Here is a 41,336-nt window from a genome sequence, read left to right on the forward strand (position 1 = left end):
GAACTCACTGGCCGCGCTCCATGCCGACGCGTGGACGATCGTGGCCGGCAAGAACACGGGTCTGCAGCCAGGATTCCGCGCGATCATCACCGGCGCCAGCGACAGGCAGCTGTATCAAATCGAGTTCGACCCCCCGGGCCACCCGCAGCTGGCGACAGGTGCCGAGATGATCGGCACGCTGCTCTATCACGCGCTCGGGTACCACGTCGTCGAGAACTACATCGTCGAGGTGGACCCTGCGTCCCTGACGATCGACCCGAAGGCCACCTATCGCGACGCGGACGGCCGGCGGCAGCCCTTCACGCGCGAGACGCTCGATCGCGTGCTGCGCCGTGCCGCGCGAAATGCCGACGGCACGTACCGTGCGCTAGCCAGCCGCTTCGCGCCGGGCAGGCCCGCCGGGAACTTCCGCTACTACGGCACGCGCCATGACGATCCCAACGACATCCACCCACACGAACACCGCCGGGAACTGCGAGCCGCGCGCGTCTTCGCCGCCTGGGTGAACCACGACGACTCGCGCGCCAACAACACGCTCGACATGATCGAAGGTGACGGCGGACAGTCGGCGATTCGCCACTACATGTTCGACTTCGGGTCGATCATGGGTAGCGGCACCACAGCTCCCGACACGGCCCGGTCCGGCCGTGCCTATCTGCTCGACGTGCGCACCACATGGCGCATCCTCCGCTCGTTCGGCGTGTGGGCTCCCGAGTGGGCCCGCCGGCGCATCGCGCCGTTCCATCGGTCGGTTGGCCCGTTCACCGCCGACGGCTTCGATCCCGAGGCGTGGAAGGCCGAGTATCCGAACACCGCCTTCGTCAACATGCGCGACGACGATGCGTTCTGGGGCGCGCGGCGGGTGGCCGCATTCACCGACAGGCAGCTCCGATTGCTGGCCGAACAGGGCCGGTACGGCGATCCTGCGGCTACCGCCCAGGTCGCCGACGCGCTCATCGGCAGGCGCGACAGCATCGCGAAGACGTGGCTCGCACGCATCACGCCTCTCGTCTCGCCGACACTGGAACGCGATCGCTTACGCTTCGAGAACGCGGCGGTCGATGCGGGCGTCGCGACGCAGCCAGACACGTACGTGGTGCAGTGGTCACGCTTCGACAACGATTCCGGCACGCACGCGCCCGTCGGCCCGGCGCTCGAGGTCCAGGCGCCCGAAGCGCTCCTGCCTGACGTCCTCGCCGGCGCGGCGTTCGTCGCGGCGCGCGTGCACGCCGTCCATCCCCGGTATCCTCACTGGGTCAGACCCGTGACGTTCTACTTCCGTCGCGACGGCACGTCATGGACGCCCGTCGGCCTGGTCCGTCGATGACCGAACCTCGTACGCTCGTTTCCCACCCGGAACTACGGTCGCACCAGTCGTTCCCGCACTTCAGGACCATCGGCGAGGCGCCCCGGAGCGCGCTCGAACGCGTGTTGTCCTTCTTTGCCGACGTGCGGGCCGGCGAAGGCGGCTCGGTGCTCCTGCTCACCGTCACCGTCTTCCTGCTGCTGGCCAACTACTACCTGCTCAAGACCGCGCGCGAGTCGCTGATCCTCAGCATCGATCGAGGGGCCGAACTGAAGGCGTACTCCTCGGCCGCGCAGGCAGTCCTGTTGCTGGCCGTGGTGCCGGCCTACGGCTGGCTCGCCTCTCGCGTACCGCGCGTCCCGTTGATTGGCATCAGCACGGCCATCCTGGCGCTCAATCTCCTCGTCTTCGCAGCCTTTCATGCCGCGGGCACCATCGTCGCCGTGCCGTTCTACATCTGGCTCGGCATCTACAACGTCTTCACGGTGTCGCAGTTCTGGTCCTTCACGAACGACGTGTACACCGAAGGCCAGGGCCGACGGCTCTTCGCGTTCATCGGCGTCGGCATGTCGCTCGGCGCGTGGATCGGCGCCGAAGCGGCGGCCACGCTCGTCAAGCGCACGTCGGCCGATCCGGGCACGCTGATGATCGCCGCCGCCGTGATGCTGGCCGTCTGCTTCGGCCTCATCGTGATCGTGAACCGCCGTGAAGTGTCGAGGACGGATCCGATCGGGCAGCGTCAGAACGAGGAACCGATCGGCGGCCCAAACGGCTTCGCGCTGGTGTTCGGCGATCGCTATCTGCTGCTCATCGCGGGGCTCATGGTGCTGCTCAACGTGGTGAACAGCACCGGTGAGTTCCTGCTCGGGAAACTGGTGAGCACGCAGGCGATGGCGATGTTCGGCGGCGACGGGATGGCCGCCGAGCGACAGCGCTTCATCGGCGGGTTCTACGGGACGTTCTTCGGCAGGGTGAACCTGCTCGGATTCCTTCTGCAACTGTTCGTCACGTCGCGCCTGCTGCGGTACATGGGCGTGCGCGGGGCGCTGTTCGTCCTGCCGGTGATCGCGCTGCTCAACTACTCGGTCATCGTCGTCGCGCCGGTGCTCGCCGTGGTGTCCGTGTTGAAGGTGCTCGAGAACGCGACGGACTACTCCGTCCAGAACACCGTGAAGCAGGCGCTCTTCCTGCCCACGTCACGGGAAGCGAAGTACAAGGCCAAGGCCGCCATCGACACGTTCTTCATGCGCCTGGGCGACGTGATGCAGGCGGGAATCGTCGGCCTCGGGACGCGGCTCGGTGCGGGTGTCGGCGGCTTTGCCGCGTTCACCGTCGGTTTGTCGGTGGTGTGGCTGATGGTGGCAGGTCAGATTGCCCGGGAGCATCGTCGGCGGACGGTGTGACGAACGTCGCCGTGCGCGGAAGGTCCTGCGACCGCAGCAAGTCCGCCAGGGCTTCCGCGGTCGGACGCGGCTCGCGCGCGTGCGTGTTCCCGGGCTCCAGGATGTCCCACAACCGCAGGCGCACGCCTTCGGGCAGCACGCCCGTGAGGTACTCCAGCGCAAGTCCCCGCAGCATGGGGTCGTCGCTGTGCATGCCACGAAACGCGATCTTGAGCGGTTCGCGCGGCAACACCGTGACCAGCAGCGAGAAGACGTGCTCGAGGCTGCGATTGGCCCGTTCGCGCAACTGCTCGTCGAGGAACATCACCGCATCGGCGCTCTCGAACTGATCGAGCAGCCGGTGCCCGTTCCACACGGGTCGCGCCACCGACAACTCACGCTCGACCACCTGGTAGATCCGGAGGCTGTCGACCTGCAGCATCGGCTCGGCGACGAGCATGCGGTCCATCGCCCTGCTGCACTGGTAGCGCACTTCGAACCGGGGATCGGACAAGCCGAGAATCAGACCATCGAGCGCGCGCTGTGTCGGCACGCTCACGAGCACGCGCGGGATGCGCCGTCGAATGGCGAACTCCGTCCCCCCGTCGAGCAGGGCGTCGACGAGCAGTCCGACATGTCGATCCGCTGTCCGGTCCAGCGCTCTCCGGACGTGCGACGTCACATCGTCCCACGCCAGCAGTTCGAGCACCTGCGCGATGTGCATCGCCTCGAAGTGCGCCGCCGACTCCAGCGCCGCCAGTACGTGGGCGCGATTGCCCGATCGCAACTGCCGCAGCAGGTCGAGCGGCTCGTCGAGAAGTACCTGCACGGGCACGTGCTCGCGCGGCCCGGGCCTGACGTCTTCGAGTGCCACCGGCGGATCGACCACCGGAACGTCGAGCGTCAACAGCGTCGGGCCACCCATCTCCGTCACGGTGAGGAAGCCGTTGGCGGCCGCGTGGTCCACGAGTCGCTGCTCGATGCCTCGCAGGTACATGGCATCGAGCCGCTCGCCGAGCCAGATGCTTCCCGCCACCATCAGCAGCACGACGGCAAGCAACTCGTTCACCACGAAGGCGGGACCTGCGAGCAGGAGGAGTTGCACGATGCCGGCACCGAGTGCGTCGCCCGCGCGATCGCACGACACGTCGAGAAAGGCCTTCACGCGACGCTTCTCCGCCGGCGACATCGCGGAGAACAACAGTTCGTACCCGTTCCTGAAGACCGATCCGCGTAGCACGGACTCCGTCCCGCGTGCCAGCGCCACCGACGATATCGTCGGGAACAGGATCGAGATCGCCGCTCCGAGTCCGAGACCGGCAGGCAGCATCGTGACAGAACGTCCGACACCGAGTTGCCGCTGCAAGGGCGTGGCGACCACCGCCTGGAACGCGAACGTCACGACCTGCACGATCGTGTAGAAGAGCGCGAAGAACTGCAGCAGTTCTGCACCGCTGTATTCGGCAGCGGCCTTCGACTTCAACAGATAGTCGACGATGGCGGCGCTCGCGGTTCCAAGGACGACGAGCAGGGCGATGTCGCGGAGGTGAGGCGACGTCCGGAATATCTGCCATCCGAAGACTGGCTCCGGCGAAGGCGCGCTGCGACCGCGTTCCGGGATCGACGAACCGAGCGCACCCAGGCCGATGGCGCACGCCGCGTGCAGGCCTGCCAGCAGCAGGAGCGCCGCCTCCGCCGGTCCCCATGCCGCGATGCGCTCCACCGTCACGCCGCCGACGATGCCACCGAACGTGCCGGCAGACGCGATCCTGACGAACTGCTCGCGCGCCGTATGCGGATCGAAGAGCTCGCTCGTGAGCGACCAGAAACCCGAAAGCAGGAGCGCACCGAACGCGGCGACGTGGACGTACACCACGACGGCCGTGATCGCCCCGGCGTCGAGCCACATCCATTCGGCCACATGTGCCGCCGCGCTCACGGCGAATCCGAGCGGGACGATCCGACGCGGGCCCGCCCACGCCATCAAGTGGGAGTAGACGGGCACCGCGAGGACCGACAGCACGGCTGCCACCATCACCATCCGCGGCAGATCCGTCACGGGGAGCGACGCGAGGAAGAGCGCGTCGCGGACGGCCTTGCCCGCGACCTGGTGCGCGAGCATGACGGCCGACACCGCCATCACCATCCGCAGGAGTGAGCCAGTCTGCACTGCGGCTCAGCGTACCAGCACGTGCGAGGGGTGCAAGGGGGTGGTCTGCTCCAGCGTGGCTGGCGTGCGGTGCGACGAAGAGGGCGGCAGGTGCATCCGCCACCACGCATCGGCGTCCTCACCGCTCCAGTGCCACGCGTCGACACACGCGTCGAGCATCCGGATGAGCGCCCGGGCACTGGCCGGACGTTCCTCCGGCTTCTTCGCGAGGCACTGCAACACCACACGCTCGAGGTCAGCAGCGATCGGCAACTCCGTCCGCTCGGAGGGAGGCGTCGGCACCTTCTGCACGTGCGCGACGGCGAGCGCGGTAGGACTCGTCTCATTGAAGACCAGGGAGCCCGTCAGCAGGAAGTACGCCACGCATCCGAGCGTGTAGAGATCGGCGCGACCGTCGATCCGCTCTTCACCCATCGCAATCTCTGGCGCGATGTAACCCGGCGTGCCCGCCGACACGCCGTCGACGGTGAGGTGCGTGAGGTCTTCGACCTGCGTCGGCTTCACGAGCCCGAAGTCGAGCACCTTCACGAAGTCGTGCTGCAGGGCCACCTTGCACGCCATGATGTTGGACGGCTTGAGGTCGCGATGCACGAGGCCTCGTGCGTGCGCTTCTTCGAGCGACAGGCACACCTGGCGCATCAGGTGAATCACCCGTGACCCCGGCTGCGGACCGAAGACCTGCACGAGCTTCTGCAGACTGACGCCGTCGAGCAGTTCCATCACGAAGTAGAAGTGCCCGTCGCGCGACGTACCGAAGTCGTACAGATAGACCGTGTGCGGGCTCTGCAGATCCGCCGTGACGCGCGCTTCGCGCTCGAAACGCCGCATGGCCACGTCGGCCTGCCGCGCCGACGCGTCGTGCATCAGCTCCGGCCTGATGATCTTGATCGCGGCTTCGCGCGCGAGCATCTTGTGACGCGCGCGCCACACCTCACCCATGCCCCCGCGCCCGATGAGCGACTCCAGGTGGTAGCTGCCGAGGTCCTGTGCCTTCTGCGCGGCGACTTCCATGCCTTGGACGCGCCGGGCGATGAGGTACGCCCAGAGTGCGGCCGCATACGGCATCACCAGCCACGCGAGCAGTCTGTTGATCGGCAGCGGCTGCAGGTCCAGGCGGCCCTGGTTGATGGCGTACGCCACCGGCCACATCGTGGCCGCCAGGAGCGCCACGCACAGAGTGACCGCCGGCCTGTTCGGCACGAGCAGTCCGACGATGATGATCCAGACCGCCAGGTTGGAGCCGCCCCGCACGAACGCCGTCGAGTCGAAGGGCACGGTGGTTTCGATCGTGGCGATCGAGAAAGCCACCACGACCTCGAAGACCATCCCCAGTCGCAGGATGGTCAGCGCGGGGACGACGCGGTAGTGCTGGAGCGCGATGATGCCCGCCGCCAGCAGGACGTTGGCCAGCAGCGCCAGCGCGTTCACCGGGTCCTGCTGGATGGCGACGGCCTCCGGCTGGAGCGCACGCTGGAGGAAGTACGACAGGACCGTCGTCACCGCCGCCATGAGCGACACCCAGCCGAGCCGTCGCGATGCCTGATCGACGAGGCGTGGCGACAGCGGCGCGGCGGTGTCGTCTGCGCGACACGTCACCTGTCCCGGTGTGGAGGAGCGAGCGAGATCCTGCATCATGGGTTCCGGCGCATGAGCAAGTGAACACTTGCGCGCCGCTCAGACATACGTACGGAAGGAGCCCGGAGTTCGACCAGCGGTGACACGTCCGGTTCCCCTTCCAGCAAGAACGTCTGATGGACCGGCCTCGAACAGCACAGACCGGCCGGACACTCCCTCAGCGACCGCCGAGGTACTTGCCCATCATTCCAGCCAGATCGTCCATGACAGAGCCGTCGCCATCGGCGTCGAGCATCGGCGTGAGCATGTCGAGGAGGCCACCGCCGCCAGGCGCCGCGGCCTGCCCCAGCGGAGAGCCCCCGGGCGCCGCGCCCTTGGCCATCGCGCCCATCACCAGGCTCGCCACGATCGGCAGCAGCGCCTTGAGCACGTCCGGGCCGATGCCCGTCTGCGCCGACGCGCGTGCCGCCACTTCCCGGCTGACGTCCTTGCTCCCGAAGATCTGACCGAGGATGGCGTTGCCGTCTGTCACCGTCGATGCCTGCCCCAGTCGAGACAGCATGTCGAGCGGTCCGGCCGACGCTCCGCCGCCGGCAATCGTGCCAATCAGGCTCTCCAGACCTCCGGACCCGGACGCGCTCCGCCGGAAGCCGGCAGCCACCGTGGGCAGCAGCGCTTCGAGCGCCGACGTGGTCTGTGCGGAGTCGAGGCCGAGTTGACGGCCGATCTGGTCGACGGCGGCGCCATTGCCGGCGCCGAGAAGTTGTTCGAGCATACCCATGGTGACGTGACTCCCTCGACGAGCCCCCACACGCACCGTGCGCGGAGGCGGGACATCCGATCAGCCGATCACGAAGAGACCGATCACGAAGACACCGGTGAGCACGAGGAAGAGTGCCACCCAGAGCAACGCGACGTAACGTTCCTGCTCTGGCCGCGGTTCCGTGATGCCGACCGTTCCGTGCACCACGCGCATGAGGCGCACGAGAAGGTCGAGCATCCTCATACTGAGTACCACGAACCACGGCTGAGCGCATCCCACGCCGGTACCGATCCACCGTAGGAGCGACGCATGCCTCGCCCCTGCACCGACGCAGTCTCAGAGCGTGTAGGGCTTCCTGAATCGCCGGGACAGGTACTTGTTGGCGTCGTTGTCGCCCACGAAGCGCTCCCGCTGGTCGTCCCACATGAGCCGTCGCCCGGTCCTGTAGGCGATGTTGGACAGCAACCCGAGCTTGGTGAGCCGGTGTCCGTAGCGCACGTTGCAGGTCGTATCGACGTTGCGCGACCGGATGGCGTCGAGGAACTCGCGCAGGTGGCCCGGTGAGTCGGGGACCGTCTGAGCCGGCCGCGGGAAGTCCTGCACGAGTTTCCCCTTCACCCACACTTCGTTCGAGCCGTAGTTGGTGACGAGCGTGGCCTCGGTCCCCTCGAACACGCAGCCGATCCCGCCCATGTGCGTGAAGCCGGCCGGGGGCGCCGGGCGCAGACTGAACGACACGAGCAGGCGCTCGTACTCGAGCATCGCGTCGAGCGTGTCTGGCGTCTCCGTCGTGTCCGTGTTGAAGAATCGACCGCCCATCGCCGAGACGGACCGCGGCGCGCCGAGGTCGAGCGCCCAGACCGCCACGTCCATGATGTGGCACCAGAAATCGATGAACGTGCCGCCCGAGTAGTCCCAGAAGTTGCGGAACGTCCGATGCGACCGCAGCGGGGTGTATGGACGCGCCGGCGCGGGGCCCAGCCAGAAGTCGTAGTCGAGTTCGGCGGGCTTTGACGCCGGCTCCTCGTTGGTGAGCGGCCTGTCCCAGGTCCGCCAGCACTGCACGCGTGTGATGCGTCCGAGCGATCCGGACTGCACGAGTTCCACGACGTTGCGGTAGTTGCGCCCCGTGTTGTGGATGTGATTGCCCATCTGCGTCACGCGGGCGTAACGCGACGAGGCATCCGCCATGGCCCGCCCCTCCGCCACGCTGTAGGACAGCGGCTTCTCGACGAAGACGTCCTTTCCGGCCTCCATGGCCCGGACGGCGGCGATCGCATGCCAGTGATCGGGCGTCTGGATCGCCACGGCGTCCACGTTCTTGTCCAGTAGCACTCGCCGGAAATCGCCCTCCCCTCTCGGCGCGTATCCCAGCGTGGTCTGCACGCGCGCGATCGCGGCGTCGCGATGGCGGCCATCCACGTCGCAGATGGCGGCAATGCGCACGCCGGGCTCCTTCATGAACTCGGTGAGCCGACCGGTCCCCATGCCGCCGACCCCGATGAGGGCCAGGCGGATCTGGTCGCTCGGCGCAACGGGCTGCGCGAACGCCGGGCGATGAATGACCGACGCGAGCCCCGCGGCGGTGGCACCGAGAAAGACGCGACGCGTGACGACAGGACGGGATGGGGATTCCACGATGGTACGAACCTCTCGGAGTCGCGTCGGTCGCCTGGCATCAGGCACGGAGAACGAACATCGCCGCGGCTCGGGCGAATTGTGGTGAGCCGTTGGACATGTGTCAATCGTGAATCACGGCGTCGTCCTCACGCGCGCGGCACGACTGACGGCGACATAGCGGCTCACGGCTCACGAAAGCTCGAAGGTGAAAGACGGCTATCGTCATCGAAGATCGGGCCGCCATGCTGTTCAATGCCTGCCGGTTGCCGATTCCACGCTTGACGGAGTGGGATCGCAGCGGTCCCATCAGGAGGACATCGTGAGTCCGTATTCGCCGGATCTGTTCGAGGCATTCGTTCGTGCTGGCCGTCAAGGGTTGTCGGTCGCGGAGATCGTCGCGATCGGCGGGCTCGTTGACGGCCTGCGCCTGCCCGGCCATGTCGTTGACTACGACGCCCGACGCGAGCGATTCATCTTGCGGCGTCCACCGTCACCGTTCACACGCGGACTCGCCCTCGGTCTCGGCCTGGGAATCCGCCTCGGGATCGGTGGCACGTCATGGCCGTCGTGACCGCCTGACGGCCTCACGCGCTCGTCGCGACCCACCAGCCAGACCCGCCGGTCTTCCTGACCCGGCAGTCCGACGCTGCGGGTCGGCAGATGGTGCTTCCGATGGACCAGTGGCCCGCTTTCCGCTGGAGCGACGCGTTCGCTCCGTCTACAACTCGCCGCGGTTCGCCAGGCGCACGAAGGCCTCCAGTGTCACGACGCGGACGAGCCCGGCATGGATCAAGTGCTCAGCCAATGCGCCCGACGTGAAGTAATCTCGGAGCGTCCATCCATCGCCCCCGAGCACCAGATAAGCGCGCGCGGCGCGCAGGTTGCGCACGCAGTCGGCCAGGCACATGACCTCGAACGGCACCTTCTGCTCCGCCGTGCCGCCCACCTGCTGCCACTTCATGGAGATGATGATTTCGATGCCATCCTTGTTGGCAGCGGCATCGACTCGATGCCGACGCCCGCCTGGTCTCACTCCAACGTCGACCTGCGTGCGATAGGCGTACCCGCCTCGCGTGAGGGCGGGCTGGATCATCGCCTCGAGTACGGCTCCCGTCGATGTGCCGCCACGTTGGGACGGCATCAGAGATTCCGCGTCGCGATCACTTCGCGCGCGGGTGTCCGATCGCCTGTACAGCTGATGCGACGAGGTGCAGCTACGGACGTCAGGGCATATCCGAGGTCGCGATAGAGCTGTTCGATCCGCGGCGTCGCTTGATTGACAAGGATCACAGGGCCACTGTGCCTTGCGAGCCAGGCAGCGGTCCGCTCTTGATCGTTCCAGCAGAACCCACCGCGCGAATACGCCGTGAAGTCGACGTCGTACGGTGGGTCGGCATAGACGAAGTCGTCGTCGCGGAGTGCGATCGCCTCGAAATCGCCCGTCGTGAACACCCAGGACGAAAGCGTGTCCCTGTACGCGACGAAGTCTCGAGCGTAGCCGATCGTCTTGTACCGCCCGAACGGGACGTTGAACATGCCGCGGGCGTTGAAGCGGCAGAGGCCGTTGTAACCCGTGCGGTTCAAGTAGTAGAACAGAGCGGCGCCTTCCTGGCTGGCGTGCTTCCCTGCCTGAACAAGCGCGTTGAACCTGTCACGGTTGGCGTAATACGTCGCCTCATCGTTACGCATTGTCACGCCAGTGGGGCGCAGTCCGCGCTGCAACCAGCGATAGAAGTTGATGAGGTGTGGATTCGCGTCGTTGAGCAGCGCACGCGCGGGCTCCAAACCCAGCGCAACGGCCAATCCGCCGCAGAAGGGCTCGACGAGTCGACGGTGCTGATGCCGCAGCCAGAGAGGACGGAGGTGCGGCACCTGCCAGCGCTTGCCGCCTGCCCACTTCAGAGGCGGAGTCAACGCGTCGATGAGCTCGGCGCTGGACATGTCGCGGACAGTCTATCCGAGAGCAAGACTGCCCCCGTTCCAGGCTGTTGAAGGTGATTGGTCGGGATGGCGAGATTCGAACTCGCGACCCCCTGAACCCCATTGAGATATCCATGCGTTTCAGGCCGTTTCATCGGCAGACCAGAGCCGTCACAAAACCCTTGAAATTTAAGCACTTTGTGCACTTTCGTGGTACTCTGCGTTTCGTCTCGTGTCGTGGATCGGTGTTAGCCCGGTGTTAGCCCGAAAGCCCGGCTCGGCTCCCCTGATGGAGATTCAGCGATGCCTTCATGGACGACACGCACCCTCGCCGCGCTGCCCCCCAGAGCCACGCGCTACACCGTCAACGACCCCGACTGTCCCGGGCTGACGCTCCGGGTCTCCCCGACGGGACACAAGGTGTGGCTCGTCATCTACCGCCCTGGTGGGCGGGCCGCGCGGCAGAAGTGGTACACGCTCGGCGCATTCGGGGGCGACGGCGCGATCGGGCTCGCCGAGGCACGGAAGCGGGCGCGGGCGCTCCAACAGCAGGTGGCTGACGGGGGCGATCCCGTCGAGGACAAGAAGGCCGCCCGCGAGGTCGCGACCCGAGAGACGTTCGGCGCGCTCGCCGACCTGTTCATTGAGCGCCACGCGAAGAAGGTGAAGCGAACGTGGGTGGAAGACGTTCGCATCCTGAACAAGGACCTGCTGCCACGCTGGCGCGACACGCCCGTGCGCCAGCTCACCCGGCGCGACATCCGCGAGCACCTGGACGTGATCGCCGATCGCGCCCCCATCGCGGCCAATCGCGTCCTCGCGCTGTTGAGCACGATCCTGAACTTCGGCGTCGATCGCGAATGGCTCGACAACAACCCGGCGTACCGGCTGAAGAAGCCTGGGGAGGAACGGTCTCGTGAGCGCGTGCTGACCGATGCCGAGATCCGCCAGCTGTGGCAGGCGCTCGACACGTCCGAAGCCGCCTACCGCACAATCGCCGACGCCCCGCGCGACGACGGCCGGCGCTCCCGCGTCACCACGGCCCGTTTGGGCGACGAGACGCCCCTGCTTCGCCCGATGCTGGCCGATTGGTTACGGCTGCGGTTGTTGAGCGCGCAGCGCGGCGGCGAAGTGATCCAGATGCGTTGGACAGACATCACGAAGGTGGATCGACGCCGGGTCTGGACGATCCCGGCCGACGTCGCCAAGAACGGGCGCGCGCACAGTGTGCCGTTGAGTGCGGCGGCGGTGGCTATCCTCGCGCGGCGTCGGCGCGCCGTCGATCGCGCAGTCGCGTGGGTCTTCCCGAATGACCTGAATCGCGGCGCCGCCACCGACCGCGCGAAGAAGGTGCACCTGTCGACGTTCCTCGCGGGCGCCGAGGATGTCCGCGGGCACGACCTGCGCCGGACCGCGGCCAGTGGCCTGGCGCGTCTCGGCGTCTCGCGCGAGACCATCGCGCACGTCCTCAATCACGTCGACCGCGGCCCGAAGTCCACGAAGGTGTACGACCGCTTCGACCGCCTGCCGGAGAAGCGGCGTGCCCTGGATGCGTGGGCACGTAACGTGGACCGCATCGTCACCGGCGCAACGGCGCCGAAGGTGGTTCCGTTTGGCCGATAGCGGCTGGGTAAGCGACCACACCCGGAAACTCACGGCCGCGGAGCGCCGCGAGCTGCTCGATCGGTTCGGGATCGAGCGTGCGCACGCCACGCGGATCGAGGTCGTGCTCACACGCTACCAGCGGATGACGGCCCAGGCCCGCTCTCGGCCCAGCACTGATGCGATCCGCAAGGATCTGGCCCGCGTCGCGCGAGCCGTTCAGGTCTTGGCGCGCGTCCTCGAGGAAACCGAGGACGTCCTCGAGGACGTGTGGACGGAGCCGTTCACCTGGCCTGGGCACACCGCCGAAGTCGCGGTGTCCCCGTACGACCTGCAACCCCTTCGCGAGTTGCTGAGCGAAGTAGAGACGCAGGCGTGGATGCGCACTGAACAACTGATGTGGGTCCGCCGCGACGGCCGTCCAACCAAGAGCGAAGTGTGGTGGTTCATTGACGAGCTGTCGGCGATCTACGCTGATGCGACCGAGATCGCTCCCACGACACCGGCGGAGGTCGCAGACGCCAAGCGTGAGCGGCTCGCCTTCCTGCGTACTACGGCTGCACTCGTGGGCCTGACGCTTCCAACAAGCCTGCGGATACACAAGCCTCGGTAGCTGCGGACGAAAACTCCCCTCTCCGTAGGGGGAGTTTTCGTCACGTGCCGCGTGCGGGTCTGTGATGCTCAGCGTCGCATGGCGAAGGCACACAAGAAATCCAAAAATTACCGACCTGGCGACGATGCCCGCGCGAAGAAGCGCGTCATCCCTGACGACCCCTTCGCGCTCCTCACGGGACCGGAGGTCCGGTATCTGATTGGCGGCGTGTCGCGTACAACGCTGTATCGCTGGCTGCGTAGTGGCCGGTTCCCGGCGCCGGATCGGCATCTCGCCGGCATGCGACCCACGTGGTTGCGGCGCACGATCGATGCGTGGGGCACACAGCCGCGGCCGACCGACGCTGACCTCTCAGCCTGCTGAGCATCTGTAAATGACGATCGCGCGGATCTTTCACCAGCCGCCCTCGACGCTTCCACCGGACGACGGCCGCATCCTCAGCCTCCCCGACGTGATGAGACTTACCGGGCTCTCGCGGAGTTCGATCTCCCGCCTCGTGCGGGCCAGACACTTCCCCGCTTCGATTCGTCTCCCGGCGGGCGCAATCGGATTCCGCGCGGCGGCAGTGTCTTCCTGGCTGGCCAGTCGGCCGGCGTCGCGTTGAGCCGCGCATGGAGTGGGCGAGGTTGTACACCGTGGCGACGCTGCGTGCTATGCGGTCGCTGACGCTCGAACAACAAGGCCTCGCGCTGCAGGTGCTCCTGCTCGTGGCGCGTGACGAGGACGAGACGTTCTTGGATGACATCCCCGCACTTTCGCAGGAGATCAGGCCTCGAATTCGCACGGATCGTCTGCGGAACTTGTGGCAACACGTCGGTCCAGTTGTCGCCGAACTCCTCATTGAACTGCGCCACGACCGCAACCGTTTCGTCAACAAGTCCGCGAAAAACAGGGCAAATGCGAAGGTTCGATGGTCAAGTCTGAATGCGAACGCAGATGCGAACGCAGATGCAGAAGAGAAGAGAGAGATCAGAGAAAGAACAGATCCCCCCCTTCCCCCCGCTCACGCGGTGGGCGTTGGCGTGGGTGCGCCCTGCGACGTGCTCCGTGCGCCAGGCACGCGCGCGCACCCGCTGGACGAGGACCAAGCGACGGCCACCGCGAACGATGCCGCCCGGCATCGGGCAACGCGTTGGCTCGAGCGGTTCACCGTCACGCACCAGACCCGGTGCGGGTCTCCGTTTGTCGGCAAGCCTTCACGCGATTTCGAAGCGGCCATCCGCCTGGTCACGGCGTACGCCGAAGACGCGGCACTCGATGCGTTGACCGACACTTACCTGTCGAAACCGGCCGCGTACGACGATGGCAAGCCAAAGACACCGGGGCGTCTGGCGCTCCTGGCCCCGCAATTGGCCGTACAGCGAGCGACGGCCGTCCAGTCGCGGTTTGGTGGGTGGGGGGACGGCTGCTCACACGAACCTCGATGCGGGCAGCGATCGGCGTGCCTGCTGCGCCAAGCCAAGGCCGTCGCGGCAGGCACGCTCGACCTGTCGCGGGTTGACGCCTCAATGCGCGAAGAGGTGGAGCGTGCAGCGACGGCGTATGCGCGACCCGAACCCGGATCGCCGACCTCGAGGCCGGCCGCGTCAAGCGATCCCGGTGGCTCGGCCTGTGTCGACGATGAGCGCTGGCCCTCTCGTGTCGCGCACCTGATCGGGCCGGACATCGGCGCCGAGCTCGAACCCGTGCGTATGCGGCGGGTCGCCGGAGGCGCGCCATGTGTCAGCTGACGCCGACGAAACTCTTGGGGTGTGGGCCGAGACGAGGAGCGCTAGCGCCGCCGCGTAGCACGAAGGCCGATCACCGTGCCGACAGCGAGTGTGACAAGCCAGCACAGGCTCACCACGGGAAGCAGCAAGACGACGGTCTCCACGGGCGAAGGCTAGCACGCATGCCTCGCCCACCGCGCGCTGCCCCCCGGGCCTACGGACGGTGCTGTGCGGCGATGCCAGTCGCACCACGACGAACAAGGGCGGTGCCCTCGTGATTGCCACTCTCGTTTGTGGTCCGCCGTGCGCCGGCAAGAACCACTACGTGGAGCACCGGAGACGCGCCGGCGATCTCGTTGTCGATGTGGACCAGCTCTACGCAGCTTTCGGCGGCGCGAGTAGCCATGACCAGCCACCGCCGCTGAAGCCCTTCGTGTTCGCCGCGCGCGATGCCGTTCTCGCGCACCTGTGGTCCAACGGGTACAACGGCGGCGCTGTCTGGATCATCAGTTCGGCACCGACGTCGGTATTGCGTGAGCCTCTGCGCGATCGCGGATGTCGAGTCGTGATGGTGATCGCTGAAGCCGCGATGCTCTATCGACGCGCCGACCAGGAGCGACCGTCCTCCTGGCGCGAGTACATCGACCGATGGTTGCTCGCCTACGACGCACTCGACGTCGACGAGATCGTTTACACCGGCAACGTCGATGTGCTGCCAGGCAACCGAGTCTGGCGCACCCGAGACGCCGGCTCCAACTGTGCGCGCGGGCCGTCGCGCCGGCGAGGGGTAGGCCCCTGTGAAAAGTCTGGACCGATCGCGCGTCCGGACCGCCTCCGGTGCCCTTCTGCGCGTGTGGTCAGGTCAAAAACATTCCGTCCCCACCCGAAGGGAACTCATCCATGAACAACGAGAAACCGATGTCGCCGAACATGCCCGCCGCTCCGGCCGATGCCGTCGGCGTCGCGATCGTCTCCATCCTGCTGAACGCCCTGAAGGATCTGGGGCGATGCGCACTCGCGCGCGCCCAGTCCGCCGCCGCCGGCGGCGCGCCGACAGCCGCGCCCGCGACAGTGCCGCCGCTTCGCCTGGTCATCGATGAGCGCGCGGACGTCGTTGCGCTGGCCATCCTCGATGAGGACGGTCGCCAGCTCCAGCAGGTGGGCTGGCAGATCGGGAAGGTGCGCGCGCTCATGCAGGACGTTGAAGCCCTGCGCCTGGCGGAACTACTGCCGCCACAGGCGCTGCAGTAGGCGGGGACTCACCAGTTTCACCCGCGCGGGGAGGCGGCCGGCCTCATCGCGCGTCCGGATTCGCTGCGGGATGCTGCGATCTGGTCTCAGGCGCAGACGTGCGGGAGGCCCGTTCCCTGGGTGCACCACCAGACCATTGGCACGCCGGCCGTGCACGACGAATGAGAGAGGACCATCAGATGACGACACAGAACGTGACAGAGGCCATTGCCGCCCTGGGAACCGGCTTCACCGATTTCAAGGCGCAGCAGGCGAGTAGGGTCCGAGCCTTGGACGACCGGCTGGATACGCTCAGCGTGCAGGTCCAGGACGTTCAGCACAGGCAGGCACGCCTCGGGGTCGGCGATGCGCTCGAGGGAACGCGCGACGGCCGGAGCGGACCGCCCTGGTTCGATGCGAAGGCGCTGACCGGCAGCGGCAGCGGCGGCTATCTGCTACCCGAGGCGCACTGGAACCGTTTCATCGATCGGATGCGACCGCAGTCGGTCCTGATCGAGTCGGGCATCCGATTGATTCGAACCGAGGCCACGACGCTGCGCTTGCCGGCCGTCCTCACGGATCCGGCCGCCGTCTGGCGCGGGGAAATGGAGTCCCTCGCCGGCGCCGCTCCCACCTACGGCCATGTGAGCGCGTATCCGAAGAAGCTCGCGGCCTACGTGGTGGCCTCGCGCGAGCTCTTCGAGGACAGTGACCCGGCGCTTGGTGCCCTGCTCGAGGTGCAGATGGGCCAGGCGCTGGCCCTCGGCCTCGACAAGGCCGCGTTCCAGGCGCAGAGCGAGAACAACGCCAACGCGCCGGTGCGGTTGGCTGCCGTGGCGGGGATTCAGACGGCGCCGGTGGCCACCGATGGTGCCGCGCCGACCACCATGACGTGGTTCCACACGGCCTGGTCCAAGTACGTGACCGCCAACGGCAACCTCCGGACCGCGGCGATCTACATGCACCCGCGGGATTGGAGCACCTTGCTGACCATCCCGGAGGCCTCCGGTTCGAACGTGCCGCTGCTGTATCACGAGGCGAAGCTCAGCACCGGGCCGATGCGCTCGCTGCTCGGCGTGCCCGTGTACCTCACCTCGCAGATTCCGACCACCGAGGTGCAGGGGACCAGCGATGCGGTCTGCTCGAGCGCGTATCTCGTGGACACGAGCCAGGTGGCGTTCGTGATGCGGCAGGACGTCCGGATCGAACTGGATCACAGCCGGCACTTCGATGTGGACGCGATCGGTATCCGGGCAACCTTGCGGGCGGACCTGATCGTGCTCAACAGCGCGGGCATCGTCCACATCCCGGGCTTCAAGGCCGCCTGACACCCTTGAGTCGACGATCTGGCGGGTGGCTCCCTCGCCGGCGTTGGCTCACCGCCCAGGGCTCTCGTGCCGCAGTCCTCCCGGCTGCGACATGGGAGCCCGGGCACTTCACGTCGCACGCGTGCGCCGGCGGCCGAGGCGCCCGCCGGGGCTGGGAACGCGTGCACCACGGTCGCCGGGCTGCATCCCCACTCCCGCAGCCGCGGCGACCTCGCCGCATCCGCTCCGAGGCGAGAAGGCCTCGGGGCGGGGGCGAGTTTGACAGCTGTATTACATGAACATACAGTAATGCACATGTCACCTCAAGACCGGACCATCTCCCTCCGATTCGATGCCGAGGTTCTGGCAGTGCTTGAAGACAACCGCCAGCGGTTCGGTGTGCCCGTGTCAGAGCAGATCAGGCGTGCGGTCGCCGACTGGCTGGAACGTGGAGGAGTCCTGGCTGGTGTCGCCGGCGTCCAGCGCCCACGCCCACCCGCCAGCAAGCCGCCGACGACGCGTCCGCGGACGAGCACGCGCAAGCGGTCCTGAGGTTGGTTGCGCCTGACACTACTGGAGAGCCCACGCCATGACACTGAGACTCCTCGACGCACCGGCGGCCGCCGGCGCGGTCGTCCCGTTACCGGCGCCTCGCCCGCGAGCGCGCCGACTCTATCAGGCCTGTCTCGATGCCTACTGGGCGACGGACGCGTTCCTGAAGGCGCATCGGCAACTCTGGGATCCGGTCGCGTACCGCCACCTCGATGACCTGCGGCAGGAGGAGTTCTTTGCCGTCGGGACCTTCAAGGACTACCACGACGGCCGGGAGACTCGCGTCACCAAGCAGTTACGTGATCTCCTGAGCGGGAGCGTCATCCTCGAGCCGGCCGCCAGGCAGCGCGCCTGCGAGCTGCTCGACGGCCCCCGCGGCCGCGATGGGATGTTGCTGTCGCGCCAGGAGGCCGAACTCGTCGGGGCGTACCGGCGGCTCGATCCGGATCTTCAGGCGGCGCTTCGGCTGATCGCGAAGACGGGTGCACAGCCAGCCGCCGCCAGCGGTGCGATTCCCGCTGTCGTCGCAGACGAGGGCGTCAGCTGAGGCCGCGCCATGATCCGCGAACTGGCGTCTCACCCATCGGCCTACGTCACGGTCCGCGAGCTGGCGGTGTACCTGTCGGTCAGTCGTCGCCAGGTGCGCAAGTGGATGGACGCCGAGGCGCTCGTCGTCGTGTCCGTCGGGCCGCGGCAGGCGCGCATCACGCGTGAGTCGGCGCAGCGTCTGGAACGTCAGCTCACCTCGTGGCCACCACAAGCGTTGCAGTAGCGGCAGTCCTCGCACCCACGCGATCGCGCGTCGACGTCGAGGCCTTCGCCGCCTACAGCGCGAGTCGCCAGATCGGGGAAGTGATAGCGACGATCAGGACGATGCCGGCGGCCACGAGTCCGAGCCCCAGCACGACGGCGATGCCAAGGGCGACCTGGCCAACCACCGGGTTCGCCACGGTCATCACGCGCCGCCTGTGGAGCCGATCAGCGAGCCAGAGCGTGCCGAACAGGTCGATCGCGTCCATATGGAAATCTCAGCAGGAAGTATACCTCCCGGAGAAACAGACATGTTCGTGATGGAGCTGTGGAAGGGGTTGAACGCGTAGCCCTCGCGTTGGAGTTCTCCGAGCGCGTCGAAGCCTTGGCACGCGCCAATCGCACCCGCCATCGGCAAGGGCGGACCGCGGCCGTGCCCCCTCGAACTGGCGCGCGTCGCAGGCGGCCGAAAGTGATTCCGTTCACGCAACCAAGAGCGTGAGGGGCGGGTGAAACGACGGCGTTATCGCCGCCGGTTCGCGGCGGGCCGCTCGACGAAGTACCAGACCAGGATGATCCCGAGCACGGTGATCAGCATGATGCCCTTCGCAAGGGGCTACAGCCTGTCGAGCAACGCGACCACCACGCCCGCGACGAAGGCCAGCATTCCGGCGACCGCGGTCAGCGCCAGCCATCGAGCGACGGTCGGGCTCAGAGGCCACATGGATACGGCGGCCGGCTGTACCGTGGCGCGCAGGTGCAGTGCGTCCCGGCGCCGCTGCATCGCTTGCACCTGCAGCGCTCGTCGCGCGGCGCGGCGGCGGTTCATGCGCTCGTGCAACCACATGTCAGCGCCAGCGTGGGCGAAGTCACCGAGGTCCATGAGGCTTCCTCCTGCTCATCAGTATAGGACGCGGGGGCTACATACTCGGGTTCCCGTCCGCGCGCCGTTCCGCGACCCGCCGGGGTCTGAGTCGGCATCACACGACGCGCTGCGGTGCGGGTTGGCCCCGTACGCACGCGCCGACTGGGACGGAGACGACCGCGGCCGTCGACAACGCGTCACGTGAGACGAAGGCGTTACCGCTTCCGCGTCGTGGCGCGACGCGTCGGCCTCTCACGGCCGCGCGCGCGTCGGTGTTAGCCCGGTGTTAGCCCGCTCCGACGGAAGCGACTTTCACCTCTTCAGTTTTACTGGATTTTATTGGTCGGGATGGCGAGATTCGAACTCGCGACCCCCTGAACCCCATTCAGGTGCGCTACCAGGCTGCGCTACATCCCGACCGGCGCCGAACGGCGCGAACGCGAATTGTAGCACGCGACCAGAGGCCCCGCCGGATTGAGGCCAGGGGTTCAACCCCTGGCGCGCTGGCGACGTGGTGCTGGCGGCGCCGGGCTGTCGCCCAGCATGGTGAGCAGCGCGCGCATGTCCTGCTTCAACTGCACGAGTCGGGCGTGGGCCTCTGCCGACACGGGAGGCGGCTGCGGTGCAGGTGCGGCCACGACAGGTGGTGGTACAGGCGACGACTCGCTGACCGGTTCGGTAACCGGAGCAAGGAGATGCTCCTCGACAGGCGCGGCGGTCTTGCGCACCGGACGTGGTGCGGCACTCTCCACCCGCGCTCTGGCTTCGGCCGCCTGTGCGGCTTCGACTTCCGCGACCAGCGCGAAGAGGTCTTCCTCGGCCGGCGGCTGCTCGGCCTCGAAGCGCCGGCGCACCCCCGACAGCGTCAGCCCTTCGGTGAAGACGAGCTCGCGGATCCGCAGCACGCGCTCGACGTCGATCCGCCTGTAGACACGCGGGCCGCCGGGCGTCTTCGACAGGCCGAGATCGGAGAACTCCGACTCCCACGACCGCAGCACGTACGGCTGAATCTGCGCGAGCTCACAGACCTCGCTCGCCTTGAAGGCAGGCTTGTCCGGAATCGTCACGTCGGGCACCGCAAAAGTATAGTGCGACGTCAGTCGTCGGCGCGCGTGCGTTTGCGCACCACGATACGGATGGGCGACCCTTCGAACCCGAACGTCTCGCGCAGGTTGTTCACCAGGAACCGCTCGTACGAGAAGTGGAACGACGTGGCGACGTTGGTGAAGAAGACAAACTGCGGCGGCGCGACGCCCGTCTGGGCCGCGTAGAGGATCTTCACCCGCCGCTTGTCGGGCGATGACGGCGGATGCTCACGGCTGATCCGCTCGACGAAGCGGTTGAGCTCGCCCGTCGACACGCGCGTCCGACGCGCCCTGGCGACGCGCTCCACGACCTCCAGCACCTTCGACGCGCGCTCGCCCGTCAACGCCGAGATGTGCAGTAACGGCGCATAGTCGAGGAACTTCATGCGGAACCGCTGCTCCTCGTCGAAGGTCTTGTAGTAACGGTCTCCCTCGCCCTTGGTCAGATCCCACTTGTTGGCCGCGATGATCATCCCGCAGCCGAGCCGTTCGGCCTCGCCCGCGATGGCCGCATCCTGGTCGGTGGCGCCCTGTGACGCGTCGATCACCAGCACGGCGACGTCGGCGCGCTCCATCGCGCGCTTCGCCGTGAGCACGCTCACCATCTCCACGGCGTGCGAACTGGCCACGCGTCCGGGCCGCCTGATGCCCGCCGTGTCGACAATCCGGAACGTGCGGTCGTGCCAGCGCAAGACCGTGTCGATCGCGTCGCGCGTCGTGCCGGGGATGTCGCTGACGATGAGGCGTTCTTCGCGCAACAGCCTGTTGACGAGCGACGACTTCCCCACGTTCGGCCGGCCGACGATGGCCACCGCGATCTCGTCGCGATCGGGCGTGGCCGGCGCGCCGCCCGTCTTCCCGGCCGAGACGAGGTACGCGCGCACGGCATCGAGCAGTTCGGGCACACCCGTCCCGTGCTCGGCGGCGATCTCGAACACCTGCTCGAAGCCGAACGCGAAGAACTCGTACATCCGATCGCGAGCGCGCTTGTCGTCGGCCTTGTTCACCGCCAGCAACACCGGCGCGCTCGTGGTCCGCACCGCCGCCGCGATCTCATCGTCGCCGGGCAGGCGTCCCTCGCGACCATCGACGACGAACACAATGAGATCGGCCTGCTGGATGGCGCGTTTGCCGTGCTCCACCACCATGTGGTGGAGTGGGTCCTCGGTGTGGCCGAAGATGCCGCCGGTATCGACGAGTCTGAACGGCGTGTCCTGCCACTCCGCGTCGTGCGCGAGCACGTCGCGTGTGGTGCCGGGCATCGCGTTGACGATGGCGCGGCGGGTTCGCGTGATGCGATTGAAGAGCGTCGACTTGCCCACGTTGGGCCTGCCGACGAGCACCACCGTGGGCCGCGCGCGGGCGTGTGTGCCGCTCATGCGGCAATCTTGCGGATTGACACGTCTAAACCCCTGTATCTATGCTTCTTAGCGGCTGACGATGATCAAGGTCGACATCATCAACGAAGTGGCGACCGTCGCCGACATCACCAAGGTGAAAGCCGAGGTCGCCGTCGAGGCCGTCTTCGAGGCAATGCGTGACGCCATGAAACGTGGCGAACGCATCGAACTGCGTGGATTCGGCGTCTTCCAGGTGAAGCCCCGCAAGCGCGGCATCGGGCGCAATCCCCGGACGGGCAAGGAGGTACGCATCCCACCGGGCCGCACCATCCGCTTCAAGCCCGGCAAGGACCTCCAGAACATCGGAGGCTGACGACCAGGCGCCCGTGTCCACTCCGTCCCTGCCTCCTCCTGGTCCAGGCGAAACCGCCGCGACTCCCGACGAGCCGATCGACGTTCGCTGGTCGCCAGCCGACAGCGCCTGGGTCACGGGCCCACTGACGCCGCCGGACCACCCGGTCGGACCACCGCCGCGCATCGGCCATGCCGGCTGGGTCCACTTGCTCCTGCTCCTCCTCACCTTCGTCACGATGACGTTGGCCGGCGCCAGCTTCTTCGTGAACTACGTCTCCGCCGTCGGTACCAGACGCGTCGCGATGTCGGCGTCGACGGCCTTTTTCGGCGGCCTCTGGTTCAGCGTCCCCGCACTCCTCATCCTCGGATCGCACGAGCTCGGGCACTACTTCGCGTGTCGATATTACCGGATTCCGGCGTCGCTGCCGTACTTCATCCCCGCGCCGGCCCTCTCGATCGTCGGGACACTCGGCGCGGTGATCCGGATGGCGTTGCCACGCACGCGCCGCGCGCTCTTCGACGTCGGCATCGCCGGCCCCATCGCGGGATTCGTCGTCCTCGTGCCGCTCGCGATCTATGGTGTGTCGCACTCGTACGTCGTCCACCTGTCTCGACCGATCGCCCTGCAGGGCGGACTCAACCTCGGTGACCCGCTGCTGCTCACGCTCCTGCAGAAGGTGTGGTTCGGCGATCTGCCCGAGCGCGCGCTCTTCGTGATGCACCCGACGGGCTTTGCCGCATGGTTCGGCCTGCTCGCGACGGCGCTCAACCTGTTCCCCGCCGGCCAGCTCGACGGTGGACACATCATCCACGCGCTGGTGGGACGTGCGTCGCGCTACGTCACGATGGCTGCCGTGCTCATCCTGGTGGTGCTGGCCATCTTCGTCTCGACGAGTTGGGCGGTGTGGACCGTCCTCCTGCTGGTGATGATGTGGGCGTTCGGCCTCGAGCACCCGCCCGTCGGCCAAGAGCACGTCCCCATCGGCACGGCCCGCATCCTGCTCGGGCTTTTCGCCGCTGTCATGTTCGTCCTGAGCTTCACGCCGGTGCCGATCAGTCCGGCAGACTTCCTTGGCGGACGGTAGGAACGCTCACAGCATCGTCAGGGGATCGACGTCGACGGTGACGCGTTTGTGCAGCGCGGGGAGCGAGGCGAGCGCCTGGCGCGTGGCGTGGCGCATCGCCGCGCGGTCGCGGCCCTTGAGGAACACCTGCACGCGCGACTCGCCACGCAGTCGGCCCAGCGGGGCCGGTGCGGGACCGAGCACGCCGAAGCGCTCCGCACCGAACGTCCGCAACGCATCGACCAGTTGACCTGCCTCTCGCAACGCGGTGGCCAGCGAGGCGTGGCGCACGACGATGTTGATCATCGACAACCACGGGGGATACCGCATCCGTTCGCGGAACTCGAGTTCGCGTTCGACGAAGGCGTCGTAGGCCTGATGCGCGGCCATGCCAATCGCATAGTGATTCGGGTGGAACGTCTGGACGATGGCTTCTCCACGCGCATCACCACGACCCGCGCGCCCCGCCACCTGCGTGAGCAACTGGAACGTGCGCTCCGCAGCCCGGAAGTCGGCCACGCCAAGACCGACGTCTGCCGAGACCACGCCAACGAGCGTCACCTGCGGGAAGTCGTGTCCCTTCGCGATCATCTGCGTGCCCACCAGGACGTCGATCTCCCGCTTCGCGAACTGCGCCAGCACACGTCCGATGGCGCCACGCCGCTGCATCGTGTCGCGGTCCACGCGCGCGATGCGCGCATCGGGGCACACGGCACGGACCTCCTGCTCGACGCGCTCGGTACCCACGCCCGTGTACTCGAGGAACGCCCCCTGACACGACGCGCACGTCGCCGGGAGTGGCGCGGCGTAGCCGCAGTAGTGACAGCGCACCTGCGACGCACGCTTGTGTACCGTCAGCGTGACGGCGCAATTGGGGCACTCCGCGGTGTTGCCGCACGCGCGGCACAAGAGTGACGGCGCATAGCCGCGACGATTGAGCAGTACCATCGCCTGCTCACGCCTGGTGAGGCACTCCTGCAACGCCGCTCGCAGCGGCTGGCTCAGGACGACCTCGGGACCGTCCTCGACCAGGGCGTCGCGCATGTCGACGATACGCACGTCGGCCAGCGGACGATCGTTCACGCGCTGGCGCATCCGGACGAGGCGATAGCGTCCCTCGGTGGCATGCCGCCACGTCTCGAGCGCGGGCGTTGCCGATCCCAGCACGATCGCCGCACCCGCGTCGCGCGCGCGCACCATCGCCGCATCGCGTCCGTGATACCGCGGGCTCTCTTCCTGCTTGTAGGCCGTGTCGTGCTCCTCGTCCACGATCACGAGTCCAAGGCGCGGCAACGGCGCGAACACCGCGGATCGCGTCCCGATGACGATGTCGACTTCGCCCCGTCGGATGCGATGCCACTGGTCGTAGCGTTCGCCGTCCGAGAGTCCGCTGTGCTGGATGGCCACGCGTTCGCCGAACGCACGCCGGAACAGCGACGCCACGGCGGATGTCAGCGCGATCTCGGGGACGAGCAGCAGCACGCCGCGATCCTGCGCCAGCGCGCTGCGTGCCAGTCGCAGATAGACCTGTGTCTTTCCGCTCCCCGTCACGCCATGGAGCAGCGCGGGACTGAACGTCCTGCCGATGAGCGGTTCCAGGACGTCCATCGCTGCCGTCTGTTCCGCGGTCAGGGGCAGGAACAGGGAGGCAGCGAGCACATCGGAGACGCCTGCCGATCCGCTCGCGAACGGATCGCGCGCGACCGATCGCCACTCGATGCTCGCCAGACCGAGCGCAACCAGTCGTCGCACCACTTCACTGCCGATTCCCTGATCGCGCAGGTCGCCGGCGTCGATCCCCTCCGGACTCCCCGTCAGTACACGCACGGCGGCCGCCTGCCTGGCCCCGAGCCGTACCGTCGCAGGCTCGAACGCCAGGGCCGTCGGCAGGATCCAGCGCTGTTTGCGTGAGGCATCGGCCTGACCCGTCACCACGGGCTGCAGACGCACCACGCCGGCCTTCAGCAGTCGACGGACGGCACGCGACGCCACGTCCGCCGTCACGTCCATGTCGCGCACCCGACCGGCGATGGCCCGTGCGATCTGGCGGCGCAGCACGGGCCCACGTTCGTGCAGCACATCGAGGATCGCCTCGTCCACGGGTTGGTCGAGTGGCAGTTCACGTACGGCATGCCTGGCCGCATCGTCGGCGTCCTCTGCCAGCGCCACCGTCATATCGGCGCGCAGCCAGCCCTTGGGCGGCAAGGCGGTCGCAATCGCCTCGCCGGGCCCCGCCATGTAGTAGTCGGCCACCCAGAGCGCGAGATCGACGACTTCCTCGGGGAGGAACGGCACGTCATCGATCACTTCCAGAATGTCGCGTACCCGCGCGGGCACGTCGTCCGGCGCTGCGTTGTCATGCGTGACGAGCCCGGTGACCTTGCGGGGGCCGACCTGGACGACGACTCGCGTGCCACGGGGCGCCTGCAGGCCGTCTGGCAGGCGATAGGTCAGCAGGCCGAGCCCCGGCACGGGCACGGCCACGCGGACCAGGCGCATCAGCGGGCCTCGCCTCGCAGCAGGGATCGCACGAGTTTCATGTCCTCCCAGGTGTCCCGCTTCTTGTCGGGACTTCGCAGCAGGTAGGCCGGATGGAAGGTGGGCACGAGGCGGGCACCGCGGAAGTCGTGGACACGGCCGCGCAGGTGCGTGATCGGGGTGTCCACGCGCAACAGCGACTGTGCCGCGAACTTCCCGAGCGCCACGATGACCTTCGGCTTGATGATGTCGATCTGCTGGAACAGGAACGGTTCGCAGACGCCCACCTCGTCGGGTTCGGGATTCCTGTTCCCCGGCGGACGGCACTTGATCACGTTCGCGATGTAGACATCATCGCGTCGCATCTCGATGGCTTCGACAATCTTCGTCAGCAACTGCCCCGCACGGCCGACAAAGGGGATGCCCTGCTGGTCCTCGTCAGCGCCGGGGGCTTCGCCCACGAACATGAGGTCGGCCTCCGGATTGCCGACGCCGAACACCACCTGCGTGCGGCCGAGCCGGCACAGCTTGCAGCGCGTGCACTGCGGGCCGATGTGCGTGCGAAGCGAATCGAGCGACGAGAACGTCTCGCCCGCGTCAGAGGCTGCACTCACCGGAGTCTCCTCGTCGACCGTGGAGACCGCCGGTTCGACGACGGTGCGTTCACCGCGCCACGAAGCGTCGCGACTGAAGCCAGCCACACCCAGGTCCTTGTAGAAGTCGAGATGGCGACGCAGGTGCGCACGCGGATCCAGCGCGTCACTCATGGCGCCACGCTCGCGCCGAGCCGGCGTGCCACGAATCCGACGATGCGGGTCGCCAGGGCCGCTTTCGTCTCGAGGGGGAATGTCTCGACACCCTCCGCGGTGACCAAACTCGCGATGTTGGTGTCCACCTCGAACCCGGCCCCTGCCTGACTCACGTCGTTGGCCACGATCAGATCGACATGCTTGGCTTCGCGCTTGCGCGCGGCGTACGCGAGCACATCGGAGGTCTCGGCAGCGAAGCCGACGAGCACCGGATGCGCGCGTCCGCCGCGCCACTGCCCCAGGTCGGCCAGGATGTCCACCGTGCGCTCCAGGGCAATCGTCAGGACGCCGTCCGCCTTCTTCACCTTGTCGCCCGCGGCACCACCAGCGGGGGTGTAGTCGGCCACCGCCGCGGACATCACGATGGCGTCGGCCGTGTCCCGCGCGGCGCTCACTGCGGCGTGCATCTCCCGCGCCGATCTGACACGCACCGTCCGCACTGCCGGGGGTGGTTCAAGAGACGAGGGCCCCAGCACGAGCGTGACGTCTGCCCCCTGCCTCGACGCCTCGGCCGCGACAGCGATCCCCATCCTTCCGCTCGATCGATTGCCCAGATATCGCACGGGATCGAGATCCTCGTACGTCGGACCGGCCGTGACCACGACGCGGCGGCCACGCAGCGGTCGCGGCCCCTCGATCAACGCGAGGGCCTCGGCCACGATGACGTCGGGTTCGGCGAGCCGGCCCTTCCCCACCCATCCGCACGCGAGGTAGCCCTCGCCGGGTTCCACGAACCTGACGCCGCGCGACCGCAGCAGCGTCATGTTGGCCTGCGTCGCCGGATGGTCGTACATGTGCGTGTTCATCGCCGGGGCCACCAGCACGGGCGCGCGAGTGGCCAGGGCCAGCGACGACAGGAAGTCGTTGGCCATGCCATGCGCGAGTCGGGCGATGGTATTGGCGGTGGCAGGTGCGACGAGCAGCAACGCGGCGTCAGAGGCGAGCGCGATGTGCTCGATGTCGGCATTGGCGCCCGGCGACCACTGGCTGGTGATCACCCGCCGCTGGGTGATGGCCTCGAACGTGAGCGGACCAACGAAGCGCGTAGCCGCACGCGTCATCACGACGGCCACCTGATGGCCGGCCTTCTGCAGCAGGCGCACCACTTCGACCGCATTGTAGGCGCTGATGCCGCCGCTGACGCCAACCGCCACGAGGGCCATGTCCGCCTCCCGTCCGGGCTGGTCCGTCCTACGCGAGCGGCGTCTGGGGATCGATCAGGGGCTCGTCGTCGTAGAGGGGCTGGACGAACCCTTCGAGTACTTCGCGCTGCGCCGTGCGGGCGGGCTTGCCGCTCGGATCGACCTTGGGCACGCAGCCCTGGAGCAACTGCTTGGCACGGGCGGAGGCCACGACGACGAACTCGAAGGCGTTGGGAAGGGTGCTGCGATCAACCATCTGGACAGGTCCTGGTTCCGGTGATGCCCGGCCGCGTGACCGGGCTGCTCAGGCGACCGGTTGGGCGCCGAACGTCTTGAGTATGGCGTGAGCCGTGCGCCGCATCCGGGGCCGTCGCACGCGCTCGCCCAGGATGATGCTCCGCATGGCCATCACGCAGGCATCGAGGTCGTCGTTGACGACCACGTAGTCGTAGTCCTCGAAGGCCGCTACCTCGCCTCTCGCCGTGTCCAACCGGCGACGAATCGCGGCGTCGGCATCCTTGCCCCGTCCTCGCAGCCGCTGCTCCAGCACTTCGAACGACGGCGGCAGCACGAAGATCGTGACGAGCGGAATCCCCGCCGCGCGGACCTGCCCGGCCCCCTGGACGTCGATGACGAGTACCACGTCCTTGCCGGACGCCATCAGGCGTTCGACATCGTCGCGGCCCGTTCCGTAGAGGTTGCCGAACACGTCGGCGTGCTCCAGAAACGCCCCCCGGGCCACCATGGCCTCGAAGGTCTCGCGGGACACGAAATTATAGTCCACGCCGTCGCGTTCGCCCGCACGGGCCTGGCGCGACGTGTAACTGCGCGACATCGTCAGGTCCGGCACGACCTGCACCAGGCGCTCGACGACCGTCGTCTTGCCGGTCCCTGATGGGGCCGACACGACGAAGAGTTGGCCGTCGACGGTCATGCCGTCACTCGACATTCTGGACCTGCTCCCGCATCTTCTCGAGCTCGGCCTTGGCGGTCACGACCAGCGCTGATGCGCGGGCCCCTTCGGCCTTGGAGCCTATTGTATTCACCTCGCGGTTCATCTCCTGCAGCAGGAAATCGAGCTTGCGGCCGACAGGCTCGTCCCCGGCCACCAGTTCCACCCAGTGCGCCAGGTGCGCCCGCAGCCGGACCAGTTCCTCCCGGATTTCCGATCGCGACACGACTTTCACCACTTCCTGTGCGACCGCGGCCTCGTCGACCTGCAGGTCGCGCCGCAGTTCGGCAACCCGCTCGATCAGGCGCTGCTCGAGGGCGGCGGCGCCGTCGCGGCTGGCGCCCTCGACCTCGTCCACGAGCGCGATCAACGCATGCCGGCGCTCTTCCAGCTCCGACGCCAGGAACTGCCCTTCCGTGCGCCGCATCACGCCGAGGGCCCGCAAGGCCTCGTCGAGTGCTCCCATCACCTCTGCTTCCAGACGGGCACCATCCACGCCCGCCCGCTCCTCGCGCACGACGAGGGCCTGCGGCAGGCGCAGCACGTCGCCGGGCTGGAGCGCCCCCGTCACGAGTCCGCTCTCCCGCACGGGTGTCAACGCTTCGGACACGGCGCGAACCAGCTCGTGGTCGATCGCGATGGTCCTGACCGGCTCGATGCGCTCCTGCACGGCGATGGTCACGTCCACGCGACCTCTCGCCACCTGCTGCTGAATCGCCGTGCGCAGCGCCGTCTCGAAGGTCTGTACCGACTGCGGGACGCGGAACTGGACGTCGAGATGCCGGTGATTGACGCTGCGCAGCGTGACGTCGACCGACAGCTCCGGCGTCTCCCGCGTGGCTGCCGCAAACCCTGTCATCGAGACGATCATGGTTCTCCCATCGCCGGCGCCGCGTTGGACATCGCAGGTGAGCCTGTCGCGGACGGCGTCGAATCGGCGCCATTGGCGCCGAACACTTGTAGCGCGTACAAACGGCTGTACACGCCGCCATCCCGCGCGAGCAATTCGTCGTGCCTGCCCGTCTCCACGATCCGCCCGTGCTCGAGGACGATGATGCGATCGGCGCTGCGCACCGTGGAGAGCCGGTGCGCGATCACGAACGACGTCCTGTTGCGCATGAGCACCTGCAGCGCATCCTGCACGAGTCGCTCGGATTCGGCGTCGAGCGACGAGGTGGCCTCGTCCAGCACGAGGATGGGGGGATCCTTCAACAACGCGCGCGCGATGGCCAGACGTTGTCGCTGTCCTCCCGACAAACGTCCGCCGCGCTCGCCGATGCGCGTCTCGTAGCGCTCGGGCAGGAGCGCGATGAACTCGTGCGCGTGCGCGGCGCGCGCCGCCGCCTCGATCTCCGCCATCGATGCGTCAGGACGCCCGTACGCGATGTTGTGCGCGATCGTGTCATCGAAGAGCACGGTCTCCTGCGTCACCAGACCGATCTGCGATCGAAGCGATCGAACCGTCACCTCGCGCACGTCCATGTCGTCGATCAGGATCGCGCCGCCCGTGACGTCATAGAAGCGTGGCAACAGGTTCACGAGCGTCGACTTGCCCGCGCCGCTGAGCCCCACGATCGCGACGATCTCACCGGCATTGACGCGGAACGACACGCCATCGAGCACGCGACGGCGCTCGCGATCGGCGTAGGCGAAACTCACGTCCCTGAACTCGACGCCGCATACGGGCCTGGCCATGGTGGCGGCGTTCGGCCCGTCGGTGACTTCCGTGTGCGTGTCGAGCAGTTCGAAGATGCGCTGCGCCGCCGCCATGGCCTGCTGGAGCGTGGCGTTCACACGACTCAGGCGCTTGATCGGCTCGTACATCAGGAACAGCGTGGTGACAAAGAGCATGAACTCGCCCATCGTCAGGCGCCCCTGACCGATCTGCGACGACCCGTACCAGATCATGGCGGCCACGGCCATGCCACCAAGCCACTCCATGAGCGGGGGTAACGCCGACACCGTGCTCGTCACCTGCATGTTCGTGCGATAGACGCGCTGCGACGCCTCCTCGAAGCGCGCCTGCTCGCGGGCTTCCGCGCCGAATGCCTTGACAATGCGGTGACCGCCGAAGGCTTCAGCCGTGATGTGCGTGAGGACTTCGAGCTGCTCCTGCGAACGCCGTCCGCGGCGCCGCACGCGCTGGCCGAGGCGGACGAGCGGGTAGATGAGGACGGGCGCGCCGGTGAGCGACACGAGCGCAAGACGGGCGTCGTGGTAGAAGAGCAACCCGACGTACGCCACCAGCGTGATGCCCTCGCGGATCAAGTCGCCCATCGTCTGCGACACGACCTGCTGCACCTGGTTGACGTCGTTGTTGACGCGCGACAGCAACTGGCCCGTCGATCGCCGCGAGAAGAACGCCGCCGACTGGCCGAGCACGTGACCGAACATCTGATCGCGGATGTCGCGCACCACGCGCTGCCCGACGTCGGTCATCCAGTACGCCGAGAGATAGGCCCCCAGGCCCTTGATCAGGTACACGCTGACGATCGCCAGCGCGATCGTGTTCAACTGCGACTGGTTGCCGAGCGCCTGGTCGAAGATCGGCTTGATCAGATAGACGACGCCCGCCGATGCGGCGGCATACGCCACCATCGCCGCGAAGGCCGCGACCAGGCGCCCCCGATACGGCGCCGCATACCGAAGGAGCCTGAGGAGGACAGTCACTCGATCAGCAGACGGATCCCCGGTCGCCGTAGCCGTGCGGGTGCGCGTCGAACCAGCGCCACGCCGTGCCCACGATCGCGTCGAGTTCGGCGTAGCGCGGCTCCCAGCCGAGCGCCTCACGAATCGCGGCGTTGGCCGCAAAGAGCGTCGACGGGTCGCCAGGTCGACGCGGTCCGAAGGTGTGCGGGACCTGACGTCCGGCGACACGCGACACAGCGTCGATGACGTCCGTCACCGAGCGCGGCACGCCCGTGCCCACGTTGAAACGCGCCGACGGACTGCCCGCTTCCAGCGATTCGAGCGCGCGCACGTGCGCATCGGCCAGATCGGTGACATGGATGTAGTCGCGCAGGCACGTGCCGTCCGGCGTCGGGTAATCGGTGCCGAACACATGCAGCGAGTCGGTGCCGCGGGCCGCGAAGATGGCGCGCGGGATGATGTGAATCTCGGGCGAGTGGTCTTCGCCGAGCAGGCCATCGGGATCCGCCCCGGCGGCGTTGAAGTAGCGCAGGGCCACGCTACGCAGCCCGTATGCCGTTTCGAAGTGCGGCAGCGCACGCTCGACGGCCAGCTTGGTTTCGCCGTACGCATTGATCGGCTGTTGCGGGTGCGTCTCGTCGATGGGCACGCGCTGCGGCTCGCCGTACGTCGCGCAGGTGGACGAGAAGATGAGACGCGTGACGCCTGCGCGGCACAACCCGTCGAACAGGCCGATCGAGCCCGCCACGTTGTTGCGGTAGTACCCGGCGGGGTCGTGCACCGAGTCGGCCACCGACAGCCATGCGGCAAAATGCATGGCCGCGTCGACGTCGTGCGTTCGGCAGGTCTCCGCCACGCGATCCGTGTCGGCGATGGACGCCTCGACAACCGTCAACTGGTCGCGCGCCGCAACCGTTTGCAGCGCCGCGCACGCGCCACGATGACCGGCCGAGAAGTCGTCGAACACGACCACCCGGCGTCCGGCGGCGAGCAGGGCCTTCACGGCGTGACTGCCGATGTACCCTGCCCCGCCGGTCACGAGCACGGCCATCGCGCTATCGTCCGATCGAGTAGTACGTGAATCCCTGCGCTGCGATCGCGTCGGGCTTGTAGATGTTGCGGCCATCGAAGATGACCGGTGCCTTCATGCGCTTCTTCATGCGCGCGAAGTCGGGCTCACGGAACTCGTTCCACTCGGTGACGAGCGCGAGCGCGTCTGCCCCCTTGAGCGCGTCGTAGGCATTCCTGCAGTACGTGATCCTGTCGCCGAAGATGCGGCGGGCGGTCTCGCGCGCTTCAGGGTCGTACGCCTGCACGGTCGCCCCCGCCTTCAGGAGCCCCTCGATGATCGTGATGGCCGGTGCCTCGCGCATGTCGTCGGTGCGCGGCTTGAACGCCAGCCCCCACACGCCGATGGTCTTGCCCTTCAGTGTCCGCAGACGCTGGCGCATCATCTGGAGCAACTTCTTCTTCTGCTGCGCGTTCACGTCCTCGACGGCGTCGAGGATCTTGAAGTCGTAGCCCTTGTCGCGCGAGAACTTCAGGATCGCCTTGACGTCCTTCGGGAAGCAACTGCCGCCGTAGCCCACGCCCGGGAACAGGAACGACGGTCCGATGCGGGCGTCCGAGGCCACCGCGCGGCGTACCTGGTCCACGTTGGCGCCATACAACTCGCACACGCGCGCGACTTCGTTCATGAAGGAGATGCGGGTGGCCAGCATCGCGTTCGCGGCGTACTTGCACAGCTCCGCGCTCGCGCAGTCCATGACCATGATCGGCGCGCCCGTCCGCGTGAACGGCGCGTACAGCTCGGTCATCACCTTCGCCCCGCGCTCATCGTCAGCCCCGATCACCACGCGATCGGGCTTGAGGAAGTCGTCGACGGCGGCGCCCTGCTTCAGGAACTCGGGGTTGCTCACCACACTGAAGGGGTGCGAGGTCTCCTTGCGCATCACCTCACGCACCCGCTCGGACGTCCCGACAGGCACCGTGCTCTTGTCGACGATGACCTTGTAGCCGTCCATGGCACGCGCGACGTCACGCGCCACGCCGAGCACGTGCTTGAGATCGGCCGAGCCGTCCTCGGCTTCCGGAGTGCCCACCGCGATGAAGATGATGCCGGACGCCTTGACGGCGGCCGGAAGCTCGGTGGTGAACGTGAGGCGCTTCTCGGCGGCGTTGCGCTTGACGATCTCTTCGAGCCCGGGCTCGTAGATGGGGATCTTCCCGCGCTTGAGGGCCTTCACCTTCTCGGCGTTCGAGTCCACGCAGATGACGTCGTTACCGTTCTCCGCGAAACACGCGCCGACCACCAGACCCACGTAGCCGGTCCCCACGACTGCGATCTTCACTCCGCGCTCCTCCCGCCGTCCTCGTTCGCGTCGCCAGAGAGGACGCACGACGAGCGGCCGAACGCCTTACGCTAGCATACGTGCCGTGAGGGTGCTGCTCGACTATCGGCCGGCGCTGCGCGCCCGGACCGGCGTGGGCGAGTACGTCCATCGTACGGCGCTCGCTCTCTGCGAGACCGCCGCGCAGGGCGCCCGCGTCGCCGTGTTCTCGAGCAGTTGGAAGGACCGCCTCGCGTCGCCCGCTCCAGGCATCGACGCGGTGGACGCGCGTGTGCCGGTGCGAGTCCTGAACTGGGCCTGGCACCGCCTGGCGTGGCCGCCCGTCGAGTGGCTTGCCGGTGACGCCGCCGTGGCGCACTCCCCCACGCCCCTCCTGCTGCCGGCCAGTCGCGCAGCGCAGGTCGTCACCGTCCACGACCTGTTCTTCCTCGACCACCCCGACGCGACGCAGGCCGAGATCAGACGCGACTACGCCGCACTGGTGACCGATCATGCGCGACGCGCCGACCTGGTCGTGACGGTCTCGGAGACGGTGGCGGCGCAGGTCGTCCAGCGTCTCGACGTCGATCCTGCCCGCGTGGTGACATGCCCGAATGGCGCGCCTGACTGGACGCCTCGCTCCGGCGTCCCCATCGACGGACCGGTGGTGTTTGTCGGCACGCTGGAACCACGCAAGAACGTCGGCGGGCTGCTCGACGCCTGGGAGGCCCTGATCTCGGGAGGACTCCGCATTCCGCTCCTGCTGGCCGGCGGCGCGCCCGCATCAGCCGCTCCACTGCTCGCACGGCTCGAACGTGCGCCCCTGCATGGCGTCGTTCGCCACGTCGGCTACCTGCAGGACGCCGACAGGCGCGCGTTCTACGACGCCGCACGCGTCCTCATTCTGCCGTCGTGGGACGAGGGCTTCGGACTGCCAGCCGTCGAAGCCATGGCCGCCGGTGTGCCTGTCGTCGTGTCGCGGCGGGGCGCGCTGCCCGAGGTCTGTGGCGACGCCGCGGCGTACGTCGAGCCCGACGACCCGTCGGGCATCGCCACGACGATGGCCGACCTGCTCGCGTCTCCCGAACGACTCGACACCATGCGCGCGCGCGGTGCGGTCCGAGCACGCCACTATTCCTGGCACGCGTCGGCCGAGCGGCTCTGGGCTGCGTATGCGGGCGCGACGGCGCGACGGGCGGCACGCTGATGCGAGTCGCCATCGACGCATCGGAGCTGGGTGGACGCCCCACGGGTGTCGGCCGGTACCTGCGCGAACTGATCGCGCGCTGGACGCGGATGCCCGCGTGCGACGGGTCGCAGCTCCTGCTGTATGCACCGTTCGAGGCACCAGCCACGCTGGACCACTCGTCTGGTCCGGGTGCGCGAACGACGTGGCGCGTTGTGGGTGGCGCGCGCGGCACGCTGTGGCAACAGCGCGATCTTGCACGCGCGGTGCGCGCCGACGCCGTCGACGTGTTCTTCGCGCCCGCCTACACGGCGCCGCTCCGGCTTGCCTGCCCCACCGTCGTCTCGATCCACGACGTGTCGTTCGCGGCACGGCCCGAGTGGTACGCATGGACGCACGGCCTGCGACTCCGCCTGTTGGCACGTCTCTCGGCCCGCCGCGCGCGCGCCGTCCTCACGCTGACGAGATTCTCCGCCGCCGAAATCACCGGACATCTCGGCGTTTCCGCGGATCGCATCCACGTGGTGCCGCTGGCGGTCGACTATCTCGATGCGCCGCCCGTTCCGCAGGCACCCGCCGCAGCAGTCCCGGTCGTGCTGTTTGTCGGGTCGATTTTCGAGCGTCGTCATCTGCCGCTCCTGATCGAGGCCACCGCGCTGGCCCGACGGCGCATCCCGGGGCTGCAACTCGACGTGATTGGCGAGAACCGGACGTCGCCCCGGCAGGATCTCGAGCGCATCGCGCACGACGCCGGCGCGGCCGACGTGCTGCGCCTGCGCGACTACGTGTCCGATGCGGATCTGGCGGCCGCGTACGCGTCGGCCAGCGTCTTCGCGTTTCTCTCCGAGTACGAAGGCTTCGGCCTCACGCCGCTCGAAGCCATGCGCGGCGGCCTGCCCGCGATCGTGCTGGACACGCCTGTCGCGCGCGAGGTCTACGGTGCGGCCGCCACGTACGTCCCCCTCGGAGACGCGCAAGCCGTTGCTGACGCGTTGACGCGCCTCGTCGAGGATCCGGTCGAGCGGGCCGCACGCATCGCCGCGGGTGATGCGCTCGTCGCCGGCTACAAGTGGAACGATGCCGCACGGCGTACGTGGGACGTGGTGGTGGCGGCGGGCGGCCAATCGACGGGCCGGCGCGACGTGGAGACGCCCGCGTGACGGCCTCACTCTCGATCGTCGTCGTCACGTTCAACGCACAGGCAGACGTCCTCGCCTGCCTTGCATCGGTGCACGCGTCTCCCCCTGCACGCGAATGGGACCTGATCGTCGTGGACAACGCCTCGTCGGACGGCACGCCGGATGCCGTCGCGAAGGCATGGCCGCGGGTCGACGTCGTCCGCCTCCCGAGCAATGTCGGCTTCGCGGCGGCCAACAACATCGGCATCAGGCGAACGCGCGGCGAGTTCGTGCTGCTCCTCAACAGCGACACGCTCGTGGGCGCCGGTCAGCTCGACGCGCTGTGTGGCGCCCTCGCGGCGACGCCTGGGGCGGCGGCTGCAGGTCCTGCCCTGCTCGATGGCAACGGCGTCCAGGAGCTGTCGTACGGGCCCATGATCTCCCCCGTCGGGGAGATCCGCCAGCAACTGCGGCAGTGGGCGCGCGATAGCGGCCCTGCCTGGCTGTGCAGGCGCGTGGTCGCGGCGATGCAGCGCCGGCGGTTCGTCGACTGGGTCAGCGGTGCCTGCCTGCTGGTCCGGCGGACCGCCGCCGAGCAGGTGGGGCTCCTCGACGAGCGGTACTTCATGTACTGCGAGGACGTCGACTTCTGCGCGTCGCTGCGAGCCGCCGGCCATCGCATCCTGTACGCGCCGGAGGTCGAGGTCACGCACCTCCGCGGCCGCTCGCGCGCCACGGCGCCCGCCGCAACCCGGGATCACTACCGCGCCAGCCAGCTTGCCTTCTACCGCAAACACCACCCCCGCTGGGTTCGCCCCCTCCAGTGGTACCTCGCCGTCCGACGAAGGGGCTGACGCCCCTTCGCACCATACGGAAACGCTCCATCCCCCTGGCGCCTCCGGTTGCCGGTTGCCCGTTGCCGGACGTTGCGAATGCTAGACTCGCCGAACGAATGCGTGTGGCGATCGACATCCGGAAACTGCGCGACTACGGCATCGGCACGTACGTCCGCAACATCGTCACGCACATCCCGACACTGGATGCCGACAACGAGTACGTCCTCATCAGCCGGCCGGACGACATCGAGTTCACGCGGACGCTCGGTCCGAACGTACGAGGCGTGATCAGCCCGGCAGGCAACTATTCCCTGCGTGAGCAGTTCTCGGTCCCGGCGATCGTGCGGCGAGAGAAGGCCGACGTCTTCCACGCCCCGCACTACGTGCTGCCGCCGCTCGTGACGTGCCCGTCGGTCGTGACGATCCACGACTGCATCCACCTGATGTTCCCGCAGTACCTGCCCAACCGGCTGGCATACACGTACGCGCGCACGTTCATGTGGACGGCCACGCACCGCGCCGCGCACGTGCTGACCGTGTCCGAAGCGTCCAAGCGCGACATCCTGCGCTTCTTCCGCATCCCGCCGGACAAAATCACCGTCGCCTACAACGCGATCGACGAGCGCTTCGACACCGCGCCTGCCGACGAGGACATCGCGCGCGTGCAGCAGCGCTTCCAGCTGAACGATCCGTTCATCCTCTACGTGGGCAACATCAGGCCGCACAAGAACCTGGAGCGCCTCATCGAAGCGTTCGCGCTCGTGCGGACGGGCTCGCTCGCCAACACCAAGCTGCTCATCATCGGCGACGAGATCAGCAAGTACCCGACGCTGCGGCGGGCCGTCCATCGCGGCAAACTGCACAAGCATGTGAGGTTCCTCGGGTTCGTCGGTCGCGACACGCTCGCCGCCCTGTACCGCCTCGCCACGGTCTTCGCCTTCCCGTCGCTCTACGAAGGCTTCGGCCTGCCGCCACTCGAAGCCATGGCGAGCGGCACGCCCGTGGTCACGTCGAACGTCTCCTCGCTACCGGAAGTCGTCGGCGATGCGGCCATCCTCGTGGACCCCCGCGAGGCGACGGCCATCGCACACGGGCTGCGGCGGGCACTGCTCGACCCGGCCCTTCGCGAGCAGATGCGACTGCGCGGCCTGGCTCGCGCGCAGCACTACTCGTGGGCGCGGACGACCGAGACGATTCTTCGCATCTACCGCGAAACGGCGGCCGTCCGGTGACGACGGTGGAGCCCGTTCAGGTCGCGGCGGCCCCGGGACCCGTGATCCCGGGACTGAAGGTGGCGCTGGTCCACGACTGGATCACCGGCATGCGCGGCGGCGAACGCGTCCTCGAAGCCCTGTGCCGGATGTTCCCCGACGCTCTGGTCTACACGCTGATCCATGTGCCGGGTCGAGCGAGCGCGACCATCGAGCGCCACACGATCCGGACATCCGTGCTCCAGCATGTGCCACAGGTCGACAGGTACTATCGCCACCTGCTTCCCCTGTATCCCGCCGCCCTGGCGGCGCTCCGTCTGAATCCGGCCGACCTGGTGATCTCCAGCAGCCACTGCGTGGTCAAGTCCGTGCAGACTCCGCGGGGAGCGCGACACCTCTGCTATTGCCATACGCCGGTGCGCTACGCCTACGACCAGTTCGAGGCGTATTTCGGTCCGCAGCGACTCGGGCGGGTCGGCGCCGCGGTCATGCGGCCGACGATGGCGGCGTTTGCCGCGTGGGACCGCGCAACGAGCGGGCGACCTGACCGCTATCTCGCCAATTCTCAACACGTTGCGCGGAGAATCGCCGCGCACTATAATCGTTCGGCGGCGGTGGTCCACCCGCCGGTCGATACCGTGTACCACACGCCGGATCCGGAGGCGCGCCGCCAGGGTGCCCTCGTGGTGTCGGCGCTGGTGCCATACAAGCGGGTGGACGTCGCCATTCGAGCCTGTCAGTTGGTGGGCATGCCGTTGACCATCGTTGGTCAGGGCCCTGAGGAACGGGTCCTGCGGGCGATGGCGGGTGCCGATGTGGAGTTCGTAGGCGCCGTCACGGATGAGGCGGTTCGCCAGTACTATCGCTCGGCGTCGATGGTGTTGATGCCGGGCGAAGAAGATTTCGGCATCGTGCCGGTGGAAGCGCACGCCTGCGGCACACCTGTCGTGGCACTTGGCCGCGGCGGCGTCATGGAGACGGTCATCGACGGCGAAACGGGCGTGCTCACAGGTGAGGGCCCCGACGCGTTGGCGGCCGGCATCAGGCAGGCCGCGGCGATGTCCTGGTCCGTGACGAGGTGCCGGGAGCAGGCCGAGCGGTTTTCGGCGGAGCGGTTCGTGACGAACATGACCGAGGCAGTCAAGGACCTGATGGGGGCCGCCCCCACGGACGTGCGATGGTGAGGCGCCATGCGCGGCTCCTCGCCGCTGCTCATGTGCTCGCCGACGGGCTGGCCGGTGTCGTCGCCTTCCTGCTCGCCTACGGGATCCGTTTCCACTCCGGCCTTATCGCCGTCACCAAGGGCTATCCGCCCTTCTCGCAGTATCTCTGGCTGGCCCCGCTCGTTGGCCTGCTCGTTCCGTTCGCGTTCCATCTGCACGGCGTCTACCGGCTCCGGCGCGGGCGGTCGCGCATCGACGACTTCTTCGGTGTCCTTGTCGGCAGCGTCCTGGCGGTGGTCCTCGGCGTGGTGACCACGCTGTACGTCCAGACCTACTACGTCCCCGATCAGCTCAAGGACCGCGGCGCCTTCGAAGTCAGCCAGTTGGTGTGGGGCTTGTTCCTGGCCATCAACGTCGGGCTCACCTTTCTCATCCGCGTCGCCGTCCGCGACTGGCTCGAACGCCGCTGGCGCGCGGGTGTCGGCCTGAAGCGCGTCCTCGTGGCCGGTGCCGGCGATCTCGGACGTCTTGTCGTCGATCGCATCCTCGAACACCGTGAACTGGGCCTCAAGGTCGTCGGCTTCGTGGACGACAGGGCCGAGGGTGGTGCGCATCTCGGCTACCGGGGCTTGCCGCTGCTCGGTACGCTCGAGGAAACGCAGGACATCCTGCAACGCGAGAAGGTCGACCATCTCTACGTCGCGCTGCCGCTCGACGAACACGTCAAGATGCTGGCGCTGGTCGAGAACGCCAACCGCGAGATCGTCGAGATCCGCGTCGTCCCCGATCTGCTGCAGATCATCTCGCTGCGCGCCAGGCTCGAAGACCTCGACGGCCTCCCCATCATCAACATCCACGACGGGCCGCTGCGCGGCCTGAACGCCGTCCTGAAACGCACGATGGACGTGGTGCTCGCGGCGGGCAGCCTCCTCGTGCTGGCCATCCCGATGGCCATCCTGACGCTCGTCATCAGGCTCACGTCGCCCGGCCCGGCCCTGTTCAGACAGGAACGCATGGGGCTCGACGGGAAGGCGTTCTACGTCTGGAAGTTCCGCTCCATGTACGACGGCGCGGAGCGCAACTCGGGGCCTGTGTGGGCCATCGAAGACGACCCGCGCTGCACGCCGATCGGACAGTTCCTGCGGCGCAGCAACATGGACGAACTGCCGCAACTGTGGAACGTGCTGCGCGGCGACATGTCACTCGTCGGTCCGCGCCCCGAACGCCCGTTCTTCGTCGACCAGTTCAAGCAGCGCATCCCGCAGTACATGCTGCGCCACAAGGTGCGCGCCGGCCTCACCGGCTGGGCACAGGTCAACGGCTGGCGCGGCAACACGTCCATCGAGAAGCGCATCGAGTTCGACCTCTATTACATCGAGAACTGGTCGCTCATGCTCGACCTCAAGATCATGTGGCTCACCGTGGTCAAGGGGTTCTTCCACAAGCACGCCTACTGAGTTCGTCTCGCACGGGCCGACGCCCGTGCGCACCATCCAAGGTTCAGGACCATGCCACGCGTCGTCATCACCGGAGCTGCCGGCTTCATCGGCTCCCATCTGTCTCACACGCTCCTCGATCGTGGCTACACCGTCGTCGGCATCGACAACCTGCTGACGGGCGACATCGCGAACATCGCGCACCTGGCCAACCGCGACTTCACGTTCATCAAGCACGACGTCACCAACTACATCTACATCGAGGGTCCCGTCGACGCCGTGCTGCACTGGGCGAGCCCCGCCAGCCCGATCGACTACCTCGAACTGCCGATCCCGACGCTGAAGGTCGGTGCGCTCGGCACGCACAAGGCGCTCGGCCTCGCGAAGGAGAAGAAGGCGCGCTTCGTACTCGCTTCGACGTCGGAGGTGTACGGCGATCCGCTCGAGCATCCGCAGAAGGAGACCTACTGGGGCAACGTGAACCCCGTGGGGCCGCGCGGCGTGTACGACGAGGCCAAGCGCTTTGCCGAGGCCATGACGATGGCGTATCACCGGTACCACGGGGTGGACGCCAAGATCGTGCGGATCTTCAACACCTACGGCCCGCGCATGCGCATCAACGACGGACGCTCGGTGCCCGCGTTCATGAGCCAGGCGCTGCGCAACGAGGATGTCACGATCTTCGGCGATGGATCGCAGACGCGCAGCTTCTGCTACGTGAGCGACCTCGTCGATGGCATCCTGCGGCTCATGGAGTCGGACGTCAACGAGCCCGTCAACATCGGCAATCCGCACGAGCTGACGATCACCCAGATCGCC

43 protein-coding genes and 1 tRNA gene (1 of these 44 only partly in view) are annotated in these 41,336 nt (G+C 67.7%); 23 read left to right on the top strand and 21 right to left on the bottom strand.

Translation table 11 applies throughout. The features are described from left to right. Together IT182_03750 and IT182_03755 are read left to right on the top strand one after the other, a co-directional pair. Positions 1 to 1,327, top strand: partial view of a hypothetical protein gene (locus tag IT182_03750; protein ID MCC6162445.1) — the 3' portion only. Its footprint begins 353 nt before the window's first position; only the last 1,327 of its 1,680 coding nucleotides appear in the window; the start codon falls outside the window, past its left edge; it ends in the stop codon at positions 1,325 to 1,327. Then, positions 1,324 to 2,709 (top strand): translocase, encoded by a 1,386-nt coding sequence (locus IT182_03755; protein ID MCC6162446.1) that lies wholly within the window; start codon positions 1,324 to 1,326, stop codon positions 2,707 to 2,709. The genes IT182_03750 and IT182_03755 overlap by 4 nt, the downstream gene beginning before the upstream one ends. Here the strand turns inward: IT182_03755 and IT182_03760 are convergent. From IT182_03760 to IT182_03780, 5 genes are all read right to left on the bottom strand, one after another. Then, entirely contained in the window at positions 2,633 to 4,858 is a 2,226-nt protein-coding gene (locus tag IT182_03760) for a hypothetical protein (GenBank protein ID MCC6162447.1), read from the bottom strand. The two genes, IT182_03755 and IT182_03760, sit on opposite strands and share 77 nt — an antisense overlap. Before the next feature lie 6 nt (positions 4,859 to 4,864). Then, positions 4,865 to 6,493 carry a serine/threonine protein kinase gene (locus IT182_03765; protein ID MCC6162448.1) on the bottom strand — a complete coding sequence of 543 codons (1,629 nt, stop codon included), beginning with the start codon at positions 6,491 to 6,493 and terminating at the stop codon, positions 4,865 to 4,867. A 157-nt stretch (positions 6,494 to 6,650) separates the two neighbouring features. Beyond that, positions 6,651 to 7,208, bottom strand: a complete 558-nt coding sequence (locus tag IT182_03770; GenBank protein MCC6162449.1) for a DUF937 domain-containing protein — start codon at positions 7,206 to 7,208, stop codon at positions 6,651 to 6,653. A gap of 66 nt (positions 7,209 to 7,274) precedes the next feature. Beyond that, positions 7,275 to 7,433 carry a hypothetical protein gene (locus IT182_03775; protein ID MCC6162450.1) on the bottom strand — a complete coding sequence of 53 codons (159 nt, stop codon included), beginning with the start codon at positions 7,431 to 7,433 and terminating at the stop codon, positions 7,275 to 7,277. 99 nt (positions 7,434 to 7,532) lie between these two features. After that, positions 7,533 to 8,834: a Gfo/Idh/MocA family oxidoreductase gene (locus IT182_03780; GenBank protein MCC6162451.1), complete on the bottom strand. Its 1,302-nt coding sequence runs from the start codon at positions 8,832 to 8,834 to the stop codon at positions 7,533 to 7,535. 301 nt (positions 8,835 to 9,135) lie between these two features. On the opposite strand from IT182_03780, the gene IT182_03785 reads away from it, so the two are divergent. Then, positions 9,136 to 9,387: a hypothetical protein gene (locus IT182_03785; GenBank protein ID MCC6162452.1), complete on the top strand. Its 252-nt coding sequence runs from the start codon at positions 9,136 to 9,138 to the stop codon at positions 9,385 to 9,387. Positions 9,388 to 9,534: 147 nt separating this feature from the next. Here IT182_03785 and IT182_03790 read toward each other — a convergent pair whose 3' ends face one another. Beyond that, positions 9,535 to 9,909 carry a hypothetical protein gene (locus tag IT182_03790; GenBank protein ID MCC6162453.1) on the bottom strand — a complete coding sequence of 125 codons (375 nt, stop codon included), beginning with the start codon at positions 9,907 to 9,909 and terminating at the stop codon, positions 9,535 to 9,537. 47 nt (positions 9,910 to 9,956) lie between these two features. Beyond that, positions 9,957 to 10,757 (bottom strand): Dam family site-specific DNA-(adenine-N6)-methyltransferase, encoded by an 801-nt coding sequence (locus tag IT182_03795; GenBank protein ID MCC6162454.1) that lies wholly within the window; start codon positions 10,755 to 10,757, stop codon positions 9,957 to 9,959. Between the two features lie 282 nt (positions 10,758 to 11,039). Here IT182_03795 and IT182_03800 point away from each other — a divergent pair, with 282 nt between their 5' ends. The 11 genes from IT182_03800 to IT182_03850 all read left to right on the top strand — a co-directional run bounded on the left by IT182_03800 (position 11,040) and on the right by IT182_03850 (position 18,521). Next, positions 11,040 to 12,359 (top strand): integrase arm-type DNA-binding domain-containing protein, encoded by a 1,320-nt coding sequence (locus IT182_03800; GenBank protein ID MCC6162455.1) that lies wholly within the window; start codon positions 11,040 to 11,042, stop codon positions 12,357 to 12,359. Next, positions 12,349 to 12,951 (top strand): hypothetical protein, encoded by a 603-nt coding sequence (locus IT182_03805; GenBank protein ID MCC6162456.1) that lies wholly within the window; start codon positions 12,349 to 12,351, stop codon positions 12,949 to 12,951. Before IT182_03800 ends, IT182_03805 begins: the two co-directional genes overlap by 11 nt. Before the next feature lie 78 nt (positions 12,952 to 13,029). Then, the gene (locus IT182_03810; GenBank protein ID MCC6162457.1) at positions 13,030 to 13,314 is read left to right on the top strand and encodes an AlpA family phage regulatory protein; all 285 of its coding nucleotides are present in this window, start codon (positions 13,030 to 13,032) and stop codon (positions 13,312 to 13,314) included. A gap of 10 nt (positions 13,315 to 13,324) precedes the next feature. Further along, positions 13,325 to 13,555, top strand: coding sequence for an AlpA family phage regulatory protein (locus IT182_03815; GenBank protein MCC6162458.1), 231 nt, complete (start codon positions 13,325 to 13,327; stop codon positions 13,553 to 13,555). 31 nt (positions 13,556 to 13,586) lie between these two features. Then, positions 13,587 to 14,681 carry a hypothetical protein gene (locus IT182_03820; protein ID MCC6162459.1) on the top strand — a complete coding sequence of 365 codons (1,095 nt, stop codon included), beginning with the start codon at positions 13,587 to 13,589 and terminating at the stop codon, positions 14,679 to 14,681. Positions 14,682 to 14,934: 253 nt separating this feature from the next. After that, a complete protein-coding gene (locus IT182_03825) occupies positions 14,935 to 15,564 on the top strand; it encodes a hypothetical protein (GenBank protein MCC6162460.1) in 630 nt (209 codons plus the stop codon). Continuing rightward, positions 15,561 to 15,911 (top strand): hypothetical protein, encoded by a 351-nt coding sequence (locus IT182_03830; GenBank protein MCC6162461.1) that lies wholly within the window; start codon positions 15,561 to 15,563, stop codon positions 15,909 to 15,911. Before IT182_03825 ends, IT182_03830 begins: the two co-directional genes overlap by 4 nt. 179 nt (positions 15,912 to 16,090) lie before the next feature. After that, on the top strand, positions 16,091 to 17,218 hold the full coding sequence (locus IT182_03835; GenBank protein MCC6162462.1) for a phage major capsid protein: 1,128 nt from the start codon (positions 16,091 to 16,093) through the stop codon (positions 17,216 to 17,218). A gap of 294 nt (positions 17,219 to 17,512) precedes the next feature. After that, the gene (locus IT182_03840; GenBank protein MCC6162463.1) at positions 17,513 to 17,749 is read left to right on the top strand and encodes a hypothetical protein; all 237 of its coding nucleotides are present in this window, start codon (positions 17,513 to 17,515) and stop codon (positions 17,747 to 17,749) included. A 37-nt stretch (positions 17,750 to 17,786) separates the two neighbouring features. After that, a complete protein-coding gene (locus IT182_03845) occupies positions 17,787 to 18,296 on the top strand; it encodes a hypothetical protein (protein MCC6162464.1) in 510 nt (169 codons plus the stop codon). 9 nt (positions 18,297 to 18,305) lie between these two features. Beyond that, the gene (locus tag IT182_03850; GenBank protein ID MCC6162465.1) at positions 18,306 to 18,521 is read left to right on the top strand and encodes an excisionase family DNA-binding protein; all 216 of its coding nucleotides are present in this window, start codon (positions 18,306 to 18,308) and stop codon (positions 18,519 to 18,521) included. 52 nt (positions 18,522 to 18,573) lie between these two features. Here the strand turns inward: IT182_03850 and IT182_03855 are convergent, their stop codons facing one another. The 5 genes from IT182_03855 to der form a co-directional block, all read right to left on the bottom strand. Next, positions 18,574 to 18,768: a hypothetical protein gene (locus IT182_03855; protein MCC6162466.1), complete on the bottom strand. Its 195-nt coding sequence runs from the start codon at positions 18,766 to 18,768 to the stop codon at positions 18,574 to 18,576. Between the two features lie 347 nt (positions 18,769 to 19,115). Then, positions 19,116 to 19,382 (bottom strand): hypothetical protein, encoded by a 267-nt coding sequence (locus tag IT182_03860; protein MCC6162467.1) that lies wholly within the window; start codon positions 19,380 to 19,382, stop codon positions 19,116 to 19,118. Between the two features lie 322 nt (positions 19,383 to 19,704). After that, positions 19,705 to 19,781: transfer RNA gene (locus IT182_03865), tRNA-Pro, on the bottom strand. Positions 19,782 to 19,852: 71 nt separating this feature from the next. Continuing rightward, positions 19,853 to 20,440: a MerR family transcriptional regulator gene (locus IT182_03870; GenBank protein ID MCC6162468.1), complete on the bottom strand. Its 588-nt coding sequence runs from the start codon at positions 20,438 to 20,440 to the stop codon at positions 19,853 to 19,855. Between the two features lie 20 nt (positions 20,441 to 20,460). Then, the gene (der, locus tag IT182_03875) at positions 20,461 to 21,828 is read right to left on the bottom strand and encodes a ribosome biogenesis GTPase Der (protein MCC6162469.1); all 1,368 of its coding nucleotides are present in this window, start codon (positions 21,826 to 21,828) and stop codon (positions 20,461 to 20,463) included. Positions 21,829 to 21,889: 61 nt separating this feature from the next. On the opposite strand from der, the gene IT182_03880 reads away from it, so the two are divergent. Continuing rightward, on the top strand, positions 21,890 to 22,162 hold the full coding sequence (locus IT182_03880; protein MCC6162470.1) for an integration host factor subunit beta: 273 nt from the start codon (positions 21,890 to 21,892) through the stop codon (positions 22,160 to 22,162). Positions 22,163 to 22,175: 13 nt separating this feature from the next. Then, a complete protein-coding gene (locus IT182_03885; protein ID MCC6162471.1) occupies positions 22,176 to 23,228 on the top strand; it encodes a site-2 protease family protein in 1,053 nt (350 codons plus the stop codon). Positions 23,229 to 23,234: 6 nt separating this feature from the next. Here IT182_03885 and priA read toward each other — a convergent pair whose 3' ends face one another. Genes priA through IT182_03930 form a run of 9 tightly spaced genes read right to left on the bottom strand, consistent with a single transcriptional unit; the run spans position 23,235 to position 33,588 of the window. After that, positions 23,235 to 25,706, bottom strand: a complete 2,472-nt coding sequence (gene priA, locus IT182_03890; protein MCC6162472.1) for a primosomal protein N' — start codon at positions 25,704 to 25,706, stop codon at positions 23,235 to 23,237. After that, positions 25,706 to 26,452, bottom strand: a complete 747-nt coding sequence (locus IT182_03895) for a uracil-DNA glycosylase (protein ID MCC6162473.1) — start codon at positions 26,450 to 26,452, stop codon at positions 25,706 to 25,708. Before IT182_03895 ends, priA begins: the two co-directional genes overlap by 1 nt. Then, positions 26,449 to 27,657 (bottom strand): bifunctional phosphopantothenoylcysteine decarboxylase/phosphopantothenate--cysteine ligase CoaBC, encoded by a 1,209-nt coding sequence (coaBC, locus tag IT182_03900; protein MCC6162474.1) that lies wholly within the window; start codon positions 27,655 to 27,657, stop codon positions 26,449 to 26,451. Before coaBC ends, IT182_03895 begins: the two co-directional genes overlap by 4 nt. A 28-nt stretch (positions 27,658 to 27,685) precedes the next feature. Further along, positions 27,686 to 27,892, bottom strand: a complete 207-nt coding sequence (locus tag IT182_03905; GenBank protein ID MCC6162475.1) for a DNA-directed RNA polymerase subunit omega — start codon at positions 27,890 to 27,892, stop codon at positions 27,686 to 27,688. A 48-nt stretch (positions 27,893 to 27,940) separates the two neighbouring features. After that, on the bottom strand, positions 27,941 to 28,570 hold the full coding sequence (gene gmk, locus IT182_03910; protein MCC6162476.1) for a guanylate kinase: 630 nt from the start codon (positions 28,568 to 28,570) through the stop codon (positions 27,941 to 27,943). Positions 28,571 to 28,574: 4 nt separating this feature from the next. After that, positions 28,575 to 29,447 (bottom strand): YicC family protein, encoded by an 873-nt coding sequence (locus IT182_03915; protein ID MCC6162477.1) that lies wholly within the window; start codon positions 29,445 to 29,447, stop codon positions 28,575 to 28,577. Positions 29,448 to 29,455: 8 nt separating this feature from the next. Next, positions 29,456 to 31,258: a lipid A export permease/ATP-binding protein MsbA gene (gene msbA, locus IT182_03920; protein ID MCC6162478.1), complete on the bottom strand. Its 1,803-nt coding sequence runs from the start codon at positions 31,256 to 31,258 to the stop codon at positions 29,456 to 29,458. Positions 31,259 to 31,262: 4 nt separating this feature from the next. Then, complete coding sequence (gene galE / locus IT182_03925; protein MCC6162479.1) at positions 31,263 to 32,288, bottom strand: UDP-glucose 4-epimerase GalE; 1,026 nt, start codon at positions 32,286 to 32,288, stop codon at positions 31,263 to 31,265. Between the two features lie 4 nt (positions 32,289 to 32,292). Continuing rightward, positions 32,293 to 33,588, bottom strand: coding sequence for a UDP-glucose/GDP-mannose dehydrogenase family protein (locus tag IT182_03930; GenBank protein MCC6162480.1), 1,296 nt, complete (start codon positions 33,586 to 33,588; stop codon positions 32,293 to 32,295). An 85-nt stretch (positions 33,589 to 33,673) separates the two neighbouring features. Here IT182_03930 and IT182_03935 point away from each other — a divergent pair, with 85 nt between their 5' ends. The 7 genes from IT182_03935 to IT182_03965 all read left to right on the top strand — a co-directional run. Further along, entirely contained in the window at positions 33,674 to 34,774 is a 1,101-nt protein-coding gene (locus tag IT182_03935; GenBank protein ID MCC6162481.1) for a glycosyltransferase family 4 protein, read from the top strand. After that, a complete protein-coding gene (locus IT182_03940; protein MCC6162482.1) occupies positions 34,774 to 35,913 on the top strand; it encodes a glycosyltransferase family 4 protein in 1,140 nt (379 codons plus the stop codon). The genes IT182_03935 and IT182_03940 overlap by 1 nt, the downstream gene beginning before the upstream one ends. Beyond that, a complete protein-coding gene (locus IT182_03945) occupies positions 35,910 to 36,725 on the top strand; it encodes a glycosyltransferase family 2 protein (GenBank protein MCC6162483.1) in 816 nt (271 codons plus the stop codon). The genes IT182_03940 and IT182_03945 overlap by 4 nt, the downstream gene beginning before the upstream one ends. A 98-nt stretch (positions 36,726 to 36,823) precedes the next feature. Further along, entirely contained in the window at positions 36,824 to 37,939 is a 1,116-nt protein-coding gene (locus tag IT182_03950) for a glycosyltransferase family 4 protein (protein MCC6162484.1), read from the top strand. Between the two features lie 5 nt (positions 37,940 to 37,944). After that, on the top strand, positions 37,945 to 39,102 hold the full coding sequence (locus IT182_03955; GenBank protein MCC6162485.1) for a glycosyltransferase: 1,158 nt from the start codon (positions 37,945 to 37,947) through the stop codon (positions 39,100 to 39,102). Beyond that, entirely contained in the window at positions 39,096 to 40,538 is a 1,443-nt protein-coding gene (locus IT182_03960) for an undecaprenyl-phosphate glucose phosphotransferase (protein ID MCC6162486.1), read from the top strand. Before IT182_03955 ends, IT182_03960 begins: the two co-directional genes overlap by 7 nt. Positions 40,539 to 40,589: 51 nt before the next feature. Continuing rightward, the coding region (locus IT182_03965; GenBank protein ID MCC6162487.1) for an NAD-dependent epimerase/dehydratase family protein at positions 40,590 to 41,336 on the top strand (747 nt) is incomplete at its 3' end.

This window comes from Acidobacteriota bacterium, from assembly GCA_020845575.1.
Classification (GTDB): Bacteria; Acidobacteriota; Vicinamibacteria; order Vicinamibacterales; family Vicinamibacteraceae; genus Luteitalea.

What these genes read in the sequence shown, in the direction of transcription:
- IT182_03755 (MCC6162446.1), top strand. Translation starts at nt 1,324, where the DNA reads ATGACCGAACCTCGTACGCTCGTTTCCCACCCGGAACTACGGTCGCAC.
- IT182_03765 (MCC6162448.1), bottom strand. Translation starts at nt 6,493, where the DNA reads ATGATGCAGGATCTCGCTCGCTCCTCCACACCGGGACAGGTGACGTGT.
- IT182_03770 (MCC6162449.1), bottom strand. Translation starts at nt 7,208, where the DNA reads ATGCTCGAACAACTTCTCGGCGCCGGCAATGGCGCCGCCGTCGACCAG.
- IT182_03775 (MCC6162450.1), bottom strand. Translation starts at nt 7,433, where the DNA reads ATGCTCGACCTTCTCGTGCGCCTCATGCGCGTGGTGCACGGAACGGTC.
- IT182_03790 (MCC6162453.1), bottom strand. Translation starts at nt 9,909, where the DNA reads ATGATCCAGCCCGCCCTCACGCGAGGCGGGTACGCCTATCGCACGCAG.
- IT182_03795 (MCC6162454.1), bottom strand. Translation starts at nt 10,757, where the DNA reads ATGTCCAGCGCCGAGCTCATCGACGCGTTGACTCCGCCTCTGAAGTGG.
- IT182_03800 (MCC6162455.1), top strand. Translation starts at nt 11,040, where the DNA reads ATGCCTTCATGGACGACACGCACCCTCGCCGCGCTGCCCCCCAGAGCC.
- IT182_03810 (MCC6162457.1), top strand. Translation starts at nt 13,030, where the DNA reads ATGGCGAAGGCACACAAGAAATCCAAAAATTACCGACCTGGCGACGAT.
- IT182_03815 (MCC6162458.1), top strand. Translation starts at nt 13,325, where the DNA reads ATGACGATCGCGCGGATCTTTCACCAGCCGCCCTCGACGCTTCCACCG.
- IT182_03830 (MCC6162461.1), top strand. Translation starts at nt 15,561, where the DNA reads ATGAACAACGAGAAACCGATGTCGCCGAACATGCCCGCCGCTCCGGCC.
- IT182_03835 (MCC6162462.1), top strand. Translation starts at nt 16,091, where the DNA reads ATGACGACACAGAACGTGACAGAGGCCATTGCCGCCCTGGGAACCGGC.
- IT182_03840 (MCC6162463.1), top strand. Translation starts at nt 17,513, where the DNA reads ATGTCACCTCAAGACCGGACCATCTCCCTCCGATTCGATGCCGAGGTT.
- IT182_03845 (MCC6162464.1), top strand. Translation starts at nt 17,787, where the DNA reads ATGACACTGAGACTCCTCGACGCACCGGCGGCCGCCGGCGCGGTCGTC.
- IT182_03850 (MCC6162465.1), top strand. Translation starts at nt 18,306, where the DNA reads ATGATCCGCGAACTGGCGTCTCACCCATCGGCCTACGTCACGGTCCGC.
- IT182_03855 (MCC6162466.1), bottom strand. Translation starts at nt 18,768, where the DNA reads ATGGACGCGATCGACCTGTTCGGCACGCTCTGGCTCGCTGATCGGCTC.
- IT182_03860 (MCC6162467.1), bottom strand. Translation starts at nt 19,382, where the DNA reads ATGGACCTCGGTGACTTCGCCCACGCTGGCGCTGACATGTGGTTGCAC.
- der (MCC6162469.1), bottom strand. Translation starts at nt 21,828, where the DNA reads ATGAGCGGCACACACGCCCGCGCGCGGCCCACGGTGGTGCTCGTCGGC.
- IT182_03880 (MCC6162470.1), top strand. Translation starts at nt 21,890, where the DNA reads ATGATCAAGGTCGACATCATCAACGAAGTGGCGACCGTCGCCGACATC.
- priA (MCC6162472.1), bottom strand. Translation starts at nt 25,706, where the DNA reads ATGCGCCTGGTCCGCGTGGCCGTGCCCGTGCCGGGGCTCGGCCTGCTG.
- IT182_03895 (MCC6162473.1), bottom strand. Translation starts at nt 26,452, where the DNA reads ATGAGTGACGCGCTGGATCCGCGTGCGCACCTGCGTCGCCATCTCGAC.
- coaBC (MCC6162474.1), bottom strand. Translation starts at nt 27,657, where the DNA reads ATGGCCCTCGTGGCGGTTGGCGTCAGCGGCGGCATCAGCGCCTACAAT.
- IT182_03905 (MCC6162475.1), bottom strand. Translation starts at nt 27,892, where the DNA reads ATGGTTGATCGCAGCACCCTTCCCAACGCCTTCGAGTTCGTCGTCGTG.
- gmk (MCC6162476.1), bottom strand. Translation starts at nt 28,570, where the DNA reads ATGACCGTCGACGGCCAACTCTTCGTCGTGTCGGCCCCATCAGGGACC.
- IT182_03915 (MCC6162477.1), bottom strand. Translation starts at nt 29,447, where the DNA reads ATGACAGGGTTTGCGGCAGCCACGCGGGAGACGCCGGAGCTGTCGGTC.
- galE (MCC6162479.1), bottom strand. Translation starts at nt 32,288, where the DNA reads ATGGCCGTGCTCGTGACCGGCGGGGCAGGGTACATCGGCAGTCACGCC.
- IT182_03940 (MCC6162482.1), top strand. Translation starts at nt 34,774, where the DNA reads ATGCGAGTCGCCATCGACGCATCGGAGCTGGGTGGACGCCCCACGGGT.
- IT182_03950 (MCC6162484.1), top strand. Translation starts at nt 36,824, where the DNA reads ATGCGTGTGGCGATCGACATCCGGAAACTGCGCGACTACGGCATCGGC.
- IT182_03960 (MCC6162486.1), top strand. Translation starts at nt 39,096, where the DNA reads ATGGTGAGGCGCCATGCGCGGCTCCTCGCCGCTGCTCATGTGCTCGCC.